At 71.2% G+C, this 55,619-nt stretch carries 50 protein-coding genes and 1 pseudogene (2 of these 51 cut by a window edge); 23 read left to right on the top strand and 28 right to left on the bottom strand.

Going from position 1 to position 55,619, the window contains the following annotated elements; genetic code table 11:
* A protein-coding gene (locus J3S20_RS31150) for a translocation/assembly module TamB domain-containing protein (RefSeq protein ID WP_216838496.1) crosses the window boundary here: on the top strand, positions 1 to 3,305 show its 3' portion. The gene continues 502 nt to the left of window position 1, outside the view; only the last 3,305 of its 3,807 coding nucleotides appear in the window; its start codon lies off the left edge, out of view; its stop codon occupies positions 3,303 to 3,305.
* Positions 3,306 to 3,311: 6 nt separating this feature from the next.
* Here J3S20_RS31150 and J3S20_RS21070 read toward each other — a convergent pair whose 3' ends face one another.
* The 3 genes from J3S20_RS21070 to J3S20_RS21080 are packed head-to-tail and all read right to left on the bottom strand — an operon-like array spanning position 3,312 to position 7,683.
* Positions 3,312 to 4,994, bottom strand: coding sequence for a class I SAM-dependent methyltransferase (locus J3S20_RS21070; RefSeq protein WP_216838497.1), 1,683 nt, complete (start codon positions 4,992 to 4,994; stop codon positions 3,312 to 3,314).
* Positions 4,991 to 6,712, bottom strand: a complete 1,722-nt coding sequence (locus J3S20_RS21075; protein ID WP_216838498.1) for a M28 family peptidase — start codon at positions 6,710 to 6,712, stop codon at positions 4,991 to 4,993. The genes J3S20_RS21070 and J3S20_RS21075 overlap by 4 nt, the downstream gene beginning before the upstream one ends.
* A 5-nt stretch (positions 6,713 to 6,717) precedes the next feature.
* Entirely contained in the window at positions 6,718 to 7,683 is a 966-nt protein-coding gene (locus tag J3S20_RS21080; protein WP_216838499.1) for a Bug family tripartite tricarboxylate transporter substrate binding protein, read from the bottom strand.
* 155 nt (positions 7,684 to 7,838) lie between these two features.
* Between J3S20_RS21080 and J3S20_RS21085 the strand changes: the two genes are divergently transcribed.
* The 6 genes and pseudogenes from J3S20_RS21085 to J3S20_RS21110 all read left to right on the top strand — a co-directional run bounded on the left by J3S20_RS21085 (position 7,839) and on the right by J3S20_RS21110 (position 13,006).
* Positions 7,839 to 9,650, top strand: coding sequence for an ABC-F family ATP-binding cassette domain-containing protein (locus tag J3S20_RS21085; RefSeq protein ID WP_216838500.1), 1,812 nt, complete (start codon positions 7,839 to 7,841; stop codon positions 9,648 to 9,650).
* Positions 9,647 to 10,861, top strand: coding sequence for a M24 family metallopeptidase (locus J3S20_RS21090; RefSeq protein WP_216838501.1), 1,215 nt, complete (start codon positions 9,647 to 9,649; stop codon positions 10,859 to 10,861). Before J3S20_RS21085 ends, J3S20_RS21090 begins: the two co-directional genes overlap by 4 nt.
* Positions 10,862 to 10,865: 4 nt before the next feature.
* The gene (locus tag J3S20_RS21095) at positions 10,866 to 11,522 is read left to right on the top strand and encodes a glutathione S-transferase family protein (protein ID WP_216838502.1); all 657 of its coding nucleotides are present in this window, start codon (positions 10,866 to 10,868) and stop codon (positions 11,520 to 11,522) included.
* Between the two features lie 129 nt (positions 11,523 to 11,651).
* On the top strand, positions 11,652 to 12,179 hold the full coding sequence (locus J3S20_RS21100; protein ID WP_216838503.1) for a BCCT family transporter: 528 nt from the start codon (positions 11,652 to 11,654) through the stop codon (positions 12,177 to 12,179).
* Positions 12,077 to 12,812 (top strand): annotated as a pseudogene (locus tag J3S20_RS21105) (BCCT family transporter). Before J3S20_RS21100 ends, J3S20_RS21105 begins: the two are co-directional and overlap by 103 nt.
* Positions 12,812 to 13,006, top strand: coding sequence for a hypothetical protein (locus tag J3S20_RS21110; protein ID WP_216838505.1), 195 nt, complete (start codon positions 12,812 to 12,814; stop codon positions 13,004 to 13,006). The pseudogene J3S20_RS21105 and the gene J3S20_RS21110 overlap by 1 nt, the downstream one beginning before the upstream one ends.
* Here the strand turns inward: J3S20_RS21110 and J3S20_RS21115 are convergent, their stop codons facing one another.
* The 11 genes from J3S20_RS21115 to J3S20_RS21165 form a co-directional block, all read right to left on the bottom strand.
* Complete coding sequence (locus J3S20_RS21115) at positions 13,007 to 13,993, bottom strand: Bug family tripartite tricarboxylate transporter substrate binding protein (protein ID WP_216838506.1); 987 nt, start codon at positions 13,991 to 13,993, stop codon at positions 13,007 to 13,009. It lies immediately after the preceding gene.
* A 31-nt stretch (positions 13,994 to 14,024) separates the two neighbouring features.
* Complete coding sequence (locus J3S20_RS21120; protein WP_216838507.1) at positions 14,025 to 15,212, bottom strand: hypothetical protein; 1,188 nt, start codon at positions 15,210 to 15,212, stop codon at positions 14,025 to 14,027.
* A 147-nt stretch (positions 15,213 to 15,359) separates the two neighbouring features.
* Positions 15,360 to 17,477, bottom strand: coding sequence for an HWE histidine kinase domain-containing protein (locus J3S20_RS31155; protein ID WP_216838508.1), 2,118 nt, complete (start codon positions 17,475 to 17,477; stop codon positions 15,360 to 15,362).
* Positions 17,478 to 17,728: 251 nt separating this feature from the next.
* Entirely contained in the window at positions 17,729 to 18,223 is a 495-nt protein-coding gene (locus tag J3S20_RS21130) for a GAF domain-containing protein (protein ID WP_216838509.1), read from the bottom strand.
* Positions 18,220 to 19,122, bottom strand: a complete 903-nt coding sequence (locus tag J3S20_RS21135) for a branched-chain amino acid ABC transporter permease (RefSeq protein ID WP_216838510.1) — start codon at positions 19,120 to 19,122, stop codon at positions 18,220 to 18,222. The genes J3S20_RS21130 and J3S20_RS21135 overlap by 4 nt, the downstream gene beginning before the upstream one ends.
* On the bottom strand, positions 19,122 to 19,994 hold the full coding sequence (locus J3S20_RS21140) for a branched-chain amino acid ABC transporter permease (protein WP_216838511.1): 873 nt from the start codon (positions 19,992 to 19,994) through the stop codon (positions 19,122 to 19,124). The genes J3S20_RS21135 and J3S20_RS21140 overlap by 1 nt, the downstream gene beginning before the upstream one ends.
* 127 nt (positions 19,995 to 20,121) lie before the next feature.
* A complete protein-coding gene (locus J3S20_RS21145; RefSeq protein WP_246603067.1) occupies positions 20,122 to 21,327 on the bottom strand; it encodes an ABC transporter substrate-binding protein in 1,206 nt (401 codons plus the stop codon).
* Positions 21,328 to 21,358: 31 nt separating this feature from the next.
* A complete protein-coding gene (locus J3S20_RS21150; protein WP_216838512.1) occupies positions 21,359 to 22,072 on the bottom strand; it encodes an ABC transporter ATP-binding protein in 714 nt (237 codons plus the stop codon).
* Positions 22,069 to 22,857 carry an ABC transporter ATP-binding protein gene (locus tag J3S20_RS21155; protein ID WP_216838513.1) on the bottom strand — a complete coding sequence of 263 codons (789 nt, stop codon included), beginning with the start codon at positions 22,855 to 22,857 and terminating at the stop codon, positions 22,069 to 22,071. The genes J3S20_RS21150 and J3S20_RS21155 overlap by 4 nt, the downstream gene beginning before the upstream one ends.
* Positions 22,858 to 22,900: 43 nt before the next feature.
* Positions 22,901 to 23,101: a hypothetical protein gene (locus J3S20_RS21160; RefSeq protein ID WP_216838514.1), complete on the bottom strand. Its 201-nt coding sequence runs from the start codon at positions 23,099 to 23,101 to the stop codon at positions 22,901 to 22,903.
* Positions 23,102 to 23,239: 138 nt separating this feature from the next.
* Positions 23,240 to 23,854 (bottom strand): nuclear transport factor 2 family protein, encoded by a 615-nt coding sequence (locus J3S20_RS21165; RefSeq protein ID WP_216838515.1) that lies wholly within the window; start codon positions 23,852 to 23,854, stop codon positions 23,240 to 23,242.
* Between the two features lie 101 nt (positions 23,855 to 23,955).
* Between J3S20_RS21165 and J3S20_RS21170 the strand changes: the two genes are divergently transcribed.
* Positions 23,956 to 24,930 carry a tripartite tricarboxylate transporter substrate binding protein gene (locus tag J3S20_RS21170; RefSeq protein WP_216838516.1) on the top strand — a complete coding sequence of 325 codons (975 nt, stop codon included), beginning with the start codon at positions 23,956 to 23,958 and terminating at the stop codon, positions 24,928 to 24,930.
* 9 nt (positions 24,931 to 24,939) lie between these two features.
* Positions 24,940 to 25,536 (top strand): nitroreductase family protein, encoded by a 597-nt coding sequence (locus J3S20_RS30405; protein WP_216838517.1) that lies wholly within the window; start codon positions 24,940 to 24,942, stop codon positions 25,534 to 25,536.
* A 110-nt stretch (positions 25,537 to 25,646) separates the two neighbouring features.
* Here the strand turns inward: J3S20_RS30405 and J3S20_RS21180 are convergent, their stop codons facing one another.
* Together J3S20_RS21180 and J3S20_RS21185 are read right to left on the bottom strand one after the other, a co-directional pair.
* Positions 25,647 to 26,957, bottom strand: coding sequence for an aspartate aminotransferase family protein (locus J3S20_RS21180; protein WP_246603070.1), 1,311 nt, complete (start codon positions 26,955 to 26,957; stop codon positions 25,647 to 25,649).
* Between the two features lie 36 nt (positions 26,958 to 26,993).
* Positions 26,994 to 27,332: a DHCW motif cupin fold protein gene (locus J3S20_RS21185; RefSeq protein ID WP_456305704.1), complete on the bottom strand. Its 339-nt coding sequence runs from the start codon at positions 27,330 to 27,332 to the stop codon at positions 26,994 to 26,996.
* Positions 27,333 to 27,440: 108 nt separating this feature from the next.
* On the opposite strand from J3S20_RS21185, the gene J3S20_RS21190 reads away from it, so the two are divergent.
* On the top strand, positions 27,441 to 28,337 hold the full coding sequence (locus J3S20_RS21190) for a LysR family transcriptional regulator (RefSeq protein ID WP_216838518.1): 897 nt from the start codon (positions 27,441 to 27,443) through the stop codon (positions 28,335 to 28,337).
* 224 nt (positions 28,338 to 28,561) lie between these two features.
* A complete protein-coding gene (locus J3S20_RS21195; RefSeq protein WP_216838519.1) occupies positions 28,562 to 28,825 on the top strand; it encodes a DksA/TraR family C4-type zinc finger protein in 264 nt (87 codons plus the stop codon).
* Here J3S20_RS21195 and glpD read toward each other — a convergent pair.
* The 5 genes from glpD to J3S20_RS21220 form a co-directional block, all read right to left on the bottom strand.
* Complete coding sequence (gene glpD, locus J3S20_RS21200; protein WP_216838520.1) at positions 28,818 to 30,290, bottom strand: glycerol-3-phosphate dehydrogenase; 1,473 nt, start codon at positions 30,288 to 30,290, stop codon at positions 28,818 to 28,820. The genes J3S20_RS21195 and glpD overlap by 8 nt on opposite strands.
* 50 nt (positions 30,291 to 30,340) lie before the next feature.
* Positions 30,341 to 31,201: an HpcH/HpaI aldolase/citrate lyase family protein gene (locus tag J3S20_RS21205; protein ID WP_216838521.1), complete on the bottom strand. Its 861-nt coding sequence runs from the start codon at positions 31,199 to 31,201 to the stop codon at positions 30,341 to 30,343.
* A gap of 16 nt (positions 31,202 to 31,217) precedes the next feature.
* Positions 31,218 to 32,183 (bottom strand): Bug family tripartite tricarboxylate transporter substrate binding protein, encoded by a 966-nt coding sequence (locus J3S20_RS21210; protein WP_216838522.1) that lies wholly within the window; start codon positions 32,181 to 32,183, stop codon positions 31,218 to 31,220.
* Entirely contained in the window at positions 32,180 to 33,376 is a 1,197-nt protein-coding gene (locus J3S20_RS21215) for a CaiB/BaiF CoA transferase family protein (protein WP_216838523.1), read from the bottom strand. Before J3S20_RS21215 ends, J3S20_RS21210 begins: the two co-directional genes overlap by 4 nt.
* A 145-nt stretch (positions 33,377 to 33,521) precedes the next feature.
* Positions 33,522 to 34,406 (bottom strand): FAS1-like dehydratase domain-containing protein, encoded by an 885-nt coding sequence (locus J3S20_RS21220; RefSeq protein WP_216838524.1) that lies wholly within the window; start codon positions 34,404 to 34,406, stop codon positions 33,522 to 33,524.
* 96 nt (positions 34,407 to 34,502) lie between these two features.
* On the opposite strand from J3S20_RS21220, the gene J3S20_RS21225 reads away from it, so the two are divergent.
* The 11 genes from J3S20_RS21225 to J3S20_RS21275 all read left to right on the top strand — a co-directional run bounded on the left by J3S20_RS21225 (position 34,503) and on the right by J3S20_RS21275 (position 46,046).
* On the top strand, positions 34,503 to 35,447 hold the full coding sequence (locus tag J3S20_RS21225; RefSeq protein WP_216838525.1) for a LysR family transcriptional regulator: 945 nt from the start codon (positions 34,503 to 34,505) through the stop codon (positions 35,445 to 35,447).
* 31 nt (positions 35,448 to 35,478) lie between these two features.
* Positions 35,479 to 36,420, top strand: coding sequence for a dihydrodipicolinate synthase family protein (locus tag J3S20_RS21230; protein ID WP_216838526.1), 942 nt, complete (start codon positions 35,479 to 35,481; stop codon positions 36,418 to 36,420).
* 117 nt (positions 36,421 to 36,537) lie between these two features.
* Entirely contained in the window at positions 36,538 to 37,845 is a 1,308-nt protein-coding gene (gene hisD, locus J3S20_RS21235) for a histidinol dehydrogenase (RefSeq protein ID WP_216838527.1), read from the top strand.
* Between the two features lies 1 nt (position 37,846).
* Complete coding sequence (locus J3S20_RS21240; protein WP_246603071.1) at positions 37,847 to 38,611, top strand: SDR family NAD(P)-dependent oxidoreductase; 765 nt, start codon at positions 37,847 to 37,849, stop codon at positions 38,609 to 38,611.
* A complete protein-coding gene (locus tag J3S20_RS21245; RefSeq protein ID WP_216838529.1) occupies positions 38,608 to 39,672 on the top strand; it encodes a LacI family DNA-binding transcriptional regulator in 1,065 nt (354 codons plus the stop codon). The genes J3S20_RS21240 and J3S20_RS21245 overlap by 4 nt, the downstream gene beginning before the upstream one ends.
* 116 nt (positions 39,673 to 39,788) lie before the next feature.
* Positions 39,789 to 41,105, top strand: coding sequence for an ABC transporter substrate-binding protein (locus J3S20_RS21250; protein WP_216838530.1), 1,317 nt, complete (start codon positions 39,789 to 39,791; stop codon positions 41,103 to 41,105).
* Between the two features lie 6 nt (positions 41,106 to 41,111).
* The gene (locus tag J3S20_RS21255; protein WP_216838531.1) at positions 41,112 to 41,993 is read left to right on the top strand and encodes a carbohydrate ABC transporter permease; all 882 of its coding nucleotides are present in this window, start codon (positions 41,112 to 41,114) and stop codon (positions 41,991 to 41,993) included.
* On the top strand, positions 41,990 to 42,835 hold the full coding sequence (locus J3S20_RS21260) for a carbohydrate ABC transporter permease (RefSeq protein WP_216838532.1): 846 nt from the start codon (positions 41,990 to 41,992) through the stop codon (positions 42,833 to 42,835). Before J3S20_RS21255 ends, J3S20_RS21260 begins: the two co-directional genes overlap by 4 nt.
* A gap of 6 nt (positions 42,836 to 42,841) precedes the next feature.
* Positions 42,842 to 43,903, top strand: a complete 1,062-nt coding sequence (locus J3S20_RS21265) for an ABC transporter ATP-binding protein (RefSeq protein WP_216838533.1) — start codon at positions 42,842 to 42,844, stop codon at positions 43,901 to 43,903.
* 5 nt (positions 43,904 to 43,908) lie between these two features.
* Complete coding sequence (locus J3S20_RS21270) at positions 43,909 to 44,907, top strand: cupin domain-containing protein (RefSeq protein ID WP_216838534.1); 999 nt, start codon at positions 43,909 to 43,911, stop codon at positions 44,905 to 44,907.
* Between the two features lie 11 nt (positions 44,908 to 44,918).
* Entirely contained in the window at positions 44,919 to 46,046 is a 1,128-nt protein-coding gene (locus J3S20_RS21275; protein WP_216838535.1) for a cobalamin-independent methionine synthase II family protein, read from the top strand.
* Here the strand turns inward: J3S20_RS21275 and J3S20_RS21280 are convergent.
* Genes J3S20_RS21280 through J3S20_RS21295 form a run of 4 tightly spaced genes read right to left on the bottom strand, consistent with a single transcriptional unit; the run spans position 46,043 to position 49,818 of the window.
* Positions 46,043 to 46,834, bottom strand: coding sequence for an ABC transporter ATP-binding protein (locus tag J3S20_RS21280; RefSeq protein WP_216838536.1), 792 nt, complete (start codon positions 46,832 to 46,834; stop codon positions 46,043 to 46,045). The genes J3S20_RS21275 and J3S20_RS21280 overlap by 4 nt on opposite strands.
* Positions 46,831 to 47,892, bottom strand: coding sequence for a FecCD family ABC transporter permease (locus J3S20_RS21285; RefSeq protein WP_343215271.1), 1,062 nt, complete (start codon positions 47,890 to 47,892; stop codon positions 46,831 to 46,833). The genes J3S20_RS21280 and J3S20_RS21285 overlap by 4 nt, the downstream gene beginning before the upstream one ends.
* A complete protein-coding gene (locus J3S20_RS21290; RefSeq protein WP_216838538.1) occupies positions 47,889 to 48,992 on the bottom strand; it encodes an ABC transporter substrate-binding protein in 1,104 nt (367 codons plus the stop codon). Before J3S20_RS21290 ends, J3S20_RS21285 begins: the two co-directional genes overlap by 4 nt.
* A 16-nt stretch (positions 48,993 to 49,008) precedes the next feature.
* Positions 49,009 to 49,818, bottom strand: a complete 810-nt coding sequence (locus tag J3S20_RS21295; protein ID WP_216838539.1) for an alpha/beta hydrolase — start codon at positions 49,816 to 49,818, stop codon at positions 49,009 to 49,011.
* 188 nt (positions 49,819 to 50,006) lie between these two features.
* On the opposite strand from J3S20_RS21295, the gene J3S20_RS21300 reads away from it, so the two are divergent.
* Positions 50,007 to 51,119 (top strand): YncE family protein, encoded by a 1,113-nt coding sequence (locus tag J3S20_RS21300; protein WP_216838540.1) that lies wholly within the window; start codon positions 50,007 to 50,009, stop codon positions 51,117 to 51,119.
* A 45-nt stretch (positions 51,120 to 51,164) separates the two neighbouring features.
* Here J3S20_RS21300 and J3S20_RS21305 read toward each other — a convergent pair whose 3' ends face one another.
* The 3 genes in view from J3S20_RS21305 to J3S20_RS21315 are tightly spaced (each overlapping or abutting the next) and all read right to left on the bottom strand, a layout consistent with a single transcriptional unit that may run on beyond the window.
* Positions 51,165 to 51,737: a cytochrome b gene (locus J3S20_RS21305; protein ID WP_216838541.1), complete on the bottom strand. Its 573-nt coding sequence runs from the start codon at positions 51,735 to 51,737 to the stop codon at positions 51,165 to 51,167.
* Positions 51,734 to 55,612 carry a non-ribosomal peptide synthetase gene (locus tag J3S20_RS21310; RefSeq protein ID WP_216838542.1) on the bottom strand — a complete coding sequence of 1,293 codons (3,879 nt, stop codon included), beginning with the start codon at positions 55,610 to 55,612 and terminating at the stop codon, positions 51,734 to 51,736. The genes J3S20_RS21305 and J3S20_RS21310 overlap by 4 nt, the downstream gene beginning before the upstream one ends.
* Positions 55,605 to 55,619, bottom strand: partial view of a phosphopantetheine-binding protein gene (locus J3S20_RS21315; protein WP_216838543.1) — the 3' portion only. Its footprint extends 231 nt past the window's final position; only the last 15 of its 246 coding nucleotides appear in the window; its start codon lies beyond the right edge, outside the window — the gene reads right to left on this strand; its stop codon occupies positions 55,605 to 55,607. The genes J3S20_RS21310 and J3S20_RS21315 overlap by 8 nt, the downstream gene beginning before the upstream one ends.

Genomic DNA, 55,619 nt, shown 5'->3' on the forward strand with positions numbered 1-55,619 from the left:
CCACGCTCGACATCTCGGCGCCGGAGGGGGCGACCACCCTGGCCGTCCAGGCCGCGCTGCGCCCCGCCACCGGCCGGCTTTCCGCCACCATCCGCCTGCGCGACGTGGCCGGCGGCCTGGTGCCGGGGCTGATCGGCCAGCCGGGGCGGCCGCTGGCGCTGGACCTGACGCTGGACGGCCCGGCCGAGGCCGCGGCGCTGACCCTGGTGGCGCAGGCGGGGCCGAACCTTTCGCTGGATGTCGCCGGCACCATCCGCGCGCCGGACATGGACCATCTGGGCGCGGAGCTGCGCGGCACCGCCAATGCCTCCGCCCTGCTGGAAGGCCCGCTCGCCGCCCTGGCCGGCCCGCTCGACCTGGTGCTGGATGCCGCGCGCGGGCCGGATGGCGCGATCGCGCTGCGACAGCTGCGGCTGGCCGGCGCGGCCGGGCGCATCGCCGCGGAGGGCACCATCGCCGGGGATTTCGCCAGCGCGCAATTGCAGGTCGATGCCGACCTCGCGGGGTCCGAGACCTTCGCGGCGCTGCTGCCGCCGGGGCTGGTCGCCTGGCAGGGGCTGGAGCTGCGCGGGACTGTTTCCGGCCCACTGGCCAGCCCGACCGTGGATGCAAGGCTGGCGGCGCGCGGCTTCGCCTCCAGCCAGCCGCCGGTCGCGGCGCTGCTGGGCAGCACGCCGCAGCTGGCGATCCGGGCGACGCTGCCCGACCGCATCGCGCGCCTCACCCTGGAAGGCGCCGGCCTGCGGGCGGAGGCGAGCGGGCTGGTCGGCCAGGCGCTGGACCTGCGCTTCGCCGCCGAACTGGCCTCGGTCGAGGGCGCGGCCCCGGGCGTGTCCGGCGCGCTGCGGCTGTCCGGCACCGCCATCGGGCCGATGGCCGATCCCACCCTGACCATCGAGGCCGCCTCCGACCGCCTGGAAGTCGCCGGCCAAGTGCTGGAGGCGCTGGCGCTGAATGCGCGCATCGCGACGCCAGCCACCGCGCCCGCGGTGAATGCCCAGGCCAGCGGCCGCTTCCAGGGCCTGCCCCTGGCGCTCGATATCCGCGGCGGGCCCGAAGGGGCTGACAAGCTGCGACTGCAGGCCGCGACCGCCCGGCTCGGCCCGGCGGAGCTGGCGGCGGAAGGCGTGCTGGACCTCGCCACCACCATCTTCGAAGGCACCGCCCGGCTGGCGGTGGAGGACCTGGCGCCACTCTCCCCGCTGGTCGGCCAGCCCCTGGCGGGCAGCCTGCGCCTGAATGCCACGCTGGCGGCGCGGGAAGGCCAGCAATACGCCGACCTGCGGCTGGAGGCGCCGCGCCTGGTCGCCGCCGGCACCGAGATGCGCCGCCTGGCCGCCACGGTGGACGGCACGCTGCAGGCGCTGGGCTTCACCCTCTCGACCCAGGTGGCGACGGCGGAGCTGGAGGTGCGCGGCCGCATGACGGCGCAGCCCGGCGGCGCCCGGCAGATCGACCTCGCCACCTTCCAGGCACGCGCGCCGGAGGAGACGGTGCGGCTGGCGGCGCCGGCGCGGGTGGTGCTGCGGCCGGATGGCGGCATCGACGTGGCGGCGCTGTCGCTGACCAGCGGCCGCGGCGGCACGCTGAACCTGACCGGAAGCTGGTCCGATGCGCGGGCCGATCTGCGCGCTACGCTCGCCATCCCGGACCTGGCGACGCTGGCCCCCCTGCTGCCGGGCATCGCCCCCACCGGGCGCGTGACGGCGGATGCGCGCATCACCGGGCCGGGCACCGCGCCGGAGATCGCGGGCAATCTGCGCGTCAGCAATCTGCGCTCCAGCGCCGCCTGGGCGCGCGGCCTGCCGGCGGTGGAAATCCAGGCCGAAGGCCGGCGCGCCAGCGATGGCGCCATATCGGGCCGCGCCACCGCCAATGCCGGCGCCGCCACCCGCCTGACCGCCACCGCCAACCTGCCGCGCGGGCCGGAGGGGCCGCTGGAGGGCACGCTGGACGGCCAGGCCGATCTCGGCGCGCTGACCGCGCCGCTGCTGGCGGCGGGCGCGGACCGGGTGACCGGGCGGCTGACGCTCGCACTGCGCGCCAGCGGCACCGTGGCGGAGCCGGTGCTGGGCGGCCAGGCGCGCCTGGTCGGCGGGTCCTATCGCAATGCGGAGCTGGGCGTGGCGCTGACCCAGCTTTCCGGCACCATCTCCGCCGAGGGGCCGCGGCTGCGCGTCGACCTCACCGGTGCCACGGCGGGCCAGGGGCGCATCGCGCTGGCCGGCACGCTGGACCCGCTGAGCGCCGGGATGCCGGTGGACCTCACCCTGCGCGCCACCCAGGCGCAACCCGTCTCCTCCGACCTCATCACCGCAACGCTGGATGCGGAGCTGTCGCTGACCGGGCAGCTGGCCAACGGCGCCCGGCTGAGCGGCCCGCTGCGCCTGCGTCGCGCCGATATCCGCGTGCCGGACCGGCTGCCGAGCTCGGTGCGCAGCCTGGGCCCGGTGACGGAGGTGGGGCAGATTCCCGGCCGCAGCACGCCGCCGCCGCGGCCGACGGCGAATGGGCCGCGCAATGCGCCGAGCGCGAATGGCGGCGGCTCCGCGCTGCCGATCGCGCTGGATCTGACGCTGGAAGCGCCGCGCGGCGTCTTCGTGCGCGGGCGCGGACTGGATGCGGAGCTGGGCGGGCAGCTCGCCATCGGCGGCACGATCAGCAATCCGGAGATCTCCGGCGCCCTGTCCCTGGTGCGGGGCGAGTTCCAGATCCTGGCCCGGCGCCTGACCTTCAGCCGCGGCCGCCTGGATTTCACCGGCGGGCTGATCCCGGACCTGGATTTCGAGGCGAGCAGCCAGACCGGCGGCGTGACCGTGCGCGCCACCGTCACCGGCCCGCCGAGCCAGCCGGTGATCACCTTCTCCTCCACGCCGGAATTGCCGCAGGACGAGGTGCTGGCCCGGCTGCTGTTCGACCGGCCGGTCAGCGCGCTGTCGCCCTTCGAGATCGCGCAGATCGCCCAGGCCATCGCCGGCGCCACCGGCCTGGTGGGCGGCGGCGCCTCCGGCGTGCTGGACCGGGTGCGGCAGACGCTGGGGCTGGATCGCCTCGCGGTCGGCGGCGGCGGCGAGACGGCGGCGCGCAGCACGGAGGCGGATGAGCGCGCCGGCCCGACGCTGGAGGCCGGGCGCTATGTCGCGGACGGCGTCTTCGTCGGCGTGCGCCAGGGCACCGAGAGCGGGTCCTCCCGCGTCGGCGTGCGGGTGGACCTGACGCCGCGCATCAAGCTGGAGGCCGAGACCGGCGATCGCGAGGCGGGGGAGCGGGTGGGCCTCAGCATGGAATGGCAGTGGGGGCGCTGAGCCGGGTCAGGCCAGCGCCGGCACACGGCGCAGAAGTGCTGCGTCCAGTTCCGCCCGCCGCTCCCACAGGCTGCGATACCAGTCGAGCCGCGGCGCCACCTGGCGGGCGAGAAGCCGTTCCTCTCGCACCCAGGCGCGGGCGGCCTCCGCGATCGCCAGCGCCCGGGTTGGTTCGGCCAGCAGCGCGCGCAGTTCGTGGCCCAGGCTTTCGGGATCCGGCAGGATCAGCCCGGTCTCGCCATGACGCAGGCTGGCGGCATAGACGGTGGGGCTGGCCAGGCTGCAGAGCCGCAGACCGCCGGCCTCCACCGCCTTCAGGTCGGATTTCATCCGGTTGAAGCGGGTGTCCGCCAGCGGCAGGAAGGCGAGTTCGCAGCCGGCCATCAGGCGGCGGTAGGTGGCGTAGTCGGCGGTGGGCGTGTAGCGCTTATGCGGCGTGTCGAGCGCGGCGAAGCTCTTTTGGTCATGCACCACCTCCACCGCCAGCCGTCCCGCGGCCTCCGCCAGCACCTGGTTCAGCACGGGCAGGAAGGGGGCGATATCGGCCTCGCGGTTCAGCGCGCCGAAGAACAGGGTGAGTCGGGATGGGTCGCGGAAGTTCTGCGGCTCCGGCAATTCGGCCAGGGCATTGGGGAAGACGGCGATCTCGTCATTGAAGGGCGAGAGCAGGTCGCGCAGCGCGGGGGTGGAGGTCTGCACCGCATGCACGCCGCGGAAGGCCAGGTTGTTGTTGCCGGCGATCACCGGCCAATGCGCCGGGTCGTCATCGAATTCCTGCACCAGCAGGGCGCCAGTGGCGCGCAGGCCGCGCAGGTAGTCGAGGCTTTCCGGGCGGTCCAGCAGGCGGCGCTGCAGGATCAGCACGCGCGGCACTTCAGGTTCCAGCTTCGGCAGCTGGGCCTCCGGCCCCGCCGCCGTGCTGACGCCGGGGCGGCTGGCCAGCGCCCGGAAAGGTTCGAGGATGCGCACATCGTTCACCCCGCCCACCGGGCGCAGCGTGCGCGCCACCAGCACCATGAGCCGGGGCGGGCGGCGGGTGGCGCGCCAGACATATTGCAGCGGGGCGGAACGGCGCAGCCAATCCTCCTTCGCCACACCGATCGCCTTCAGCGCCGGGGCCATGGCCTCGGCGAAGGCTTCCGCCCGCTCCGGCTCGAAGATCCGCGGCAGAACATCCAGCGGCTGCAGCCCGGCCTCACGCAGCGCCTCCAGCATGGTCTGGCGGCTGAACCAGCGCAGATGGGTGCGATCGAACAGGCCCTGATCCGTGTAGCGCCAGCGGCCAGCCAGCAGCTGCGCCGCGAAACCCCAGAATTCGACATTGGGCACGCAGACCAGCAGCACGCCGTCTTCCGCCAGCAGCGCCGCGTCGCGCTGCAGCACGGCCCAGGGGTCGCGCAGATGCTCCAGCACATCGCCATAGATCAGGGCGTCCAGGCTGCCGGGCGGGATGGGCGGCGCCGTGGACTCGATGTCGATGCGGTGCACCAGGTCGTAATGCCGCGCGGCCTGCTCGGCCAGCGCAGGGTCCGCCTCCACCGCCTCCAGCCGCGTGGCGGGATTGCGGCGGCGGAAGGTGGCGCCGAGCGCCCCGGCGCCGCAGCCCACATCGAGCACGCGCCGCGCATCCAGGGGGATGCGCGCCAGCAGGTCCGGATTGGCCTGCGCGCCGTAGGCCGCTTGCGTCATGCGCCGGGCACGGCCTCCATCGCCGCATCCAGCGCGGCCAGCACATGGTTCAGGCCGCGCCGCAGCTGGGTGGTGGCGAAGCCCAGCGCCTGGGGCGGGTAGCGATCCAGCTCCGCCGCCACCGCCAGATGGGTGAAGGGCGGCGCCGGCAGGCCGAAATCGCGGCGCCAGCGGGTGCCGCGCGTATAGTCCAGCGGCACGAGGTGGCGCAGCACGGCCAGCCGCGTGGCGGTGGCCACCGCCGGCGGTGGCGAGCCTGCCTCGAAATCCGCGAGCCGCGCGGCCAGCGCCGCCAGCCCGGCCGCGGCGGGCGCCAGGTCGAAGCGATCCCCGGCTGCCCTGGCGTAGCGCGCCAGATGGCCCTGCAGGTCCTCCACCAGCGCGCCGGGGTCCAGCGGCAAGGCGGGCAGCGTGGCCATGCGGAAGACCGCCAGGGCATAGAGCCGGATATCGGTCAGCAGCACGTCGGGGTCCGCCACCTCGATCTGGTCGCGATCGGTGTGCCAGGCGGTATTGCCGCCATTGCCCATGACGAAATACCAGCCGCGCCGCTCCACCTCCGCCTTCGGGATGCGGGAGGAGGCGGAGAAGCAGCCCGAAATGCCGAGGTTGTTGAAGGAGAAGTCGCTGGATTGCGTCGGCCGCTTGCCGCCGGCGACCTTGCCGGTGGCGTCGCGCACCGCATCGGTGACGAAGGCGCGGTTCTCCGCCATCCAGGGGATGGTGGGGTAGTCGGTCGCGTCGCGGCAGCCGGGGCTGTCGCAGTTCAGATGCGCCACGCAATGCTTTGCCAATTCCAGCGCGTGCTGGTCGGCATACCAGGTGCTGCCGGCGAATTTGCCGGTGGAATGGCCGGGCCACCAGCAGATACGGACGCCGCGCTGCAGCTTCGCCCGGTGCTCGTGCAGCGTGCGCGCCACTTCCAGCAGGCAGGCATCGCCGGTGGCATTGTCGCCGACGCCGACATCCCAGGAATCGTAGTGGCCGTGCAGCAGGACGAAGCCGGGCTCCCTGCCCTCGATCCGCACTTCGGGTAGCACCTGGTCGAACCAGCCCTCCTCCACCACCGTGGTCAGCGTGGCGGAGGCACCGCGGGCGGCGGCTTCGATCAGCTTCGCGCCATCGGGGGCGGAGACCGAGCAGCCGGGGATCGGCGTGCGGCCCGGCAGATCGTCCAGGTCCGGCGTGCCCCAGATGGCGCTGCCGCTGCCCCAATGCATGTCGGGGCCGGGATTGATGGCGATGACCCCGGCGGCGCCGAGGGCGGCGAATTGCAGGATGCGCTCGGCCAGGATCATGCCGCGGAACAGCACCAGCTTGCCGGTCACGTCCGGCACGCCGGGGGCGGGGTCGTAGCCTTCGCCGAAGAGCGGCGCGGAGTTCGGCGTCCAGCCCATCGGCGGGCCGACCGGGTTCTCGACGAAGACCAGCGGCGCGGTCAGCCCCTCCGGCGCGGTCGGGGCAAGCTGCGCCGGGCGGGCGCGGAACTGCACGCCCTCCAGCGCCACATGCGCCGTCTTCGGCACGGCGAGATACAGAAGCGGGCGATGCACCGTCACCGGCAGGCCGAGCGCCTTCAGGCGCCGGACGATCTCCTCCCCCGCCGCCGCGGCTTCCTCGGGGTCCTGGCGGCGCATGGTGGAAAAGCGCTGCACCAGGGACCAGGCATCCTCGATGCGGGCGGAGGCCATCAGGGCGGCCTCGTCGGGCGTGGTCATGGCGGTCAATCCAGCGTCACGCCGGTGGCGCGCACCACGGCGCCCCAGCGGTCCATCTCGGACAGCACATAGGCCTGGGTTTCGTCGGGCGGCGTGCCGCCGGGCTCGACACCGATGCTGGCATAGCGGCTGCGCACCGCCTCGCTGGCCAGGGCGCGCTGCAGCTGGGCGTAGAAGGCGCGCACCACCTCATCCGGCACCGCCGCGGGGCCGGCCAGGCCGAACCAGTTGGTGGTGACCACCGTGGGAAAACCCTGCTCGGCCAGCGTCGGGATCTCGGGGAAGGCGGCGCTGCGGGTGGCGGTGGAGACGGCCAGCGCGCGCACCGCGCCGCTGCGGATATGCACCGCGGCCGAGGGCAGGCTGTCCCACATGCCCTCGATGCGCCCGCCGATCACATCCGCCGTCGCCGCCTGGGCGCCACGATAGGGCACATGGGCGATATCGACGCCGGCTGCGGCCTTCAGCAGCTCCCCGGTCAGGTGGTGCAAAGTGCCATTGCCGCCGGAGCCGAAGTTCATCGCGCCGGGGCGGGCCTTGGCGGCCGCGATATAGCCGGCGAGATCGGCGAAGGGCTGGTCCTTGCTCACGATCAGCACCAGCGGCAGCGTGCCGATGATGGTGATGTTCCGGAAGTCGCGGCGCGTGTCGTAGGGCAGGTCGCGGCGCAGCGAGGGGAAGATCGCCTGCGGGCCGACATTGGTGGTCATCCAGGTATAGCCATCCGGCGCCGACTTGGCGACGAAGTCGGAGGCGACGACCCCGCCGGCGCCGGCGCGATTCTCCACCGGGAAGGGCTGGCCGGTCTGGTCCTGCAGCGCCTGGGCCAAAGTGCGCGTCAGGATGTCCGAGGCCCCGCCGGGCGGGGCGGAGGAGATCATGCGGACGGGCCGGTTGGGCCAGGCGGCCTGGGCCAGGGCCGGCATGGCGGGCGCCAGGGCGAGGGCGGAAAGCAGGCTGCGGCGGCGCATCGGCGGGGATCCTTGTGCGGAAGGTTGCGATGATGGGACACGCGATGCGCGCCGCCAGCAAGGTGATGCCCCCGCGGCGGAGCCGCGATGCCAAACGACGGCCGCCAGCGGGCCGATGCTTGACGCGCGGCGCCTTGCCACGCAATCCCCCCGGCATGGCCCTTCCCCCCCTGCTGCATCTGCGCGACATCCGGCTCCGCCTCGGCTCCACCCAGCTGCTGGATGGGGCGGAGATCGCCGTCTCGCCGGGGGATCGGCTGGCGCTGGTGGGGCGCAATGGATCGGGCAAGTCCACGCTGCTGAAGATCGCGGCGGGGATCATCGATGCCGATGCGGGCAGCGTCTTCGTCCAACCGGGTGCCACCATCCGCTACCTGCCGCAGGAGCCGGACCTGGCGGGCTTTGCCACCACCGGCGCCTATGTCGCCGCCGGCCTCGGCCCGGGCGATGACCCGCATCGCGCGCGCGTGCTGCTGGAGGGGCTGGGCCTGAGTGGGGAGGAACACCCCGACAACCTCTCGGGCGGCGAGGCACGGCGCGCGGCGCTGGCCCGCGTGCTGGCGCCGGAGCCCGACATCCTGCTGCTGGATGAGCCAACCAATCACCTGGACCTGCCGGCGATCGAATGGCTGGAACAGGAACTCGGCCCGCTGCGCAGCGCGCTGGTGCTGATCAGCCACGACCGGCGCTTCCTGGAGCGGCTGTCGAAATCCATGGTCTGGCTTGACCGCGGCACCACCCGCCGCCTCGACCAGGGTTTTTCCCACTTCGAGGCCTGGCGGGACCAGGTGCTGGAGGAGGAGGAAACCCAGGCGCACAAGCTCGCCCGCAAGATCGTGCGGGAGGAGCATTGGCTGCGCTACGGCGTGACCGCGCGGCGCAAGCGCAATGTGAAGCGCCTGGCCGGGCTGCAGGAGTTGCGCAAGCGGCACCGCGAACGGGTGACGGCGCCGGGCACCGTGCGCATGGCGGCCAGCGAGGGCGATGCCTCCGGCAGCCTGGTGGCGGCGCTGGAAGGCGTGACCAAGGCCTATGGCGAGGCGGCGCCCGTGGTGCGGGACTTCTCCACGCGGATCATGCGCGGCGACCGGGTGGGCATCGTCGGCCCCAATGGCGCGGGCAAGACCACGCTGCTGAACCTGCTGATCGGCAAGCTGGCCCCCGATGCGGGCCAGGTGCGGCTGGGCGCCAGCTTGCAGATGGTGACGCTGGACCAGAACCGCGACAGCCTGGACCCGGGGACCACGCTGCAGGATGCGCTGACCGGCGGGTCCGGCGACCAGGTGCGGATCGGCGGCGAGGTGAAGCACGTCATCGGCTATATGAAGGACTTTCTGTTCCTGCCGGAGCAGGCGCGGACGCCGGTCTCAGCGCTTTCGGGCGGGGAGCGGGGCCGGCTGATGCTGGCGCGCGCCATGGCCACGCCGTCGAACCTGCTGGTGCTGGACGAGCCGACCAACGACCTCGATCTGGAAACGCTGGACCTGCTGCAGGAACTGCTGGCGGATTACGGCGGCACCGTCATCGTCGTCAGCCATGACCGCGATTTTCTGGATCGCGTGGCCACCAATGTGATCGCCAGCGAGGGCCAGGGCCGCTGGCAGGATTATGCGGGCGGCTATTCCGACATGGTGGCGCAGCGCGGGCGCGGCGTGCAGGCGAAGGCACGCGCGGCGGCGGCTGCCGTCGCGGCCGAGCGCGGGGTCGAGGCGCCGCGCGCGGTGGCACGAGCGAAAATGTCGTTCAAGGACAAGCACGCGCTGGAAACGCTGCCGGCGCGCATCGCGCAGCTGGAACGCGAGATCGGCGTCTTGCAGAAGGCGCTGGCCGATCCGGGGCTTTATACCAACGACCCGCCCGGCTTCGCGGCGCGGTCGAACCTGCTGGCGAAGAAGCAGGCGGAACGCGAGGCGGCCGAAGAGGACTGGCTGCGCCTCGAAATGCTGCGGGAGGAGCTTGAGGGATGACCATCGGCGTCGGCGGATCGGATTTCGCCACGGAACTGGCCGCCATCCGCAACCAGCGGGACGTGGTGCCGCCCATCGGGGCGGAGGAGCATGCGCGGCGCGTGGCCCGCGCCCAGGCGCGCATGGCGGAGCTCGGCATTTCGGCGCTGTGGCTGGATGGCACGACGAACCTCGCCTGGATGACCGGCCTGAAGCACGGCCAGTCCGAGCGCCCCGTCGGCGCCGTGCTGCCCGTGCGCGGCCCCCTCACCTATCTCTGCCCGGAATTCGAGGTGGAGAAGCTGAAGACCATGCTGCTGCTGCCGGGCGAGGTCCGCGGCTGGGAGGAGGATGAGGACCCCTACGCCCTCTTCTCCGACATTTTGCGCAGCACCGATGTGCCGGGCGGCACCGTGGCCCTTGATGAGATGGCGCGCGTCTTCGTGGCGGAGGGGCTGCGCGCGGCGCTGCCGAACCACCACTTTGTTGCCAGCGGCGCCGTCACCGGCTTCCTGCGTCAGCGCAAGACGGAGCAGGAGGTGGCGCTGCTGCGCCAGGCCATGGGCATGACGCTGGAGATCCAGGCCGCCGCGGCGCGCTGCATGCGGGAAGGCGTCACCACCACCGAAGTCTCCGCCTTCATCGACGCCGCGCATCGCAAGGCGGGCTTCGACACGGGCAGCATGTTCTCCCTCGTGCTCTTCGGCGAGGCCAGCGCCTATCCGCATGGCGTGCCCTATCCGCAGACGCTGCGGGACGGCGACGTGGTGCTGATCGACACCGGCGCGCCGCTGCATGGCTATGTCTCCGACATCACCCGCAGCTACGTCTTCGGCACGCCGACGCAGCGCCAGCGCGACATCTGGAACCTGGACCACGCGGCGCAGGCCGCTGGCATCGCGGTGGCGAAGCCCGGCATCACCGGCGGCGCGATCGACGATGCGGTGCGTGGCGTGGTCGTTGCCGCCGGCTTCGGCCCCGGCCACAAGACGCCGGGCCTGCCGCATCGCGCGGGGCACGGCATCGGCATGGACGTGCATGAGGGCCCGTATTTCGTGAAGGGCGGCAAGGAAGTGCTGGCCGCCGGCGTCACCGGCAGCATCGAGCCCACCATCGCCATCTACGGCGAATTCGGCATCCGGCTGGAAGACCATATCGTCATCACCGAGACCGGCGCGGCATGGCTGACGCCGCCGGCGAAGTCCGTCGACGATCCCTTTGCACAGGATTGAACCCATGCTGACCATCTATGGCTGCCTGCGCTCCCGCGCCTCCCGCAATGTCTGGCTGGCGCATGAGGCGGGGCTGGAATTCCGGCATGTGCCGGTGGTGCAGCATTATCGCGTGGCAAAGCCCGATGCGGCGGATGCGCCGATGCACACGCGCTCGCCCGAATTCCTGGCGGTGAACCCGAACGGGCATATCCCCTCGCTCACCGATGGCGAGCTGGTGCTGCACGAAAGCCTGGCCATCAACCTCTACCTGGCGCGCACCTATGGCGGCGCGCTCGGCCCCGCCGATGCGGCGGAGGACGGGCTGATGGGCATGTGGGCGCTCTGGGCCGCGACCGAGGTCGAGCCGCACAGCATCGAGATCCTCTACAACCGCGTCGGCAAGCCGCCGGCGGAACGCGATGCGGCCAAGGCCGATGCGGCGGTGGCCGCGCTGCGCAACCCCGTCGCGGTGCTGGATGCGGCGCTGGCCGGCACCGGCTTCCTGGTCGGCGGCCGCTTTACCGTGGCCGATATCAATGTGGCGGAGGTGATGCGCTACGCCCTGCCGGCGCCCGAGCTCTTCGCGCAGGCGCCGCATGTCCAGGCCTGGATCAAGGCCTGCCACGCCCGCCCCGCCTATCAGCGGATGATGGCGGCGCGGGAGAAGGAACCGGCCTGAGCACAGCCTGGTGGCGGGGCGTGGCAACCTCTGCGGTTGCCACGCGTCGGCCCAGTCATGCGGGAAGCGGTCCCGTGGCCACCAGGGATACAGAGATGCACCGCACCGTCACCGGGATACGGGCGCGGCATGGCTGAGTCCGCCCCGCCCGCGCCCGCACCCTCCGGCCTCGTCCTGCCGGTCTTCCTCTCCTCGGCCGGCGTGCTGCTCGCGCTGGTGCTCTTCGCCGGCCTGTTCCTGCAGCCGGCGGCCGCTGCCTTCACCGCGGCGCAGGCCTGGGTCATCGAGAGCTTCGGCGGGTTCTACATGCTGGCCGTCGCCATCTTCGTGATCGCCTGCGTGGTGCTCGCCTTCGGCCGCCATGGCGCGGTTCGCCTGGGCCGGGACGAGGAGACGCCGGAATTCGGCAACGGGTCCTGGTTCGCCACGCTGTTCAGCGTCGGCATGGGCATCGGCCTGATGTTCTTCGGCGTGGCCGAGCCGGTGATGCACTATGCCGCACCTCGCCCGACACCAATGGCGACCCGCAGCGCTTCGGCGCGGCGCGGGAGGCGATGGTCTCCAACTTCTTCCACTGGGGCCTGCATGCCTGGGCGGTCTATGCGATGGTCGGGCTGGTGCTGGCCCATTTCGGTTTCCGGCGCGGCCTGCCGCTGACCTTGCGCTCCGCGTTGTATCCCCTGCTCGGTGAGCGCTTCCGCGGCTGGGCCGGGCATGCGGTGGATCTTCGCGGTGATCGGCACCATGCTCGGTGTGGCCACCTCGCTCGGCTATGGCGCGGCGGAGGCCAATGCGGGCCTCGCGCACCTCACCGGCCTGCCGGCCGGGCCCTGGGTGCAGGTGGCGCTGATCGCGGGCATCATCGGCATCGCGCTGGGTTCGGTCGTGATGGGGTTGGATGCGGGCATCCGGCGGCTGTCCATCCTGAACCTCGGCCTGGCGCTGGGGCTGATGGTCTTCGTGCTGCTGACGGGGCCGACGCTGTTCCTGCTGCAGGCCTATGTGCAGAACACTGGCGCCTACCTGGCCGATATCGTCGGCCGCGCCTTCCGGCTGCATGCCTACGAACCCTCCGCCGGGTCCTGGCCGGGTTGCTGCTGGCGGCGATCTGCGTCGGGCTGGCGCTGGGGCTTTCCGCGCCGCAGGGTTTTGGGCTGCTGGCGCTGGCCGCCTGCTTTGGCGGGCTGGCCCTGCCCTGCTATTCCATCGCCGCCGCGCATGCCCATGACCATGCGGATCCGGCGGATTACGTGGGCTCCGTCATCGGCCCGCCCGGGGCCGCGCTGCTGATGCGGTCCTTCCCAGGCGGCGGGCTGTTCCTGTTCATCGCGCTGACCCAGGCGCTGCTGCTGGGCTTCGTGCTGTGGCGCCTGCGCCAGCGCGCCGCCCCTGAGTTGCGCGAGACCTTCGACATGGCCGCGACCTCTCCCGCCATGGTCGGCGCCGTCATCGCGCCGGGGGCGGAGGGCGAGGACCGCGGCTGATCAGCCGAGCTGCGCGCCGGAGGCTCGCACCGCATCGCCCCACCGCCGGCGCTCGCCGGCGATGAAGGCGGCAAAGTCGTCCGGGGTCATGGCCGGGGCGGGTTCCGCCCCGCGGGCCCGCAGCGCGGCTACCACGGCCTCCTCGCGCAGCCCGGCGGTGAAGGCGGCGTTCAGCCGCTCGATCACCGGCATGGGCGTGCCGGCCGGCGCGAAGATGCCGTCCCAGGCGCTGACCTCGAAGCCTGGCAGGACGGAGGACGCGGTGGGCAGGTTGGGATGCGTCGCCAGCGGCGTGGCGGAGGTGACGGCGAGCGTCCGCACCGCGTCATTCTGCATGGCGGCGAAGGCGGCCGGGATCAGCTCGATCGCCATGTCGATGCGCCCGGCGGCCAGATCCGTCATCGCCGCGGCATTGCCGCGATAGGGCACATGCTGGATGTCCACGCCGGCGGCGATGCGGAACATCTCCGCTGCGATATGCCCGGTTGTGCCATTGCCGGCGGAGCCATAGCTGGCCTGGCCCGGACGGGCGCGCAGCCAAGCGATGAGTTGGGGCAGCGTCTCCACCCGCAGGTCGCGCTTGACCAGCACCACCAGCACGATGCGCGACAGCGGCGCGACCGGGATGAAGTCCTCATGCGGGCGGAAGCTCAGGCGCGGGTACAGCGCCTCATTGATCGCATGGGTGCCGTTGGTGCCGTAGAACAGGGTGTAGCCGTCCGGCGCCGCGCGGGCGGCGAGCTCCGCGCCCACATTGCCGCCGGCGCCGGGGCGGTTGTCCACCACGATGGTCTGACCGAGCCGCGCCTGGGCCGGGCCGATGGCCAGTCGCGCCAGCGTATCCCCGCCGCCGCCGGCCAGGAAGGGCACGATCAGCCGGACCGGCCGGTCCGGATAGGTTTGGGCCCGGGCGGCACCCGCCGCCAGCACCGCCCCTGTCGCCAGCACGCCGCGCCGCGTCACGCGGGGGCCTGTTCCATCGTGCATCGATTCCTCCCCTTCTTGATTGGGCCTGGCTTCAGACTGGCCAGGCTTCCAGCAGGTCCACCGGGTCGCCATAGGTCTCGGCCAGGGCGCGGACCTTGGGATCGCGCAGGGACAGCAGATAGCCGTCCTCCACCAGCGGCTTGTTCCCCGCCGTGACCGTGGCGTCGTAGAGTACCAGGTCCATGTGGATATGCGGCTCCTCCCAATTCGGCATGACCCGGCGGAGGTAGTCGGACGGTTTCGGCGCATTGATGCCGACATGCAGGCTGCCGGGCGAATTGGGGCCGGCCGGGTAGATGTCGAAGCGCGGGGCCTTCGGGTTGTGGCCGCAGCCCAACTCCTCCAGCGTGCCGCCGATCAGGTAGTCGCGCAGCACCTCGGCGGCAAAGCCCTCGCCGTGGACGGCGTGCACCAGGTCGTCCTGGAACTCGACGCCGACCGGGCTTTCGAAGGGCTTGTCGAAGCCGACCGCCCAGTTCGCCCAGACGGTGCCGTTGATGCCGACCTTGTCCTCTGGCTTCAGGCCGACCATCGAGTATTCGAACAGGTTCGGGCCATGCGTCGGCAGGTAGTGCACGTAGCAGCCCGGCTCATCCGCCACGTTGTGGCCGCGCCAGCGGTTGTGCTTCCGCAGGTGCTGCAGCATGGCGTCGGTGTAGGGGATGCGCAGGTCCGTGCCGCGCGGGTCGGACAGGCGCAGGGTGAAATCGCCCTGTTCGGGGAACAGGCGGCCAGTGGCGCGGATGATCTCGCCCAGCAGGTCCAGCGGGAACTGCGCCTGCGGCGTGTGCAGCAGGTCCAGGTCGCGGAAGAAGGTGATCTTCACCCAGCGCTGGCCCTGGTTGCGACGCAGCCCGATGCAATAGGGATCGAGCACCGAGGCGAACCAGGTGGAGACGACGAAGGTGGCGCGGGAGAGCATGGCCTTCGCCTCCTCCGGCACCGTCACGTAGCGGGTGCTTTCACCCATGTAGCTGGCGAAGGTGGCGCCGCGGCCGCGCGCCAGGCCCTGCACGGCCTGGATCACGCGCGGGTCCAGCAGCGGGTCGGTCAGCATCACCACATGGTCGCCGGGGCGGATCGCCATGACGCGGCAGAAATTGTCGACGCCGCGCAGATAGGCGCCGAGGTCCGCCGGCGGATGCTTCACGGGATGCGGCAGTCCGCGGCGCGTGGGCGCGGCCAGGATGTCTTCGATGCGCGTCGGGAAGCGCGACATGGGTGGTTCCTCCGCCGGGCCTTCAAGACCCTTACATCCCTAAGTATTGGGGCGGTGCGGCGGCGCCGTCCAGCCCCCCTCCGGCTGGGGCCGGGGACATGGCGCGGCGGGCGCAACCGGCCGCCACCTAGCCGGTGCCGCGCCCTGTCACGGATCTCCCATCATCGTGGCGAGCGCATCGGCCAGGGCCTGCCGGGCATAGGGCTTGCGCAGCACCATGGTGGAATCGGAGTCGCGACCTTCCAGCGCCGAGGCGCTTCCGTATCCCGTGACGAAGATGTAGGGCACGTCGCGCGTCTGCAGCAGATCCGCGACCGGAAAGGACCGCTCGCGCCCGCCAAGGTTCACGTCGAGAACCGCGGCGCGCAGATCCCGTTCGGTGGCGGCGAGCCGCAGGGCCTCGCCGAGGTCCCGTGCCGGCCCGACCACCTCGTAGCCCAGCTCCCGCAGCGTCGCCTCCACTTCGAGCGACAGCAACGTCTCGTCCTCCACCACCAGCACGCGCGGCGGCGACAGGCGAGCCGGCCCGGCCCCGGCTGGTTCCTGCCTTCGCAGCGCCACCGGCGTATCCTTCGCCGCAAGCCCGTGGGCGCCTTCCAGCGCCGGGGCGCCGCCGGGACGGAGCGATGCCAAGCCGGCGGGCAGGGTCAGGGCGAAGCGCAGGCCGGATTCCCGCCAGTCGAAGGCGGTCTCGCCGCGCAGCTGCCGCTCGGCGAGCTGCGCGATGAGCCGGGTGCCGAAGCGACGCTTTGCAGGCGGTCCGGCCACCTTCGGCCCGCCCTCCTCCGCCCATGCCAGGCGCAGCCTGCCATCCTCCGCAGCCAGCTCCCAGCTCAGGCCGACCCGGCCCTCGGGCGTGGAAAGCGCCCCGTGCTTCGCGGCGTTGGTGGCCAGTTCGTGCAGCACCATCGCCATCGGCTGGACCGTCTCCGCCGTCAGATAGGCGGGGTCGCCGGCAAGGCGGACGCGGCCGGCATAGGGTGCCAGCTCATCCTCCGCCACCATGCGCAGCGCGGCGCCGCCCCAGGCCTCCTTCGCCAGCAGGGAATGCGCCCGTGCCATGGCCGCGACACGACCCTCGACGGATTCGGCGTATTGCTCGGGCGGCACGTCGCTCGGCGTGAGCCGGACCACGGAGAGCGCGACGGCCAGCGCGTTCTTGGCGCGGTGGTCAACCTCGCGGACCAGCAGCATCTGCCGCTCATCCGCGCTCCGCTTGGCGATGGCACGCGCCCGCAGCGCCGCATTGGCGGCGGCGATGCCGAGGCGCAGCTCCTCGAACTCGGCGACGTGCGAGGGCTCGGCCATCGGCTGTGCCAGCGCCTCCCCGGCATCGCTTGCGAAGGCCCGGGCATCGCCGACCAGCCCCGTCACGGGGCGGAGCAGGCGACGGGACAGCCAGATGGCGAATGCGGCGCCGAGACCGACGATCAGACCCCCGCCCAGTGCCATCATCTGCAGCGGCCCACGCCAGGCGGCGGTGTAGGCGTCCCGGGACTCGGCGGTCCCGATGACCCAGCCCGGAGCGGAGCCGATCCGCGCGAAACCGACGACCACCTCCTGCCCCTCCAACGCCACGCCGTGGAGAAAGCCGGAAGACCGGCCGGCGATGCCGTCAAGGAACCACGCCGGCGCCGGCAGGCCCACATAGCGCTCCGGCTCGCGCGATCGCGCCACCACCTTCCCGCTACCATCGACGATGACGTCGAAGGCCTTGCCCGGGGATGTCTGCGTCTCCAACAGGCTGTCGAGCCTCGTCAGCGGCAGCCGGGCCGCGAGCACGAAGCGGATCGCACCGTCACGCTCCACCGGGACCGCCACGCCGACCACCGGCCTGCGCGCGACGGCGCCGATCACGAGGTTGGTCACCAGCGGCCGGCCGGTTTCGGTCACCGCGCGGAAATCGGCTGCCGAGACGCCCGCCGGCCGCGTCCCCTCGGGCAGCGCGGTGTTGATGATCTGCCGCAGGCTTACGGGGTCCAGCAGGATGATCGAGGTGCCGAGCCCGCCACCTGCGCGCCGCACCTCCCGCTCGAACATGGCAAGCTCAACATCGGGACCATCGAGCGCCGCGGAGGCGGCCAGCGCCGTGAGCGATGCCAGGTAGGTTCCGATCTCCCGGTCCGTCGCAAGGGCGAGCGCGCGCGCAGTATCCAGCAGCCGCGCCTCGAACGCCGCGCGATAGGCGCCCACGGCGCTCCACGCCGCCATGGCGCCGAGGCCGAGCGCTGGAATGAGCAGCGTCAGTCCGAGACCGAGAAGCACGGTCTGCAGGCGAAACTGCCGATGAGGCGACCGCTGCATCAGATACGACGCGTCCCCGGTGGAAGGGCATGGGCGCCGTTAGCAGGCATCCGCGCCGCGGGAAGCATTACCTCTGCAGTCGGAGTGGACGACAGGTCAATACCGCGGGGCGGTCGTTTCGCCTGCGCCCCGCCATCAAGCGCCGGAAGCTGCCCGCGCCCGCCTGCCCGCCCATACGCGGGCGCCCCGGAATGGCCGGGGCGGAGGTAGTCCTATCCCTCCGAGATCACCTTCAGCACGCCGGGCACGGCCAGGGCGGCGAATTGCTGGGCGGTGGCGATGTCGCCTTCATTGTACCAGCCGGCCTCGTGCAGCAGGTTGATGGTGGCGATGCTCTGGCCATCCCAGCGCACCGGCACGTTCAGCACGCTTTCGCAGCCCAGGCTGCGGATCAGCTCGTGGTCGTAGAAGACATCCGAGATATCGGCGTAGTTGTATCCGATATAGGGCACGCCCTCGCCCAGCACCTTCTGGAACCAATGCGTCGGGTTGATCGGCTTGCGGCCGCCCACCGGGTATTCCTTCGGCATGTTGGAGTAGTAGCGCTGGCTCTCATTGGCGCCCGGATGGATCACCAGGATGGTGAACAGCTTGTGGCCTATGGCCTGGCCCATGGCGGCGTCGAGCGCCGCGAAAAGCGCACCCGGCTGGCCGGGCTGCCGCATGGCGTGGACGACGGGGGAAAAATCGGGAACGGGGCGGGTCATGGGGTCGCCTTGGTACGGGTTTTCTCGGGGATCAGGCCCTGCGGCCGGAAGCGCAGCAGCAGGATGAGGCTCAGCGCGATCGCGCCCTCGCGCAGCGCCGCCTTCTGCACCGGGCTGACACCGGGGATGATGGCGGAGAGGAAGCGCGTGGATTCCAGCAGCGCGATGACGAAGAGCGCGCCGATGATCGCGCCGCGCATGGCGCCGACGCCGCCGGCGGTCAGCGCCAGAACGATGTAGATGGTCAGCAGCGGGGCGAAGCCGTCCGGCGCGATATAGGCGTTGTAATGGGCATAGAGCGCCCCTGCCCCGCCCAGCACGGCGGCGCCGATGGTGAAGGCGCGCACCTTGAACCACAGCACCGGCTTGCCGGCGACGGCGGCGACATCCTCATCCTCCCGGATCGCGCGCAGCACGCGGCCGAAGGGGGAATGCGACAGGCGCGCCAGCAGCACGAAGACCACGGCCACCGCGGTCCAGACGATTCCGAGATAGATCAGGTTGAATTCGGGCGGCGAGACATCGCCGCGCCACGGCCCGGGGATGCCCGAGATACCGTCCGTGCCATTGGTCAGCCAGATCTCGTTCGAGGCGGTCAGGCGGATGACCTCCGCAAAGCCCAGCGTGACGATGGCCAGGTAGTCGCCGCGCAGCCGCGCCACGATCAGCGCCATGATGGCGCCGGCGGCGGCCGCCACCACCGCGCCGGCCGCCCAGCCCAGCGGCATCGGCCAGAACAGCTTCGTGGTCAGCAGCGCGGAGGCATAGGCGCCGAGGGCGAAGAAGCCGACCAGGCCGAGATTGACCATGCCGGTCAGGCCCCAGATCACGTTCAGCCCCAGCGCCATCAGCGCGTAGAAGCCGGCGAAGACCAGCATGGCGATCAGATAGGCGTCCATCAGTTGCGCCCCCCCAGGATCCCCTGCGGCCGGAACATCAGCACCAGCAGGATGGCGAGGAAGGCGGTGACAGTGCGGTAGGCGGGCGAGAGCACCAGCCCCGCCATCTCCTCGCCGACGCCGACCACCATCGCCCCCAGCGCCGCGCCGGGAATCGAGCCGAGCCCGCCGACGACAGCCGCGGCAAAGACGGAGAGCACGACGCGAAAGCCGGTCAGCGGATCGATGGAGGTATCGATGCCCACCAGCATGCCGCCGCAGCCCGCCAGCCCGCCGCCGATGAAGACCGCGACACGGGCAATGCGGTTGGGATCGACGCCCTTGATATCGGCCAGCACGGGATTGTCGGCCACCGCCCGCATGGCGCGCCCGAGCCGCGAGAAGCCCAGTAGAAGAAAAAGCCCGCCCGCGGCGACGATCGCATAGCCGGTGTTCTGCAATTGCTGCGGGTTGATGCGGATGCCGTCGAAGCGCCAGTCGCGCAGGATCGGCAGGTCGTAGCCGCGCAGGTCATTGCCGAAGCTGAACCGCAGGATGTTCTCGATCAGCAGCGTCATGGCGACGGAGGCGATGGCCACCGTCAGCGGCCCCGCCGGGCGCAGCGGGCGGAAGGCGGCCTCCTCCGCCAGCAGGGCGACCAGCCCCGCCACCAGGAAGGCCAGCGGCAGGGCGAGCCCCACCGGCCAGCCATAGACCGCATTCGCCACCCAGCCGGCAAAGGCGCCGGTGGTGGCGAAGCCGGCGATGGCGAAGTTCGGATAGCGCAGCACGGCAAAGATGCAGTTGAAGCCGATGGCGGGCAGCATCAGCACGCTGCCCGCCATCACGCCATTCAGCAGGACCTGCGCCAGGTCCCTCCAATCTTGAATCATAGCGGTGCTCTCAAGCGCCGGGCGGCCGCTCCGCGGCCTTGGCTGCGCGGCACGGGCCGCGGCGGCCGTTCGGCCGCTCGGCCGGCGGAGATCGCCGGCCGCAGGTCGTGCCCGTTCGGCATAGGGCTCAAACGAGTTCGAGCACCCGATAGGCGCCGCCCTCGGCCACCTCGTAGCGGAACTTCGTGCCGCGGATGTCGCCGCGCTCGTCGAATTCGCAGGGGCCGGAGGCACCCTCGAAATTCACCGCGCGGCCGGCCGCGATCAGCCGCAGCCCGTCCGTGACATTGTCCACCTTCTCCCCATCGCCCTGGCAGATCTTGCGGACGTTGTCGCGGATGACGGTGCCCGTGGCGTCGCCGCCCTGCGCGGCGGCGAGGATCGCCATGGTGGCGTGGTCGTGCACCTGGGCAGAATAGGGGTCGACCTCGGTGCTGCCGAAGGCGGCCTTCAGGCGGGTGAAGGCGGGGCTGTTCAGGTCCGGGCTGGGCTGGAAGGTGGTCAGGCCGTTCGTCACCTCGTTCGGCAGCGTGCCGAAGACGCTGGCCGGCGCGGCATAGGCGAAGGTGAAGCGGCGGCCGTCGAAGCCGGCGCGGTAAAGTTCGCGCAGCAGGATGGTGACGTCCGGCAGATAGCCGTTCAGCATCACCGTGTCGGAGCGCGAGCGCATGATGGTGTCCACTTCCGAGCGGAAGGCGGTCTTGTCGCGCTCATAGACCACATAGCCGGAGACGGCGCCGCCGCCGGCGCGCATCACCTCCGTCATCACATCCTGGCTGGACTGCGCGAAGGGCGATTGCGCGGCCATGTGGAAGACGCGCCTGGCGCCCTTGCCGAGCAGCCACTTCGTCGCGGTCTCGATCTGCAGGCGCGAATTGGGCTGGGTGCGGAAGATGTGGCCCTGGTGCGGCAGCAGGGTGATGCTGTCGGCGCCGGAGACGGTGAACAGCGGCACCCGGTTCTCCCAGCACAGCGGCGCCACGGCCGTGGTGACGGAGGACGCCCAGGTGCCCATCAGCGCCTGCACGCGGTCCACGTCGATCAGCTTGCGCGCGCCGCGCACGCCGGCATCGGGGTTGGTCTGGTCATCCTCGAAGGCGAGGCGAATCTGCCGGCCCTTGATGCCGCCGGCGCTGTTCGCGGCCTCCACCACGCCCTGCATGGCGCGCAGCATGGCCGGGCCATAGGGGCCGCCGGCACCGGTCAGCGGCGGCAGCGCGCCGAAGACCACCGGCGCGGTCTGCGCGAAGGCGCGGCCGCCGATGGCGAAGGTGGAGACGGCCGCGGCCGCCCCCAGCAGGGCGCCGCGGCGCCCGATTGTCGTCTGCATCATCCGTCAGCTTCCCTTCTGTTCTTGGTGAAACTCAGCCGCCCAGGAACAGGCGGCGCACTTCCGGGTCGGAGGCCAGTTCGGCCGCGGGGCCGGTGCGGGCGACGCGGCCATCGACCAGCACGATGCCATCTTCCGCGATCGCCAGCGCCTCCAGCGCATTCTGCTCCACCATCAGGATGGCGGTGCCCTCGGCATGGATGGCGGCGATGTCGTCGAAGAGGCTTTCGGCGGCCTTGGGGCTGAGACCCGCGGAGGGTTCGTCCAGCAGCAGCAGTTTCGGCGCCACCATCAGCGCCATGCCCATGGCAAGGATCTGCCGCTGCCCGCCCGAGAGCGTTCGCGCCGCGCGGCGGCGTTTTTCGGCCAGCATGGGGAAGCGGGCGAAGAGCCCCTCCACCCGCTGCGTGACGGTGGCGCGGGGTTCCAGGTAGCCGCCCATCTCCAGGTTCTCGCGCACCGAGAGGCTGGGGAAAATGTTGGCCTCCTGCGGCACGAAGGCGACGCCGCGCATGGCGACACCGCGCGGCGGCAGGCCGGTCAGCAGTTCGCCCGACAGGCGCACCTGGCCCGACTTGGCCCGCAGCATCCCGGCGATGGCCTTCAACAAGGTAGACTTGCCGGCGCCGTTCGGGCCGACGATCGCCGCCATCCGCCGCTCCGGCAGGGCGACGGTGATGCCCTTCAGGATCTCATCGGCCGCGCCATAGCCGCCGACCAGGGCTTCCACTTCCAGCAGGGCGGTCATGCGTGCACCCGCCTGCCCATATAGGCTTCCTGCACCCGCGCATCGGCCGCGACCTGTTCGAAGGAGCCCTGCACCAGGAAGCGGCCCTCCGCCATGACGATGACGGGGTCGCAGAGGGAGGCGACGAAATCCATGTGGTGCTCGACGATCAGCACCGTCATGCCCTCGTCCCGCAGGCTGCCGATATGGCTGGCGATCTCGGCCGAGAGGCTGGGATTCACCCCCGCCACCGGCTCATCCAGCAGCAGCAGGCGGGGCTCCGCCATCAGGGCGCGGCCGATCTCCATCAGCTTCTTCTGGCCGCCGGAGAGGGCCGCCGCCTGGTTGTCCAGCACGCGGGTGAGATTCAGCCGCGCCGCCACCGCCCTGGCGCGCTCGCGCAGCGCCTCCTCCCGCGCCCGCATGGCGGCGGGGCGCAGGATGGCGGCGGCCACACCCTCCCCCGGCTGGGCTTGGCCATAGAGAAGAAGGTTCTCCAGCACCGTCAGGCGCGGAATGCCGCGCGCGATCTGGAAGCTGCGCACAAGGCCCGCGCCGGTGATGCGGTCCGGCCGCAGCCCGGTGATGTCCTGGCCGTCAAAGATCACCCGCCCCGCATCCGGCCGGATGACGCCCGAGATGCATTGAAAGGCGGTGGACTTGCCGGCGCCGTTCGGGCCGATCAGCGCGGTGACCGTGCCGGGCCGCACCTGCAGCGCGAGTCCATTCAGCGCGACCACCCCGCCGAAGCTGCGGCGGAGGTCGCTGATCTCCAGAAGGGCTGGTTGGGGGGAGGACTCCGTCATCACGGGAACGCTACACGCGCGCCCGCCCTCCCGGAAGCCGTGGTCAGGCCGTCAGGCGGGTCCGTTTCGCCTTCGAATAGTCCGGGCGCGGCGGCAGCGGGGCCGGCCGTGCCGGGCGGTTCTGCTGGCCATGGGCCTCCGCCTCCTCCCGCATCCTTGCCAGCAGCGCCAGCTCCGCCGGCGCCGCCTCTCGCAACAGGCCCGAGGCGAGCATGCGCTCGCGCCGGAAAGCCTGGTCGTCCATGCAAACCTCCTCAACCCTGGACGGGACGTCCTCGCCCATCCTCGGGCACTCCCTAGCTGGTCATGGCGGCAGCCATCCGGCAGGGCCATGACAGGCAGGTGACACCAGTTCCGCTTAAGGAGTGTTGAAAGCGCCCGCCTATTCCTCCCAGCCATGCGCCTCCCCGGCCAGCCAGCGGCGCCCGGCGGCATAGAGCGCCTGGACCTTCTCCCCCTTCAGCCCGGGCATGTCGGTCTTTACCTCATAGCCAATGCCGGTCTGGAGATAGGCCAGGTGGCGATAGCCTTCCGGGAAGCGGGCGAGCAGCGCCGGGTCCAGTTCCAGCTTCGCCGCGGGATCCACCGGGTCCATGCGGTCCTTCTCATAGATCGGCTGCCGCAGCACGATGCCCCATCGGCCGTCGCGCTGCTCGATGAAATCATGAAAACGGCCGGTGCAGACCACGTCCACCAGCACGCCATGCACCTCCGCCCGCTGGCTGATCGTCATCTTCGTCTGCGCGATGGCGCGGTTGCCGGCCAGGTCCACGGAGCAGCCGCCCAGGAAATGCAGGATGGAGACGCCGCGCGCCCAGCCGGCCTTCGACGCCGCGATGAAATCCGCCGCCGAGGCCTGGCACCAGGTGGCCATCATCCGCCCGTCTTCATGCCAGCAGGTGGCGAAGCGGTCCCAATCCCCGGCATCGCGCCACACAGCCCAGTTCTGCACCAGCTCCGCCACTTCCAGGCGGCGGAGGAGATCGGGGTTGGACATGGCGGGTTCCTCGCTTCGATGGCTTGACGGGCGGCGGCGGGGCCGCGATGGAAGATGCAACAAACGATTGCAGCGATTGCAACAACCCAGGGGGAATGTCCATGACCAGCAAGATCGGCCGCCGCGGCGCCCTCGCCCTGCCCGCCCTGCTGCTGCCGCTGGCGGCGCGTGCGCAAGCCGCCTGGCCGGACCGGCCGGTGCGCTTCATCCAGGGATTCGGGGCCGGCGGCACCACCGATATCGTGGCGCGGCTGCTGGCGCCGTCAATGTCCGCCGCCTGGGGCCAGCCGGTGGTGGTGGAGAATCGCCCCGGCGCCGGCGGGACGCTCGCCGCCAATACCCTGGCACGGGCCAATGACGGCCATACGCTGATGCTGCTGAACAACGGTTTTGCGGTCTCCGCCGCGCTCTATCGCACCCTGCCCTACGACCCGCGCGCGGATATCGAGCCGGTGGCCATGGTGGCCTCCACCGGCCTGGTGATCCTGGCCGGGCCGAACGGGCCCAAGGACATGGCGGAGCTCGTGGCGCAGGCCAAGGCGCGGCCGGATGCCATCAACTTCGCCACCGTCGGCGTCGGCAGCACCCAGCATTTCGTGGCGGAGGCGGTGCAGGGCGCCGGCGGTTTCCGGATGACCCATGTGCCCTATCGCGGCACGCCCGCCGCCATCGTGGCGCTGCGCAACGGGGAGGTGCAGGTGGTGGCGGAGACGGCCTCCGCCGTGCTCGGCCAGATCCGTGGCGGGGAGGTACGGGCGCTGGCCATCACCAGCGGCCAGCGCTCCCCCCTGCTGCCGGAGGTGCCGACGGTGGCGGAATCGCTCGGCCAGCCCGGCTTCGACATCGTCACCTGGTACGCCATCGGCGTGCCCGCCGGGACGCCACCCGCGGTTGTGCAGCGCATCACCGCCATGGCACAGGCGATGCATGGCAATGCGGAGCTGCAGGCGCGGCTCGGTGCGCTGGGGCTGACGCCGCGCGCGCCCGGCACACCGGCCGAAACCCGCGCCGCCGTGCATGCCGAGATGGCGCGCTGGGCCGAGGTGGTCGAGCGCACCAATATGGAACGACAGTAGGAGTCCCGCGTGACCGACCGCACCGCCCCCGTTGCCCACCCGATCAACGCCCTGATGCAGGCGCGCTGGAGCCCACGCGCCTTCACCGGCCAGGCCGTGACGGCCGCGCAGGAAGCGAGCCTGCTGGAGGCCGCGCGCTGGGCCGCCTCCTGCTTCAATGAGCAGCCCTGGGTCTTCGTCACCGCCCGCAAGGACGAGGAAGGTTTCGCCGGCCTGCTGTCGCTGCTGAGCGCCAACAACCAGGCCTGGGCGGGTGCGGCCGGCCTGCTGATGATCGGCTTCGCCCGGACCACCTTCGCGGCGAACGGCAACCCGAATGCGATGGCGCAATACGACCTGGGTCAGGCGGTGGCGCAGATGGCGCTGCAGGCGGTGGAGCTCGGCCTGGCCAGCCACCAGATGCGCGGCTTCGACGTGGAGCGGGCGCGGACGGAGCTCGGCGTGCCGGAAGGGCATGAGCCGATGGTGGCGATCGCCTTCGGCACGCAGGGCGCGCCGTCCCTGCTGCCGGAGAAGCTGGCGGAGCGGGAAGTGGCGCCGCGGGTGCGGAAGCCGGTGACGGAGTTTGCCCATCTTGGGCGGTATGGGGTGCCGGTGAAGGTGTGAGGGGTGGGGCGAGAGAGCCCCCACCCAACCCTCCCCCGCAAGCGCGGGGGAGGGCTTTCTCCCTCCCCCGTTGACGGGGTAGGGTCGGGGTGGGGGCTTGGCGCCGCCCCCTACCCCACCGCCTCCCGCACCAGCGCCCCGCGGATCTCGCAGAAATCCGCGAAGGCACTCACGAATCCCTCGCACTCCGCCTCGCCCACCGCCAGCGACAGCGCCACCATCCCGCGTCGCGCGATGTAGTAGCCGCGGTCGAGCAGATCGAGGAACAGCAGCTCCTTCAGCGCCTGGTTGCCCTCCGCCGCTTCCTCCGCATTGCGCGGCGCGGTCGGCATGAAGTGGAAGGCCATCATGCTGCCGCGGCCCGTCACTTGGATGGGCAGGTCGCCCGCCGCGCGCTGCAGCGCCTGTCGCAGCGCATCGCCGCGGGCGTTGTGGCGCAGCGCGACCTCGGGCGTGTAGATCTCGCCCAGCGCGGCGATGCCGGCGGACATGGTCAGCGTGTTGTTGTTGAAGGTGCCGGCATGCGGCACGGCATCCGGGCGGCGCGGGTCGAAGATCGCCATCAGATCCTCCCGCCCGCCGAAGGCGCCAAAGGACATGCCGCCGCCGACGTATTTTCCCAGCGTGGTCAGGTCCGGCGTCACGCCGGTAAGTTCCTGCAACCCGCCCGGGGCAAGGCGACTGGTCATCACCTCGTCGAAGATCAGCACGGCGCCCGTCTCATCCGCCAGGGCGCGCAAGCCGCGCAGGACATCGTCGGTCGCGGCGATGCAGCCGCCGCCGCCCAGCATCGGCTCCAGGATGATGGCGGCCAGGTCCCCGGCATTCTCGCGCGCCAGCGCCGCGGCTTCCGCCAGATCGTTGTAGCCGGCCAGCACCACGCGGTGCGGCACGTTGATCGGGTTGGCGCCGGGGCCGAAGGTCATCAGCCCGCCGTGGTAGCCGCCGCGAAAGCCCAGGATGGTCTTGCGGCCCGTCGCGATGGTGGCGCAGGCCAGCGCCAGCAGATTCGCCTCCGTCCCCGAATTGGTGAAGCGCAGCGTCTGCAGCGAGGGGAACCGGTCCCGCACCATCCGGGCGAAGCGCGCCTCGAAGGGGTTATGCGCGGTCAGGTTCACGCCGGTGTCGAGCGCCCGCAGCACGGCGGCGCGGATCGCCGGATGCGAATGGCCGAAGAGGCCTGCGGTGTATTCGCCGATCATGCTGACGTAGGCATGGCCGTCCAGGTCCCGCACCCGGCAGCCCTCCCCGCTTTCGGCCGTGAAGGGAAAGGGCCCGTGGAACAGCACGCTGCGGGTATTGCCGCCGGGCATCACCTGCGCGGCCTCCGCATGCCGTGCGGCGCTGAGGGGGCGCGCGGTGGCATAACCCTCACGCGCCTCGACCAGCGCATCTTCCAGCAGGGCATTGCGGACGGACATGTCGATCTCCTCGGCAGCGGCCGAGGCTAGCGCCGATCAATCGACGATGAACAGCCTGGCTCCGGTGGCGGTGCGGCTGCGATGCGGCTCGGCATTTTCCGCCACCTGGTAGGAACATCCCTCCCGCATGGTGAAGACGCGGCCGTCCGCCAGCTCCGTCACCAGCTCCCCCTGCATCACCAGCAGCACATGGCCGCGGGAGCACCAGTGGTCCGCTAGGTAGCCGGGCGAATACTCCACCATGCGCACGCGGATATTGCCGACCTCCAGCGTGCGCCACAGCGCGTGCCCGGTCTCGCCGGCATGGCGCGTCTCCGGCCAGCCGGACCAATCGGCCACCTGGAAGGGCACATTCTCGATGATCATGCTGCGCATCGCCTCGTTGAACACCGGCTGAATACCAGGCGCTTGACGCCCCAGCCACAAGCGGAAACTGTAGCGCGCAAACAGACCTGGCAAGCATCAGGAGCGGAGAGACAATTCATGCTGCCACCAGGCCTGCGCTGCTTCCTGGCCGTCGCCCAGGCGGGGTCGATGCGGGAAGCCGCGCAGCGGCTGCGCCTGGCCCAATCCGCCATCAGCCGCCGCATCCAGCAGCTGGAGGAAGACCTCGGCGTGCAGCTGCTGGAACGCGGCGCCCGCGGCGTGGCCCTGACGCCCGCCGGGGAGATCCTGCTGCATCATGGGCGGGAGGCGACGCATCTGACGGAGCGGCTGCGCGCGGACCTCGATGCGCTGCGCGGCGTGCGCCGCGGCCATGTGGTGCTGCGCCTGGCCGAAAGCTTCGCCGCCAATGGCCTGGCCACCGCACTCTCCGCCTTCCGCAGCGCCTATCCCGCCGTGACTCTGGATATCGCCGTGGTGGGGTCGGAGGCGATCCTGGCCTCGCTGCATGACCGCACCTGCCATCTCGGCATCGCCTTCAACCCGCCGGCGGATCCGGAGGTGGAGGTGCTGGCCTCCGCCGCCGAGCCCCTGGCGGTGATGATGGCGCCCGGCCACCGGCTGGCGGATGCGCCCAGCCTGACGCTGGCGGACCTGGCCGGCATGCCGCTGGTCGCCCCCTCCTATCTCGGCAGTTCCCGCGACCTGTTCGACACCGCCTGCCGCGCCGCGCGGTCGCCGATCCGGCCGATGCTGGAGACCAATTCGCCACATGTCGCGGCCGCCTTCATCGCCGATGGCAAGGGGGTGGCGGTGATGGTGCCGCGCGTGCTGGCGCTGCACCTGGCGCAGGGCAAGGTGCGCGCGGTGCCGCTGGCGGATCCGCTGCTGACCGGCGGGCGCATTGCCCTGCTGGCGCGCCGCGGGCGGCGCCTGCCGGCGGCGGCGGAGGCGCTGTCCGCCAGCCTGGCGCGGGTGCTTGAACAGGCGCGCTGAGAGCCTGACCCAGAAGATCGGCAGGTCGGTCCGGTGCGTCTTTTCCGCCCTGGCGGCGTCCGACAACTTGCCGATGCAACCAGCATCGGCGGCCTTGCCGTCCTGGCCAGGACGAAAAATTCCATAACCGGCCCTCAGCCGCCGACCCTCTGGGTCAGGCTCTGAGGCCGGGGCGGAGGTCATCGCCCCTTCCCCAGCCGCCCTGCCCTGCCCATCTGTTGTGCATGGCAAGCGGATGGGCGCCGGATGGCGCGGTTCAGGATCAGATCGACGACACGGTGCGGGACGGCATCCTGCGCGCCCGCGCGCGGATGACGGCCGGGCCGGGCGAGATCCATTGCGTCGAATGTGGCGAGGAGATCGCGGCGGCCCGGCGTGCCGCCCTGCCGGGCGTGCGCACCTGCATCGCCTGCCAGTCCGCCCGCGACAAGCGCCCCGCCGCCTTCGGCATCAACCGCCGCGGCAGCAAGGACAGCCAGCTCAAATAGCGCTGGCAAAGGCCTCGCGCTGCGCCGCGGTCATATGCAGGCCGAGGCGGGAGCGGCGCCAGAGGATGTCCTCGGCCGTGCGGGCCCATTCCTCGCGCCGAAGCCAGTCCACCTCGCGCTGGGTCAGGCCGGCGCCGTGGTCCTGGCCGAGATCGGCGATCGACCCGGCATCGCCCATCAGCGCCGGCACCTCGCTGCCATAGGCGCGCACCAGCCGGGCGCGCAGCGGCGCGGGCAGCCAGGGGTAGCGGGCGGCGATCTCCGCCTCATAGCCCGGCAGGTCGCGGCCGCCGAAATCGCCGCCGGGCAGTGCGGCCGTGCCGGTCCAGGCCGGCGCCTCCTGCCCCAACGCGCGGCCGATCTTCTCCACCGCCTCCTCCGCCAGGCGGCGGTAGGTGGTGATCTTGCCGCCATAGATGCTCAGCAGCGGCGCGCCGGACTCGTCCAGCTTCAGCACATAGTCGCGGGTGATGGCGGAGGGGTCGTCCGAGCCATCATCATACAGCGGCCGCACCCCGGAATAGGACCAGACGATCTCGGCCGGGGTGACCTGCCGCTTGAACTGGCGGCTGACGGCGCCGCAGAGGTATGCGGCCTCCTCCGGCGTGCAATGGGCGGTGGCGGCATCGCCCTCATGCGGCACGTCGGTGGTGCCGACCAGGGAGAACTTCCCCTGGTAGGGGATGACGAAGACCACGCGGCGGTCGTCGTTCTGCAGGATATAGGCCTGGTCGCCCTCATAGAGCGCCGGCAGCACGATATGGCTGCCGCGGATCAGCCGGACGCTGCCCGCCCGCTTCGCATGGGTGCCGTCCTGGGCGGCCATCACCCAGGGGCCGGCGGCATTCACCAGGGCGCGGGCGCGCAGCGTCTCCTCCGCCCCATCCTCGGCCCGCAGCCGCACCGTCCAACCCGCCGCATCCCGCGCGGCATCGACGAAGCTGGTCCGGGTACGGATGCTGGCGCCGCGGCGGGCGGCATCCTTGGCGTTCAGCACCACCAGGCGCGAATCCTCGACCCAGCAATCCGAATAGGCGAAGCCATTGGCAATGCTGGGCGAAAGCGGCGTGCCATAGGGGTGCTTCCGGAAATCCAGCCCCTCCGCCCCCGGCAGGCTGACCCGCCGGGCCAGATGGTCATACAGGAACAGCCCGGCCCGGATCAGCCAGCGCGGCCGCATCTCCGCCCGATGCGGCAGCACGAAGCGCATCGGCCAGACGATGTGGGGGGCGATGCGCAGCAGCACCTCGCGCTCGGCCAGTGCCTCCCGCACCAGGCGGAATTCGTAGTGCTCCAGGTAGCGCAGCCCGCCATGCACCAGCTTGGAGGAGTTGGAGGAGGTGCCGCCCGCCAGGTCCCCGCGCTCCACCAGGCAGGTCGAGAGCCCCCGCCCCACCGCATCCCGTGCGATGCCCGCGCCATTGATTCCCCCGCCGATCACCAGCAGGTCGAAGGAGTTGGTCATGGCGCTGTCATGTAAGGCGGCCGGCCGGCTGGCAAGCCCCAGCCGCGCCGTTACCGCGCGGCGGCGAGGATCCGCCGGGCGCGGCGCAGGATGGGCTCGTCCACCATGCGCCCATCCACCTCGAACGACCCGCGGCCCTCAGCCTCCGACGCCTCGGCCGCCGCGATCTGCCGGCGGGCGAGATCCAGCTCCTTCTCACTCGGGGAAAAACCCTCGTTGAGGATGGGGATCACCGCGGGGTGGATGCAGCTGCCGCCCGTAAAGCCGGCGCGGCGCGACTTCGCCACCACGTCGCGCAGCTTCTCCAGGTCGCGGAAATCGGCGATGGAGCCGAGCGTGCCCATCGCTGCCACGCCGGCCTGGGCCGCGGCCACCGCCATGCGGCGCTTGATCGAGACCATCACCTCATCGTCCGAGGTGCAGCCGATCTCGGCCGCCAGGTCCTCGGCGCCGACCAGCAGGCCGGCGACGCGGGGCGAGGCCGCGCCGATCTCGGCCATGCGTTCGATGGCCGAGGCGCTTTCGATCAGCGGCAGCAGCCGGCAGCGCGGCGTGGTGCCTTCCAGCTCATCGACCACCTCGGCGATCAGCCGGACATGCCCCGCATCCATCGCCTTGGTCAGCAGAATGCCGTCGGCGCCGCAGGCGATCGCCGCCTCAATGTCGCGCACCGCCATGCGCAGCGGGCGGTTGATGCGGACCAGCACGGCGGCGGGGCCGGTGCGGCAGGTGGCGACGGCCTCCGCCAGCCCCTCCCGCGCCGCCTGCTTCTGCGCCACGGGCACGCTGTCCTCGAGGTCGAGGATGATCGCATCGGCGCCGGAGCCCGGGGCCTTGGCGACGAAGCGCGGCACATTGGCCGGGACATAGAGCATGGAGCGCCAGGTGGCGGCGCGCGGGGTGAAGGTCATGGTCGGTCCACTCGTCTCAGTTCGCGGTCACGCCGGCGGCGCGGATCAGCTCGCTCCAGCGCGAGACCTCGCTGCGGATCAGCTGGCCGAAGGCTTCCGGCGTCATCGGCAGCGGCTCCGCGCCATCCTGCCGCAGCCGGGCGGAGACATCGGCCGTGTTCAGGCTGGCATTGATCTCGGTGTTCAGCCGGGCGATCACCGCCGGCGGCGTGCCGGTCGGCGCGGCGATGCCGTACCAGGGCACCGCATCGAAGCCCGGCGCCACCGTCTCCGCCGCCGTCGGCAGCTCCGGCAGGCTCGGGACCCGCTGGGCGGAGGAGACTCCGAGCGCCCGTAGCAGGCCCTGGCGCGCCAGCGGCATGACGGTGGGGGCGCCGCCCCAGGTCAGGTCCACATGTCCCGCCACCAGGTCGTTCAGCGCCGGGCCGAGGCCGCGATAGGGCACATGCTCCATGTCCAGCTTCGTCGCATGCAGGAAGGCCAGCATCACCGTATGGCCCGCGCTGCCATTGCCGGCGGTGCAGTATCGCAGGCGTCCGGGATTGGCCTTGGCAAAGGCCACCAGGCTCGGCAGGTCCTGGTAGGGACGCTGGGGATTCACCACCAGGACATTCGGCGTGGTGGCGATCATCGCCACCGGGGCGAAATCCCGCACCGGGCTGTAGGTGAGGTTCGGATACATGGCGACATTCACCGCCAGCGTGCCGATATGGCCCAGCAGCAGCGTATAGCCATCGGGCGCGGAGCGGGCCACGGCCTCGGAGCCGATGGTGCCACCGGCGCCGCCGCGATTCTCCACCACCACGGCCTGGCCGAGGCGGGGCGAGAGCTGGTCGGCCATGGCGCGGCCCAGCGTGTCATTCGCCGCCCCCGGCGGGAAGGGCACGACCAGGCGGATCGGACGGCTGGGCCAGGCGCCCTGGGCCAAAGCGGGGCTGGCGAGCGTGGCCGCGGTGGCGGCCAGCAGGTGTCGGCGCTTCATGCCGCGTCCCCCATCAGCCGCGCGCGGTCCTCGGCGCCATAGCCGATTTCGGCGAGAATCTCGGCAGTCTGCGCGCCCTGGCGTGGCGCGCGGCGCGATTCCGGCAGGCCGGAGCCCGCGAAGCGATTGGCGTGTCGCAATCCCAGCATGTGTTCCTCCCCTTCTTCTTGTGTGAGCACGCCGGAGCCGCGCAGCTGCGGATCCTCCAGCAGGGTTTCGAGCCGATGATAGGGCATGGCCGGCACGTCGTGGCGGCGCAGCAGTTCCACCCATTCCGCCGTGGTCTTCGCGCGCAAGGATTCGGCGCGCAGCGCAAAATACTCGGCGACATTGGCCAGCCGCGCGGAGACGTTGCGGAAGCGCGGATCCTCCATCAGCTCCGGCCGGCCGATCGCCGTGAAGAAGCCGCGCGCCTGCGGGTCCGTATTGGCGGAGACGCAGATATAGCCGTCCTTCGTCGGCATCGGCCGCGCATCGGGCGTCATGATGCGCGGATCGCCGAAACTGCCCTGCGGGTCGAAGGTGCGCTGGCCGAGATGTTCGGAGAGCACGAAGGCCGCCGCATTCTCGAACATCGGCACCTCGATCGCCTGGCCCTCGCCCGTGCTGGCGCGGGCCACCAGTGCGGCGCAGATCGCCTGGGCGGCGATGATGCCGACGATATGGTCCGTGAGGACAAAGGGCGCAAAACGTGGCTCGCCCAGCACCGTCTCCAGGCAGGCGGCGACGCCGGACAGGCCCTGGATGATGGTGTCGTAGGCCGGTGCGCCGTCATAGGGGCCGCCCGTCGCGAAGCCCGCGATGGTGCAATGGACCATGCGGGGATTCAGCGCCAGCAGCGCCTCTGCCGTCAGGCCGAGGGCCTTCAGGGCGCGCGGCCGCATATTGCTGACGAAGACATCGCTCGTCTCCGCCAGGCGCTGGATCACCTCCCGCCCCTCCTCGGATTTCAGGTCCAGAACGATGGACCGCTTGTTGCGGTTGAAGTGCATGAACTTGGGCGACATGCCCGGCGCATCGGCCGGCGCCTTGCCGCCCAGCTTGCGCATCAGGTCGCCCTCCGGCGGCTCCACCTTGATGACATCGGCGCCCTGCTCGGCCAGCAGCAGAGTCGACATCGGGCCGACGATGACGCCGGTGCAGTCCAGCACGCGGATGCCGGCGAGCGGCCCGCGCTTCGAGGTGTCGCTCATAGCCGGCGCACGAAGGTTTCACCTTCGTGCCCCTCAGACGCCGGGCGCCGCGCATCCGCGCGGCTTGGCTTCGCGGCACTTGCCGCGGCGCGCATTCGCGCGCTCGGCCCTTCGGGCCGCAGGTCGTAGCGTCGAGCTTTCGGTTTCACACCATCTCGCCCGGCTCGGCGGCGGCTTCGGCCTGGGCCACGATCTTGCCCTGCTCGTTCAGCGCCCAGAGGCGCAGCGAGCCGTCCTCCTCCCGCTTGCAGCGCAGCTCGCCCACGCGGTTGACGAAGAAGGGATTCACGTTGCGCACCGAGAAGCAGCCGAGCCTGCCGCCGGGCAGGTTGCGCCGCGCCATCTCATGCAGGAACAGCGCATGCAGCCCGCCATTCACGACCAGGCCGGGATAGCCTTCCTCCTGCGTCGTATAGGGCTGGTCGTAATGGATGCGGTGGCCGTTATAGGTCAGCGCGGAATAGCGGAAGAGATGTGTCGTCTCCGGCGCATAGACCTGGGTTTCGTCCGGCGCGGGCAGTTCCACGGGCGCCTCGGCCTTGGGCGGCGCGCCGGCGCCGGGCTTGGCTTCCTCGCGATAGACGATGTCCTGCACCTCGGTCAGCACCGGCTTGCCGTCCATCTCCACCACATGGTCGACCCGGACAAAGATCATCTCCCCCGTGCGGCCGGTCTTCGGCGTGATGGCGCCTATGGTGGAGGTGCGGCGGATCTCCGCGCCGATGGTGATTGGCACCAGGTAGCGCAGCCGGCGGCCGGCGAACATGCGGCGCGGCAGCGGGACCGGCGGCAGGAAATCGCCCTTCTTCGGATGGCCGTCCGGGCCGAGCTGCGACTGCCGCGCGATGGGCGCGAAGAAGACGGAATGCCAGCCCTCCGGCAGCGCATCGCCGCGGCGGTAGGCCAGCGGGTCCTGGTCCAGCAGCGCGGCCATGCGGCGGATGATGGGCAGCGCCACCTCATCCTCCAGCACTTCCTGGCGGCCGATCCAGCCGGCCATGCCGCCGGCATCCATCTGCGTATCGGGCATATTGCTTCCTCCGTGGCCCCGACTCTCGCGCCGCGCGCACGCCGCGTCCAATGCAATATAGTGACCGCGTGATGCGCCCGGTGCATCATCCCGGCCATGTATCTGGACCTGCCGGGCCTCGAGGCCTTCATCGCGGTGGCCGAGCTCGGCTCCTTCCGCCGCGCCGCCAGCCGCCTCGGCCTCAGCCAGCCGGCCCTCACCCGCCGCGTGCAGCGGCTGGAGGGCGCGACGGGGGCGGAGCTGCTGGACCGCCGCGCCCAGCCCATCCGCCTGACCGCCGCCGGCACCGCCCTGCTGCCGGAGGCGCAGGAGGCGATCGCCCGGCTGCGGGAGGCGATGCGCCGCGCGGTGGATCCCGACCGCGGCCAGCGCATCGAGATCGGCTGCCTGCCGACGCTGGCGGTGCGCCACCTGGGCCCGGTGCTGGCCGCCCATGGCCGCGAATGGCCGATGTCGGAAGTGGTGGTGCATGAAAGCTCCGCCACCGAGATCCGCGCCATGCTGGACGCCAACCGGGTGGATTTCGCCCTCGCCGCCATCGGCGCCGAGCGCTGGACCGTGGAGCGCCAGCCGCTGTTCGACGAACCCTTCTTCCTGGTGCTGCCGCTGGATCACCGGCTGGCGGGCGGCAAGTCCGTCGCCTGGGCGGAGCTGCGCGACGAGCGGATGGTCGCGACCCATGCCATCAGCGAGAACCGCCGCCTGGTGGATGCGGCGCTGGACCAGGCGCGCATCCATACCAGCTGGCGGATCGAGGTGCGGCACCTGGCCACCGCGGTTGCCATGGTGGCGGCCGGCGCCGGCGTGGTCGCCCTGCCCGCCTCCGCCATCCCGGACCCGCTGCCGCCGGGCGTGGTGACGCTGCGGCTGGTGCGCCCGGCGCTGACCCGCCGCATCGGCCTGCTGAGCCCGCGCGAGCGCCAGCTTTCGCCTGCCGCGCGCAGCCTGATGGCGGCGATCACCGCCGCCCTGCGCCAGGTGCGGGAGGCCGCGCCGCCCCGCGCGCCGAGGGGTTTACGCAAGCCGGCGGCGCCCCGATAAGGGCCGCCGCACTGCCGGGGAAGACCTTTCCATGCCACTCGATGTGACCGCCAAGGGCGTCTATGTGATCGCGCCCACGCCCTTCCACCCGGATGGCCGCATCGACGAGGCCAGCCTCGACCGGATGACCGATTTCTATCTCGGCGCCGGCTGCGACGGCATGACCATCCTCGGCGTGATGGGCGAGGCGCCGAAGCTGGACGGCGCGGAATCGCTGGAGCTCAGCCGCCGCATCATCCGCCGCGCCGGCAAGGCGGGCATCATCGTCGGCGTCACCGCCCCGGGTTTTGCGGCCATGCGCGCCCTGGCGCAGGGCGTGATGGAAGCCGGCGCCGCCGGCGTGATGATCGCGCCTCCAAATCACCTGCGGAACGACGATGCGGTGGTGACCTACTACCACCAGGCGGTGGAGGCGATCGGCGCGGACGTTCCCTTCGTGCTGCAGGACTATCCGCAGCTCTTCCAGGTGCAGATGACGCCAGCGGTGATCCGCCGCATCGTCATGGACCTGCCCTCCTGCGTCATGCTGAAGCATGAGGACTGGCCGGGCCTCGAGAAGATCTCCGCGCTGCGCCGCTTCCAGGCAGAGGGCAGCATGCGCCCGCTGAGCATCCTCTGCGGCAATGGCGGCATCTTCCTGGATTTCGAGATGGCGCGCGGCGCCGATGGTGCCATGACCGGCTATGCCTTCCCCGACATGCTGGTGGACCTGGTCCGCCTGTCCCAGGCCGGTGAGAAGGAGCGCGCGCATGACCTGTTCGACGCGCATCTGCCGCTGATCCGCTACGAGCTGCAGCCGGGCCCGGGCCTGGCCGTGCGGAAGTATGTGCTGATGCGGCGCGGCATCATCGCCTCCGACGCGCAGCGGCGGCCGGGCACCGCGCTGACCGCGACCGCGCGGGCGGAGGTGGAATACCTGCTGCAGCGCCTGGCGCGGCACGATGCGCGGGCGAAGCTGCCGGCGCTGGCCTGACCGGCGCGGCCCCGGGGCCATCCCCTGGGGCCATTCCCTGGGGCCCGCTGCGGCCGCCCGCCTTGCATACGCATGCAGAATGCGGGCACTCTCGGCCCATCGGAAGGGGAAGACGACATGGCGACCTGGCTCAAGCGCTCCATCGGCGCCGATGACAAGGCGGCCGCGCAGACCGAGGTGCGCGCCACCGTGGAGCGCCTGCTGGCGGATATCGCAGCGCGCGGCGATGCCGCGGTGCGGGAGATGTCGGCCCGCTTCGACGGGCTGGAACGCCAGGATTCCCGCCTGACCGATGCCGAAATCCGCGCCTGCCTGGCGGAGCTGCCGGCGCGTGCCCTGGACGATATCCGCTTCGCCCAGGAACAGGTCCGCAACTTCGCCCAGCACCAGCGCGCCGCGCTGCAGGATATCGAGGTGGAGACCCTGCCGGGCGTGGTGCTCGGCCACAAGAACATCCCGGTAAACTCCGTGGGCTGCTACGTGCCGGGCGGCAAGTATCCGCTGCTGGCCTCCGCCCATATGTCCGTGGTGACGGCGAAGGTGGCCGGCGTGAAGCGCATCGTCACCTGCGCGCCGCCCTATCAGGGCCGCCCCGCGCCCGCCATCGTCGCGGCGCAGCACCTGGCCGGCGCGGATGAGATCCATTGCCTGGGCGGCGTGCAGGCGGTGGGCGCCATGGCGCTGGGCACGGAGACGATCGGCGCGGTGGACATGCTGGTGGGCCCCGGCAATGCCTATGTCGCGGAGGCCAAGCGCCAGCTCTTCGGCCGCGTCGGCATCGACCTGTTCGCCGGACCGACCGAGACGCTGATCATCGCGGATGAGACGGTGGATGCCGAGATCTGCGCCACCGACCTGCTCGGCCAGGCCGAGCACGGCCCGACCAGCCCGGCCATCCTGCTGACCAATTCGGAAAAGCTCGCCCGCGCCACCATGGCGGAGGTGGAGCGCCTGCTGACCATCCTGCCGACCGCCGCCGTGGCCGCGAAGGCCTGGGCCGACTACGGCGAGGTGATCCTCTGCGCCGACCATGCCGAGATGCTGCGCGAGGCCGATCGCATTGCATCCGAGCATGTGCAGGTGATGACCTCGGATGACGACTTCTTCCTGAACAACATGACCAACTACGGCGCGCTGTTCCTCGGCCCGCGCACCAATGTCAGCTATGGCGACAAGGTCATCGGCACCAACCACACCTTGCCGACGCTGGGCTCGGCCCGCTACACGGGCGGGCTGTGGGTCGGCAAGTTCCTGAAGACCGTGACCTACCAACGGGTCCTGACGGATGAGGCCAGCGCGATGGTGGGCGCCTATTGCTCCCGCCTCTGCATGTTGGAGGGCTTTGTCGGCCATGCGGAGCAGGCGAATATCCGCCTGCGTCGCTATGGCGGCCGCAACGTGCCCTATGGCCAGGCGGCCGAGTAGCATGACCCTGCCCCGCACGCCTTCCTTCCGCCTGGATGGCCGCCGCGCGCTGGTGACGGGCGCGGGGCGCGGCATCGGTCTGGCCGCCGCCGCGGCGCTGGCCGAGGCCGGCGCGCATGTGGTGCTGGCGGCGCGGTCGCGCGAGGAGATCGAGGCCGCCGCCGCGGAAATCCGCGCGGAGGGCGGCAGCGCGGAGGCGCTGGTTCTGGACGTCGCGGATATCGAGCACGCCGCGGCGCAGATCGCGGCACAGCCGCCCTTCCACGCGCTGGTGAACAACGCCGGCACCAACCGCCCCGCCGCCTTCCAGGATGTGACGCCGGCGGATTTCGACGCGGTGATGGCGCTGAACCTGCGCGCCGCCTTCTTCGTGGCGCAGGCCGTGGCGCGCGGCATGATCGCGGCGCAGATCCCGGGCGCCATCCTGCATGTCTCTTCGCAGATGGGGCATGTCGGCGGCGCGCGGCGCAGCGTCTATTGCGCCTCCAAATGGGCGATCGAGGGTGTGGCGCGCGCCATGGCGATCGACCTCGCGCCGCATGGCATCCGCGTGAACACGCTGTGCCCCACCTTCATCGAGACGCCGATGACGCGACCCTTCCTGCAGGATGAGGGTTTTCGCGCGCAGGTGATGCAGAAGATCAAGCTCGGTCGGCTCGGCCAGGTGGAGGATCTGATGGGCGCCATCCTGTTCCTGTGCTCGGACGCGGCCTCGCTGATGACGGGATCCTCGCTGCTGGTGGATGGCGGCTGGACGGCGGGATGAGCCGGAAGCGGCAGGCCACGGCGACCGACGTCGCGCGCCTCGCCGGCGTCTCGCAATCCGCCGTCAGCCGTGCCTTCACGCCGGGCGCCTCCATCGCGGAGGAGACGCGGGAGCGGGTGGCGGAGGCGGCGCGGCAGCTCGGCTATCGGCCGAATGCCATTGCGCGGTCCCTGACCACGCGGCGCAGCCGCATCATCGGCGTCGCCGCCAGCTATCTGCAGAACCACTTCTACCCCGATGTGCTCGAGGCGCTGTCGCGCGGGCTGCAGGCGCGCGGCTACCAGATGCTGCTCTTCATGCCGGATGCCGGCCGGCACGCCGATCCGCAGTTGCAGGAGGTGCTGGCCTGGCGCGTGGATGCGCTGATCCTCGCCTCCACCACCCTGTCCTCCGAACTCGCGGACCAGTGCCAGGCGGCGGGGATTCCCGTTCTTCTGTTCAACCGCACCAGCCGCGGGCCCAGCGTCTCCTCCGTCACCGGGGAGAATGAGCGCGGCGGGCGGCTGATCGCGGAGTTTCTCGTGGCCGGCGGCCATCGCCGCCTGGGCTTCTTGGCCGGGCTCGAGAATTCCTCCACCAGCCGCGACCGCGAGAAGGGTTTTGCCGGTTGGCTGGCCGAGAATGGCCATCCGCCGCCGCTGCGCGAGGTGGGCCTGTACCAGTTCGAGGCGGCCTCCGCCGCCGCGCGCCGGCTGCTGGCGCGGCCGGACCGGCCGGATGCGATCTTCTGCGGCAACGACCACATGGCAACCGCGGTGGCGGAGGTGGCGCGGCATGAATTCGGGCTGCGGATTCCGCGCGACCTGTCGCTGGTCGGCTTCGACGATACCGGTCCCGCGCGCTGGCCCAGTTTTTCGCTCACCTCCTTCTCGCAGCCGGTTCAGCCCATGGTGGATGCGACCGTCGCCCTGGTCTGCGAGATGATCGAGAACCCCGCCGCGCCGACGCGGCATGAGGTCGTGCGCGGCGAACTGCTGGTGCGCGGTTCCGCGCGCATGCCGCCGGAGGGCTGCGTCAGCCTGGGCGAGCAGCTGGTCTGGCGACCGGTGCGGGACGGTTGAGGCTTGCCAGCGGGGAAGACACGCGGCTAGGGTTGCATGCGTATGCAAGAAGCCCGGTCCAAGCCGGGTCAGAATCGGCGCGGCGGTCAGCCGGCGCCAAGGGAGAGGGACCGACCATGGCGATCCGCCGTCGTGAACTTTTGGCCGCCGCTGCCGGAGGCGCCGCCCTGGCCGCCGCTGCGCCCGCGCGCGCTTCCGTCACCGCGACCCCCGGCCTGCGCCCGGGCAAGCCCTTCGCGGGGCAGGAGCTGAAGGTGCTCTGCGTCGTCTCCTCCCAGTTCCGCGCGCATGAGGCGCGGCTGGCGGCCTTCACCGAGCAGACAGGCATCACTGCAAAATACACCTTCGTGCCCTTCGCCAGCATGCGGGAGGCGCTGACGGCCGAGATGGTCGGCGGCGGCGGCGACTACGACCTGGCCATCGCCATGGACCAGTGGGTCGCCTCGCTGAACAACCTGTTCGACCCGATCGACGACATCGTCCGCGCCAAGAACATCCCGCTGGATCGCTGGCCGGAGGCGCATCTGCGCCAGGGCCGCGTGAACAACCGCCTGCTCGGCCTGCCCAGCCGCGGCCATGTGCAGCTGCTGTTCTACCGGCGCGACCTGTTCGAGAAGCACAACCTGACCCCGCCCGCGACCTGGTCCGCTCTGGTCGAGACGGCCAAGGCGGTGCAGGAGAAGGAAAGCGGCATCGCCGGCGTCTCCGTGCCCTATGGCCGCGGCAACGGCCAGAACCTGATGGTCTGGTACAACTTCCTCTGGGGCCGCGGCGCCAGCCTGTTCGATGAGCGCGGCCAGCCCGCCTTCAACAGCGCCGCCGGCCTGCAATCGGTGCAGGACTATGTGGACCTGCTGCGCCGCCACCGCGTGGTGCCCGCCGGCGCCCTGTCCTTCACGGAACAGGATGCGGTGAACAGCATGGGCCAGGGCAATGCGGCGATGCTGCCGGTCTGGTGGTGGGTGCGCTCCACCCTGGTGAACCCGCAATCCAGCAGGCTGACCGAGAGCCAGATCGGCTTCGCACCCATGCCGTCCTATGAGGGCAAGCCGCGCACCACCTTCACCAATACCTGGGTCTGGGGCATCACCCGCCGGTCCCGCCGCAAGGAGGCAGCCGCCGAGCTGCTGACCTGGATCGCCAACCCGGCGCTGGAGCGCGAGGTGCTGCTCGACCCGCGCGAGAACGACGTGGTGGCCGTGATGACGCCGAACCTGCTGGACGAGGCGGTGAACGCCCGCTTCGGCGGCATGCACCGCTATGCCGCGGAGGGTCTGGCCCGCACCCAGAGCATCACCTACGGCCCCGAATGGCCGCAGATCAGCGAGGCGCTGGAGACGGCGATGAGCGAGGCGGCGACCGGCACCACCACCGTCGAGGCCGCCTTCAACAACGCGGCCTCCCAGGTGCGCCGCATCATCCGGCGCGGCTGACTGCGCATGCAGGACCGCCGGCTGAAATATGTGCTGATCCTGCCGGCGGCCCTGCTCGTGCTGGGGACGACGATCTGGCCGCTTGCCGTCTCCCTCGTCACCAGCTTTCGCGACTGGCGGCTGACGCGGTCGCTGACGCCCGGGCCCTTCATCGGGTCCGAGCATTACGTCACCGCGCTGACCGACGATCCCGACTTCCTGAATGCGCTGCAGGTTACGGCGAGCTTCGTTGCCATCGACGTGACGCTGACCGTGGTCTGCGCGCTGGGCCTCGCCTTGCTGCTGCGCCGCGCCGGCGTGCTGCACAGCCTGACGCGCGCGGTGCTGATCCTTCCCTTCGCCGTCTCTCCGGCCCTCGTCGGCATCTCCTTCCGCTTCATGTTCAATGCGGAGATGGGCGTCTTCACCTGGCTGGCCGGCACGCTGGTGCCCTGGCTGAAGGGCTATGTCTGGCTTGGCGATCCCGTCGCCTCGCTGCTGGTGCTGGTCTTCTCCGATGCCTGGCGCTGGGTGCCCTATATGACCCTGGTGGTGCTCGGCGGCCTCTCCGCCTTGCCCAGGGAGCCGGAGGAGGCGGCGCGGATCGACGGCGCCAGCGAATGGCAGGTGCTGCGCGATGTGACGTTGCCGGCACTGCTGCCGGTGCTGGCCGTCGTCGCCATTCTCAAGACCGTCTTCGCGCTGAAGATGTTCGACCAGGTGGTGACGCTGACCGGTGGCGGGCCGGGGCAATCCACCACCACCCTCGCCTATCTCGTCTATTCCATCGCCTTCCGCTGGTACGACATGGGCTATGCCTCGGCAGTGGCCTGGATCCTCACGGCCATGTTGGTCTTCCTCGCCGTCTGGTACATGAAGCTGATCCTGCGCAAGCCGGGTGGCGCATGAGCGGCACCCGCGCCGCGGCGGCGCGCCGACGCAAGCTGGTGGTGAAGGCGGTGGAGAGCGCCATCCTGCTGCTGGCGCTGTTCCTCATCCTATTCCCGATCGTCTGGATGGCGCTGACGGCCTTCAAGCGGCCGGTGGACCTCTTCGACCTCACCGTGACCTTCACGCCGACGCTGGACAATTTCCGCACCATCTTTGCGGCGCCCTGGAACATCGGCGCCGCCGTGTGGAACAGCACGGTGGTGGCGGGGCTGACGGTGCTGATCTCCATCCCCTGCTCGACGCTTGCGGCCTATGCCTTCAGCCGCTTCGAGATGCGCTTCAAGGGTGCGCTGTTCTTCACCATCCTGGCGACGCAGTTCATCCCCGCCGTGGTGGTGGTGCTGCCCTTCTACCTGCTGTTCCGCGACCTCGGCCTGCTGGACACGCATTTGGCGCTGGTCATCGTGAATCTCGCGATCGTCACGCCCTTCGCGGTCTGGATGCTGAAGGGCTTTCTCGATGCCGTGCCGACGGAGTCCGAGGAAGCGGCGCTGGTGGATGGTGCGACGCGGCTGCGCGTGATCCTCGACATCGTGGTGCCGATGGTCTGGCCGGGCGTGCTGGTCACCGCCGTGTTCTGCTTCATCCTGACCTGGAACGAGTTCCTGTTCGCGCTGATCCTGACGCGCGACGATGCCGTGACCCTCCCCGTCGGCATCACCCGCTTCCGGACGGAGCGCGGCGATCTGTGGGAGCTGATCGCAGCGGCGGGAATCCTGATCTCCATTCCGATGTTCCTTTTGTCCTCCGTCATCCAGCGCCACTTCGTGCGCGGCATGACCGGCGGCGCGGTGAAATGAGGCATCATGGCTGAAGTCAGCCTGCGAAACGTCACCAAGGCCTGGGGCAGTTTCACCGCCGTGCGCGACCAGTCGCTGGAGATTCGCGACGGCGAATTCATGGTGCTGCTCGGCCCCTCCGGCTGCGGCAAGACCACGACGATGCGCATGATCGCGGGGCTGGAGGAGCCGACGGCGGGCGATATCCTGATCGGCGGCCAGCGGGTGAACGACCTGCCGCCGCGCGACCGCGACATCGCCATGGTCTTCCAGTCCTACGGCCTCTATCCGCATATGACGGTGGAGGACAATATCGGCTACCCGCTGAAGCTGCGCGGCATCAAGGGCGCGGAGCGTGCGGCCCAGGTGCGCGCCGCGGCGGCGAAGGTGGAGCTGGAGGCGCTGCTGCACCGCCGACCGAAGGAGCTTTCGGGCGGCCAGCGGCAGCGCGTGGCGCTGGCCCGCGCCATCGTGCGACGCCCCACCGTCTTCCTGATGGACGAGCCGCTGTCCAACCTGGACGCCAAGCTGCGCGTCTCCACGCGCGCCGAGATCAAGCACCTGCAGCACGAGCTCGGCGTCACCACCGTCTATGTCACGCATGACCAGATCGAGGCGATGACGCTGGCACATCGCGTCGCCGTCATGCAGGGCGGCGAGATCCGGCAGCTTGATACGCCGGAGGTGATCTATGACCGGCCGGCGGACCTGTTCGTCGCCGGCTTTATTGGGTCCCCGCCGATGAATCTGGTGCAGGGCCAGCACGCCGATGGACGCTTCACGGCAGCGGGCGGCTTCCACGCCGTGACCGGCGTCGCGCGCCATAGCGGCCCGGCCGTGCTGGGCGTGCGACCGGAGGATGTGACCGTGGCCCCCGCCGGTCAGGGCGACCTCGATGCCAGCATCTATGCGGTGGAACTCACCGGCGATGCGGTGCTGGTCACCGTGCAGGCCGGCGACTCCCGCATCATCGCCAAGGCGGACCGTGCCTGGCGCGCCGAGATCGGCAGCAGCGTGGCGCTGCGCCTCGATGCGTCCCGCCTGCATCTCTTCGACGCCGCTTCCACCAAGCGCCTGCAACCGGAATGACCGCCATGCTGAGCACCCGCCTGATCCGCTATGCGGACCTCATCCCCTGCCGCAATGCCTTCGTCGACAGCCGCACGCCCGGCTCCGACGCCAAGGAGAATTTTACGCTGATCGGGCCTGGCGTCAGCGAGAACCCGAATCAGCACGTCCATATCCCCGAAGCGCATGGCTTCAACATCGGCGGGGCGCGGCAGCCGCCGGGCTGCCTGAACAGCCAACACAGCCACGAGACTGCGGAGGTCTTCATCGTCCACAAGGGCCGCTGGCGCATGATCTTCGGCGTGAACGCCGATGAAGGCGACGTGGTGATAGAGGAAGGCGACACCATCTCCATCCCCACCCAGATGTATCGCGGCTTCGAGAATATTGGCACGGAGACCGGCTTCCTGTTTGCCGTGCTGGGCCGCGACAATCCGGGCAAGGTCACCTGGGCGCCGCGCGTCTTCGAACTCGCGCAGCGCTACGGCCTGGTGCTGCTGGAAGGCGGCCGGCTGGTCGATACCACGGTCGGCGAACGCGTGCCGGAAGGCGCCGTGCGGCAACAGCCGCCGGGGCCGGAGCAGATCGCGGCGCTGGCCACGCCACCCGCCGAGCGCCTGCAGGGCTGCGTGGTGAAGGCGGGCGACCTGCGTGCCAATCCGCATTCGCCGCTGGCGCGGGAGGGCGTGGAGGAGCTGCCGATCATCGGCCCCGCTAGCACCGGCGACGGTTTCGAACCGGGGCCGATCATCGGATGGTGGCCGCATGGCTTCAACCTGCGCGCCCTGCGCCTGGAATCCGGCGCCAGCGTGCCGAGCCATGTGCGGGAGGAGGAGGAGGTGATCTTCGTCCATCGCGGCGTCCTGCAGGTCACGACGCCGCAGGGCGAGATCATCATGGGCCCGGGGGATACCTTCACCACGCCGAAGGGCCTGCCGCGCAGCTTCCGCGCCAGCTCCTCCAACGGCGTCGCCGCCTATGTCGTGCGCGGCGGTGATGCCCCCGCCGCACCGCGCTTCCTCTGAGGCCGCGCCGCATGACCCGCATCCGCACCACCCATGTCGGCTCCCTGCCCCGCAGCCAGATCGTGGCCGACTTCCTGTTTGCCCGCGAACGCGAGGAAGCGATCGACCCAGCCGCCTATGACGCCGCGATGGATCACGCGACGCATGAGGTGCTGCGGCGGCAGAAGGAGATCGGCATCGACATCCCCTCGGATGGCGAGACCTCCAAGATTTCCTATGCGACCTATATCAAGGACCGGCTGACCGGCTTCGCCGGCGACAGCCCGCGCCGCATGCCGGCGGACCTCGGCGACTTCCCCGCCTATGCGGAGAAGATCGCGCGCGGTGGCGGCACGCCCACCTATCGCCGGCCGCGCTGCACCGGCCCGATCGGCGTGAAGTCGATGGATCCGCTGGCGCATGACCTGCGGCTGATGCGCCGGGCGCTGGATGCTGCGGGGTATGAGAGGGGCTTCATGAACAGCGCCTCCCCCGGCGTCATCGCGCTGTTCCAACCCTCTGACATCCACCCCGATATCGACAGCTACATGGCGGACCTGGCGGAGGGCATGCGGCATGAATACGAGGGCATCGTCGCCGCTGGCCTGACGCTGCAGATCGATGCGCCCGACCTCGGCCTCGGCCGCCACATGCTGTATCCGCAGCTGACGGAGGAGGCCTTCCTCGCGCGCGCCGAGCGGCATGTGGAGATGATCAATCACGCGCTGCGCAACATCGCGCCTGCGCAGGTCCGACTGCATATCTGCTGGGGCAATTACGAGGGCCCGCATACGCGGGACATCGCGCTCGGCCGCGTGCTGCCGGTGCTGCGCAAGCTGCGCATCGGCGCGCTGCTCTTCGAGGCTTCGAATCCCCGCCATGCGCATGAATGGACCGTGTGGCGGGACCAGGGCGTGCCGCCGGACTGGGTGCTGATCCCGGGCTGCCTCGACAGCACCACCAACTTCGTCGAGCATCCGGAACTGGTGGCGCAGCGCATCGAAACCTTCGTCCGCATCGTCGGGCCGGAGCGCGTCATCGCCGGCACCGATTGCGGCTTCGGCACTTTTGCGGGCTATGGCGCCGTGCATGGCGACATCGCATGGGCGAAGCTGGCCGCGCTGGCCGAGGGGGCGCGCCTCGCCTCCGCGCGACTCTAGCGCCCGCTGCTGCTGATCCCGTCGATCAGCAGCAGGCGCTCGCCGCTTGAGGCGGGCTCGATGCGCGCCTCCACGCCATAGACTTGGCGCAGCATGACCGGCGTCAGCACCGCCTCGGCGCCGCCATCCGAATGCGCCTGGCCCTGGTGCATCACCAGCAGATGATCCGCCCAGCGCGCCGCCAGCGCCAGGTCGTGCAGGACCACCACCACGCTCCGCCCCTCCCGCGCCAGGTCGCGCAGCAGGGCCATCACCTCGAACTGCCGGCGCAGATCCAGCGCGCTGGTCGGCTCGTCCAGCAGCAGCAGGGGCGGGTCGCGGATGATGGCCTGGGCCAGCGCCACCATCTGCCGCTGGCCACCGGAGAGCGATTGCAGCGGCGCCATGCCCAATTCCACCAGGCCAAGCCGGTCCAGTATCTGCCCGACGCGCTGCAGCAGCGCCGCCTCGTCATACAGCACCGCGCCATCCGGCAGGGCGCGCCAGGCGCCGAGCAGTGCCTCGATCACCGTCAGCCCGGTATCCTGCGGCAGCGCCTGCGGCATGAAGGCCAGCAGGCGCGTACGCTCCCGCGGCGCCAGGCCGATCAGCTCCCGCCCGTCGAAACGGATGGAGCCGCGCGCCGGCACCAGCCCGGCGATGGCGCGCAGCAGCGTGGATTTGCCCGCGGCATTGGGCCCAACCAGCGCGGTCAGCCCGCCCGCCGGAATCGGGCCGCAGGTGAAGTCGCGCAGCACCGGGCGGGCGCGATAGCCGGCGGAGACGCAGGAGAGCAGCAGCTCGCTCATCCGCGCCGCTTCCCGCCGAGGATCAGCAGGATGAAAACCGGCAGCCCCACCAGCGCGGTGACGATGCCGAGCGGCAGCACGGCGCCGCGCACCAGCATCTCGCTCGCCATCGCGGCCAGCGACATGATGGCGGCGCCACACAGCAGGCTGCCCGGCAGCAGGAAGCGATGATCCTCGCCCAGCAGCAGGCGCGCCACATGCGGCGCGACCAGGCCGATGAAGCCGATGGTGCCCACCATGGCGACGGCGGCGGCCGCCAGCAGGCTGATGCGCGCCAGCGCCCAGAAGCGCAGCCCGCCGACATCGACGCCAAGGCCGCGCGCGCGCTCCTCGCCCAGCCGCAGCACCGTCATCCGCCAGGCGGCGCGCCAGGAGAAGGGGATGACCACCGCCAGCACCACGGCCACGATGGCAATGCCGTCCCATTGCGTGCGCCCGAGGCTGCCCAGCGTCCAGAAGACCAGCTGCTGCAAGGCATCCTGGCTGGCGACGAACTGGATCAGCGCGACCACGGCATTGAAGGTGAAGACCAGCGCGATGCCGAGCAGCACCAGCGCCTCCACCCCCGCGCCGCGCCAGCGGATCACCAGCTGCAGCAACCCCACCGCGCCGAAGGCGAAGAGGAAGGCATTGGCCGAGACCGCCCAGCGCGGCGACAGGCCGGGGATCGCAAGACCCAGCACGATGGCCAGCGCCGCGCCGCAGGCGGCGGCGGAGGACACGCCGAGGGTGAAGGGGCTGGCCAGCGGATTGTTCAGGATGGTCTGCATCTCCGCCCCCGCCGCGGCGAGCGCCATGCCGACCAGCACCGCCATGACGGCGGGCGGCAGCCGCGCCTGCCAGACCACGGTGCGCGCCAGCGGCGTGGCGGAATCCGGATCGAACAGCGCGCGCAGCGCCTCGGCGAAGGACATGGCGGAGGGGCCGACCGCGACATCCAGCAGGAAGGCCGCCACCGCGATCACGCCGAGCAGCGCCAGCAGCAGCCGGCGGCGGCGCAGGCTGGACCGGTAGGCGCCGAGGACCGTGGCGGCGCCCTGCGAGACCTGGAGGCTCACGCCAGGTCGACCCAGTAGGTGCCCTGCATCTTGATGGACAGGAAGCGGTCGTTCAGCTCGGCCAGCGAGGCCTCGGGGTCGATACCCTGCATCCGGTCCGGGTGCAGCCATTGGGCGAGCTTCTCGATGGCCAGGTAATGCGCCGGCGTGTCGTTGAAGCCGTGCCACAGCGCATGCGCCCGGCCCTGCCGCACCGCGGTCAGGCCCGACAGGCCCTGGGACTGGATGACGCGGGCCAGGCTTTCGCGCGCCTCGCGCATCGTGGCGCCGCTGCCCATGGTGATGCCGCCACGCGCCCCACCGAAGGGGCCGCCCGTCGCGACATAGCTGTGCGGATCGGTGGCGAGCACGAATTCCAGGCCGAGCTGCCCCATCGGCCCGGGCAGGACGCCGGCCGCGATGCTGCGCCCACCGGCGGCCTCGATCATGCCGGTGAAGATGCCGGCGCCGGAGGAGAAGCAGCAGGCGGTGCCGCCGGCATGCGCATGCAGCAGCACGGAATGCTTCGGCGCCACGCCCCGCATCCGCGCCGCCACCGCCTCCAGCTTGCCGCGGTAATGCGCGTTGAAGGCGGCGGCCTGCTCGGTGCGGCCGATCAGCGCGCCGAGGATGGCGATGCTGGGCTCGGAATCGACCAGCGGATCGGCGAAGAAATCGATGACGGCGGAGGGAATGCCCGCCGCGTCCAGACGTGCCGCCAGACCACCGGCGGCGGCCGTGGTGTAGCGGCTGAGCAGAACGAGGTCCGGCTGCAGCGCGATGATGCTCTCGAAGGAGACGGTGTCGGAGGGGCCGCGGCCGATGATCGGGATCTGGTCCACCGCCGGGTTCAGCGCGCGCAGCTGCGCATATTCCTGCGCGCTCGCCTGGCGCAGGTCGGAGGCCCAGCCGGCGACCAGGCTCAGCGGGTCCGGATGCAGCAGGCTGAGCACCGGCAGGTGGCGCCCCTGGGTCAGCACGATGCGCCGGGCCGGGCGCGGCAGGCGCACCTCGCGGCCGGCCAGGTCCCGCGCGACCACCGGGCCCTGGGTCTGTGCGAGCGCCGGCGACACAAGCGGGGCCGCGAGCGAGGCCAGGAGCAGTCTGCGGCGGGTCAGCATGTTGCGGGATTCCGTATCAGCGTGTCGGCAGGGCGAAGCGCAGCGACGCGCCGAGCGCGGCATGCACGACGGAGCCATGATTCTCGCCCGCAAAAATCTGGAAGCGCTCGGCGGGCAGCGCCTCGGCAAAACGGCGGGCGCGGGTGATGAGGCCATGGGCGCGGCGCTTCGCGGCATGCGCGTCCTCGCCCGGAGTCTCGGCCGGCTCCTCCTCGCCGCCCACGCCGATCATCACGGCGGGGCGTGGGCCGGGCGGCGGCCTGCGTTCGAGCAGCATGCCCTCGCCGAACCAGAGGGAGGGGCTGATGGCGACGATGCGCGCGAAGGATTCGGGGCGCGTCAGCAGCACATGCAGCGCGAAGAGCCCGCCCAGCGAATGGCCGAACAGCGCCTGCCGCGCGGGGTCCACCGGCGCCAGGCCCTCGACCAGCGGCTTCACCTCGCGCTCCAGAACTTCGAGGAAGGCATCGGCGCCGCCGGTCGCGGTCCAGGCGCCGCCATCGGGACGTTCCCCCAACCGCGCGGGGTCCACCGCGGGCGTATAGTCCAGCGTGCGGCGGGCGCGGTCGAAGGGCCCGTCCACGGGATAGCCGATGCCGACGATGATGCCGGGCGCCACGCCGGTGGCAGCCCCGCGCGGCGACTGAATGCGCAGCGCCTCCACCATGCTGGCGAAGACCGCATTGCCGTCGAGATGGTAAAGCACGGGAAAACCCGCTTCCGGCGCCGGGCCGGCCGGCACGGCGACCATGACGCGCTGCCCGCCCGGCAGGTCGAAGCACTGGCTGCGCGGCAGCACGACGGCGGCGGGCGTGGAGTGCATCATCCGACCAGGGAGGCTTTGCGCAGGCCGGCGGCCTGGCACGCGCGAATGAGAGTTATTCACATGCCGGCGCGTCTTAGCCGAGGTCGGGCTGGCCCGTCCAGCCGCCCGCCCCCATTGCGCCCCCACCCCCACAAATGATATTGCGAGTCATTCTCATCAAGCTCCAGCGGCTTCCAGGAAGTGCCCCCATGCGCATCAGATCCACGGCCCCGGCGGCGATGTCGCGCCGATCCCTCCTCACCCTGCTCGGCGCCGGCGCCAGCCTCGCCGCGCTGCGCCCGGCGCCGCTACGCGCCGCGCCCAGCGTCGCCACCACGGTGAAGGTCGCCGAGGGCCTGTATGAGCTCGCGGTCAGCCAGGCCAGCGGGCTGGTGCATGTCGCGGCCGTCGGCGCGCGCGGCGCCAATGCGGCCAAGATCATCGGCCTTGACCCGCGCACGCTGGAGGTTCGCGCCACCATCGAGCTGGGTGAGGATGCCGCCTTCGGTCTCGCTTCCAACGACCGCCGCGGCCTGCTGCTCGCCACCGGCACGCGCTCCGGCGCCTTCAAGATCATCGATGTCCGCAGCGGCAGCGTGCGCGCCAAGCTGACCCAGGGCGAATCCTCGCATCTGCGCCAGGTGGTGGTGGACGAGGCGCGCGACCGCGCCTTCGCCACTTCCTTCGGCGCGCGAGACCGGCCCAGCGCCATCTGGGTGGTGGACACCGCCGGCGACCGCATCCTGAACGTCATCACCGAGGGGCTGGAGGGCGGCATCACCGGCCTCGCCTTCGATGCGGCGAACGATCGCCTGTTTGCCACGGCGCTGACGGCGAACGAGATCGTCGAGGTCAGCCTGTCGCGCAATGCCGGCATCCGCCGCTTCGCCTCGGGTGGCGAGGGTTCGGTCAATACCGCCTTCGACGCGGCCAGCGGCCGGCTGTTCTGCGCCAACCAGCGCAGCGGCACGCTGACCGTGCTGAACGCCAATTCGGGCGAGCTGGTGAAGTCCATCGAGACCGGTGCCGGCGCGCTGGGCGTCACGCTCTCGGCCGATGGCGCCCTCTGCTACGTCGCCAATCGCGGTGCCGGCACGGTGAGCCTGGTGGATACGCGGAACCTCACCGTGGTGGCGAGCCTCGCCACCGGCACGCATCCGAACACGGTCGCGATCGATCGCCGCAGCGGCCTCGCCTATGCCTCGAACAAGGCCCGCGCCCAGCCGCGCGGACCGCGCCCCGCCGCCGGCGAGGCCCCCGCGCCGCGGCCCGCGCCCGTCGAGGATCCGAACGGCGACACGGTGAGCATCATCCGCCTCTGAGCTCATGCGCTGCGGCGTGGCCCGCCGCAGCGCATGCCGGACAGGTCAGGGCCCGAGCGGCGTTCCCCCGTCCCGCCGAGCCCGACCTGCCATCCGCCGCAACAACCCGTCGCGCCAGACGAAATGGTGCAGCAGCGCCATCACGACATGGCCGAGGATCAGCGCCAGCAGCAGCCAGGCCAGCTTGCTGTGCAGCAGGTCCGCCGGCGCGGTCATCCATGCGATGCGCTGTCCCGTGCGCGGCACCAGCGGAAGCCCGAAGAAGGCATAGCCCCGGCCGCTGCCGAAGGCGCGCAGCAGGCCGAGCGCCGGGATGATCGCCATCAGCGCATACAGCGCGGCATGACCCAGCCGTGCCGCGCGCCCCGCGTGATTCGGCGCCTGCGCCGGGCGTTGCCTGCGGTTGCTCCAGGCCCAGGCCAGCCGCAGCAGGATCAGCGCCAGCAGCACCGTGCCGATCGACTGGTGCGTGCCGACCCAGAAGGCCATCAGCGGCGTGCGGCCGAGGATCAGCCGCAGGATCATGCCGGTGAACTGCCACAGCAGGATCGCCGCCATCAGCCAATGCAGCAGCCGGGAGACCAGGCCATAGCGGTCCGGCGTGTCGCGCCACGTCATCCCGAACTTCCCTCGCCCCGCGCCAGCTGTGCCCGCAGCACGGGCAGGATCACGCCCATCGCCGCCTCGCCCAGCATCGCGGAATGCAGCGCCGGGACATGCACCACCTCCAGCCGCGCCGCATAGGGCGCCCACATCCCCGGCGAGATCGCGCGGCCAACATGGTCGCGCGCGGCCCGAAAGTGCAGGATGGTGCCGTCGTAGCGGCGGTGCCGATGCGCGCGCACCAGGCGGTTGTTGCCCTCCACCACGCGCACCACGCCATCCAGCGCCGCTTCCGGCAGCCGGCCGAGCGGCATGCCGCCGCGGCGCAGGAAATCGATCACCGGGCCGCGCTGCATCGGCAGCTCCGGATGCAGCGAGGGATCGTGGCCTGCGATGTTCAGCAGCGCGCCATAGATTGCCGCGTCATCCGGCTCCGGCGAGGCGCGCCAGGCATCGGAGGGATAGGCATCCAGCATGGCCAGCAGGCCGACCTCGCGCCCGAGCTCGCGCAGCCGCACCGCCATGGCCTGGGCAATGAGCCCGCCCACGGACCAGCCGAGCAGGTTTACGGGCCCCGGCCCTGCGGCGGCCAGAACGCGGTCGGCGTACTCGGCCGCCAGCGCCTCCAGGCTCTCCATCGGGGTGACGGCGGGATCGAGCGCCGGCGACTGCACGCCGAAGACGGTCCGCTCCGGCGCCAGCACGCGCGCCAGCCCGCCATAGCACCAGGCGATGCCGCCGGCGGGATGCACGGCGAAGATCGGCGCGCGCGCCGGCTCGCCGCGCCCCAGCACGATCAGCGGCCGCAACCCGTCATCCGGCGGCGGCAGGGCGGTGGAGTCGAGCAGCGCGGCCAGGCGCGCGACGGTTGGGTATTCGAAGAGCGCGCCGAGCCCCGGGTCTCGGCCGAATTCCCGCTGCACGCCCAGCATCAGCTCCACCGCCAGCAGCGAATGGCCGCCGAGGGCGAAGAAGTCGTCCTCCGCGCCGATGCGCGCGACGCCCAGCGCCTGGGCAAACAGCGCGGCGACGCGGCGCTCCGTCTCGGTCGCCAGCGCACGGCTTGCGCTGCCCGCATGATCGGGCCGAGGCAAAGCGGACTGGTCGAGCTTGCCGCTGGCATTCACCGGCAGTGCGTCCAGCGTGACGAAGGCGGAGGGCAGCATGTAATCGGGCAGGCGCGACGCCACATGGCCGCGCAGCGCGGCGGCGTCGTAACCCTCGCCGGGCACGAGATAGGCGACCAGCCGCTTGTCGCCGGGCCGATCCTCCCGCGCGATCACGCGCGCCTGGCGCACGCCGCGAAACCCCGCGATCGACGATTCGATCTCGCCGAGCTCTATGCGCTGGCCGCGCAGCTTCACCTGGCCATCCGCGCGGCCGAAATAGAGGATCGCGCCATCGGCGCGGAAGCGCGCGAGGTCGCCGGTGCGGTACATGCGCTGGCCGGGATGGAAGGGATCCGGGACAAAAGCGTGCGCCGTGCGCTCGGGCAGGCCGAGGTAGCCGCGCGCGAGCTGCACGCCGGCGATGAACAGGTCCCCGGTGACGCCGGGCGGCAGCGGCCGAAGCGCCTGGTCGAGCACATAGAGCCGTGTATTCCACACGGGATGGCCGATCGGCATCGGGTCGCTGCGGTCGCCGCGCGAGGCGTCCCAGTAGCTAACATCGACGGCGGCCTCAGTGGGGCCGTAGAGGTTGTGCAGCTCCGCCGTCATGGTCGCGTGGAAGCGGTCGCGCAGCTGCGGCGTCAGCGCCTCGCCGGAGCAGAAGACGCGGCGCATCGCCAATCCCTGTGCCGCTTCATGGGCGAGGAAGGCCGCCAGCATCGCCGGCACGAAATGCGTGGTGGTGACGCGCTGGTCGCGGATCAGGCGCGCGATGGCGGTCGGGTCGCGATGCGCGCCGGGGGCGGCGATGACCATCGGCGCGCCGGCGATCAGCGGCAGGAAGAATTCCCAGACCGAGACATCGAAGGTGGCCGGCGTCTTCTGCAGGATTCGGTCATCCGGGCCGATGCCGTAATGCGCGCGCATCCATTCCAGGCGGTTGACGATGGCGCGATGCTCGATGACCGCGCCCTTCGGCTCCCCGGTGGAGCCGGAGGTGTAGATCACATAGGCCGCATCCTCCGGCGCCGGGCCCGCGGGTGCGCTCCCCTCCTGCGGCCAGTCCGCTGGCGCCAGGAAGGCGCCGCCATCGGGCAGTGCGGCCTCGGCCAAAGTCAGGCGCGGCCGCGCGGTGGCCAGGATGCGGGCATTGCGGGCGGCGGGGTGCGTGGCATCCAGCGGCAGATAGGCGGCGCCGGCGCGCAGCGTGCCCAGCAGGGCGACGATCAGTTCGAAGGATCGGTCGAGCGCCACGGCGACGATATCGCCGCGCCCGATGCCGCGCGCGGCCAGCGCGCCGGCCAACGCCGCGCTGCGGCGGTCGAGCTCGCCATAGCTCAGGACGCGGCCCTCGAAGACCAGTGCCTCCGCCTCGGGTCGCGCCGTGAGCGTCGCCTCGATGAGGCCGACCAGCGTAGTGTCGGGCACGGGATGCGCGGTGGCGTTCACCGCATGGACGAAGTGCCGCGCTTCCTCCGGCGTCGCGGTGGGCAGCGTGGCGAGGCTACCCGCCTCCAGCGCGGCCGCACAAAAATGCGCGGCGCGGGTCACATGCGCCTGGGTTTCCTCCGCGCTGTGCAGCGTCGGATTCGCCTCCACCTCCAGGTGCAGCGCCTGCGCGGCAGAATCGCCGCGCAGGTCGAAGGTGATGTCGTCCACCGGGCCTGTGCCGAGCAGATGCAGGCTGGCGGTCAGGCCCGGAAATTCGGGCAGCGCGTGATAGGGCTGGATGTTCACGATTGGCCCATGCAGGCGGCGGCCGGCACCGACGCGGCCGAGGTCGCGGCGCAGCTGCTCGCCACGGTAGCGGCCGTGGCGGCGCAGCGCGGCGAGCTGCGCGGCCACATCCTCCATGCCCTCCCGCAAGGGGCGCGCCTCGTCGAAGCGGATGCGCAGCGGCAGCACGTTCATCAGCGTCGCCGGCACGCGCGCCGCCGTGCTGCCGAAGCGGTTCATGAAGGTGATGCCGATGCTCGATTCCGCCTCGCCGGTCAGCCGCCGCACATAGGCGCCGAGCAGCGCCGTCATCACATCCGGCCAGGCCAGGTCATGCGCGGCGGTGAAGCGGCGCAGCGCCGCGGCGGCTTCCGGCGAGATCTCGGCCCGCGCGCGATGCACCGCACGCGCGGTCAGGGCGACGCCCTGGCCGATGCCGGTGACCTCCGGCGCATCGGCCATGGCCGCGCGCCAATGGTCGGCATCCCGCGCCCGGCGCGGCGAGGCGCGGTAGTCCGCATCCTCCGCCAGCACCGCCGCGAAGGGCGCGAGCGCCGGGCCGGGATCGCTGCCCGTGACGCGCGCGGCATAGAGCGCGGCCACCCGCCGCATCAGCAGTTCGGTCCCAAAACCGTCCAGAACCAGGTGATGCGCGCGGTGGTACCAGAGGTGATGCTGCGGCGAGAGGCGGAACAGCATCTCGGCCGCCAGCGGGCCACGCGCGGGGTCCAGCGGTGTGCCCATGTCCCGCGCCATCGCGGCGCGCGCCGCCTCCAGCGGATCGGCCTCGGCGGTGCAATCCACCCATCGCAGGAAGGGGCGCAGCGCGGGGTCGGCGCGCTGCGTGACGCCAGCCGGTCCATCGGTGATTCGGAAGGACAGCGCATCAGCTTCCGCCACCATGCCATCCACCGCGGCGCGAAAGGCCTCGGCATCGAGCGGTCCGCGCAGCTCCAGGTAGTGGCCGGTATTGAACAGCGGATTGCCGGGGTCGAGGCGCTGCGCATACCACAGGCCTTCCTGCGCCTCGGTCAGCGCCGCGCCGGGCATGGCGCCGTCAAGCATCGCGGCG

Source organism: Falsiroseomonas tokyonensis (genome assembly GCF_019024325.1).
Classification (GTDB): Bacteria; Pseudomonadota; Alphaproteobacteria; order Acetobacterales; family Acetobacteraceae; genus Falsiroseomonas; species Falsiroseomonas tokyonensis.

Excerpts from the sequence above, each read along its gene's own strand:
- J3S20_RS21070 (WP_216838497.1), bottom strand. The coding sequence starts at position 4,994 with ATGACGCAAGCGGCCTACGGCGCGCAGGCCAATCCGGACCTGCTGGCG.
- J3S20_RS21075 (WP_216838498.1), bottom strand. The coding sequence starts at position 6,712 with ATGACCACGCCCGACGAGGCCGCCCTGATGGCCTCCGCCCGCATCGAG.
- J3S20_RS21080 (WP_216838499.1), bottom strand. The coding sequence starts at position 7,683 with ATGCGCCGCCGCAGCCTGCTTTCCGCCCTCGCCCTGGCGCCCGCCATG.
- J3S20_RS21085 (WP_216838500.1), top strand. The coding sequence starts at position 7,839 with ATGGCCCTTCCCCCCCTGCTGCATCTGCGCGACATCCGGCTCCGCCTC.
- J3S20_RS21090 (WP_216838501.1), top strand. The coding sequence starts at position 9,647 with ATGACCATCGGCGTCGGCGGATCGGATTTCGCCACGGAACTGGCCGCC.
- J3S20_RS21095 (WP_216838502.1), top strand. The coding sequence starts at position 10,866 with ATGCTGACCATCTATGGCTGCCTGCGCTCCCGCGCCTCCCGCAATGTC.
- J3S20_RS21100 (WP_216838503.1), top strand. The coding sequence starts at position 11,652 with ATGGCTGAGTCCGCCCCGCCCGCGCCCGCACCCTCCGGCCTCGTCCTG.
- J3S20_RS21110 (WP_216838505.1), top strand. The coding sequence starts at position 12,812 with ATGCGGTCCTTCCCAGGCGGCGGGCTGTTCCTGTTCATCGCGCTGACC.
- J3S20_RS21115 (WP_216838506.1), bottom strand. The coding sequence starts at position 13,993 with ATGCACGATGGAACAGGCCCCCGCGTGACGCGGCGCGGCGTGCTGGCG.
- J3S20_RS21120 (WP_216838507.1), bottom strand. The coding sequence starts at position 15,212 with ATGTCGCGCTTCCCGACGCGCATCGAAGACATCCTGGCCGCGCCCACG.
- J3S20_RS21130 (WP_216838509.1), bottom strand. The coding sequence starts at position 18,223 with ATGACCCGCCCCGTTCCCGATTTTTCCCCCGTCGTCCACGCCATGCGG.
- J3S20_RS21135 (WP_216838510.1), bottom strand. The coding sequence starts at position 19,122 with ATGGACGCCTATCTGATCGCCATGCTGGTCTTCGCCGGCTTCTACGCG.
- J3S20_RS21140 (WP_216838511.1), bottom strand. The coding sequence starts at position 19,994 with ATGATTCAAGATTGGAGGGACCTGGCGCAGGTCCTGCTGAATGGCGTG.
- J3S20_RS21145 (WP_246603067.1), bottom strand. The coding sequence starts at position 21,327 with ATGATGCAGACGACAATCGGGCGCCGCGGCGCCCTGCTGGGGGCGGCC.
- J3S20_RS21150 (WP_216838512.1), bottom strand. The coding sequence starts at position 22,072 with ATGACCGCCCTGCTGGAAGTGGAAGCCCTGGTCGGCGGCTATGGCGCG.
- J3S20_RS21155 (WP_216838513.1), bottom strand. The coding sequence starts at position 22,857 with ATGACGGAGTCCTCCCCCCAACCAGCCCTTCTGGAGATCAGCGACCTC.
- J3S20_RS21160 (WP_216838514.1), bottom strand. The coding sequence starts at position 23,101 with ATGGACGACCAGGCTTTCCGGCGCGAGCGCATGCTCGCCTCGGGCCTG.
- J3S20_RS21165 (WP_216838515.1), bottom strand. The coding sequence starts at position 23,854 with ATGTCCAACCCCGATCTCCTCCGCCGCCTGGAAGTGGCGGAGCTGGTG.
- J3S20_RS21170 (WP_216838516.1), top strand. The coding sequence starts at position 23,956 with ATGACCAGCAAGATCGGCCGCCGCGGCGCCCTCGCCCTGCCCGCCCTG.
- J3S20_RS21180 (WP_246603070.1), bottom strand. The coding sequence starts at position 26,957 with ATGTCCGTCCGCAATGCCCTGCTGGAAGATGCGCTGGTCGAGGCGCGT.
- J3S20_RS21185 (WP_456305704.1), bottom strand. The coding sequence starts at position 27,332 with ATGCGCAGCATGATCATCGAGAATGTGCCCTTCCAGGTGGCCGATTGG.
- J3S20_RS21190 (WP_216838518.1), top strand. The coding sequence starts at position 27,441 with ATGCTGCCACCAGGCCTGCGCTGCTTCCTGGCCGTCGCCCAGGCGGGG.
- J3S20_RS21195 (WP_216838519.1), top strand. The coding sequence starts at position 28,562 with ATGGCAAGCGGATGGGCGCCGGATGGCGCGGTTCAGGATCAGATCGAC.
- glpD (WP_216838520.1), bottom strand. The coding sequence starts at position 30,290 with ATGACCAACTCCTTCGACCTGCTGGTGATCGGCGGGGGAATCAATGGC.
- J3S20_RS21205 (WP_216838521.1), bottom strand. The coding sequence starts at position 31,201 with ATGACCTTCACCCCGCGCGCCGCCACCTGGCGCTCCATGCTCTATGTC.
- J3S20_RS21210 (WP_216838522.1), bottom strand. The coding sequence starts at position 32,183 with ATGAAGCGCCGACACCTGCTGGCCGCCACCGCGGCCACGCTCGCCAGC.
- J3S20_RS21215 (WP_216838523.1), bottom strand. The coding sequence starts at position 33,376 with ATGAGCGACACCTCGAAGCGCGGGCCGCTCGCCGGCATCCGCGTGCTG.
- J3S20_RS21220 (WP_216838524.1), bottom strand. The coding sequence starts at position 34,406 with ATGCCCGATACGCAGATGGATGCCGGCGGCATGGCCGGCTGGATCGGC.
- J3S20_RS21225 (WP_216838525.1), top strand. The coding sequence starts at position 34,503 with ATGTATCTGGACCTGCCGGGCCTCGAGGCCTTCATCGCGGTGGCCGAG.
- J3S20_RS21230 (WP_216838526.1), top strand. The coding sequence starts at position 35,479 with ATGCCACTCGATGTGACCGCCAAGGGCGTCTATGTGATCGCGCCCACG.
- hisD (WP_216838527.1), top strand. The coding sequence starts at position 36,538 with ATGGCGACCTGGCTCAAGCGCTCCATCGGCGCCGATGACAAGGCGGCC.
- J3S20_RS21240 (WP_246603071.1), top strand. The coding sequence starts at position 37,847 with ATGACCCTGCCCCGCACGCCTTCCTTCCGCCTGGATGGCCGCCGCGCG.
- J3S20_RS21245 (WP_216838529.1), top strand. The coding sequence starts at position 38,608 with ATGAGCCGGAAGCGGCAGGCCACGGCGACCGACGTCGCGCGCCTCGCC.
- J3S20_RS21250 (WP_216838530.1), top strand. The coding sequence starts at position 39,789 with ATGGCGATCCGCCGTCGTGAACTTTTGGCCGCCGCTGCCGGAGGCGCC.
- J3S20_RS21255 (WP_216838531.1), top strand. The coding sequence starts at position 41,112 with ATGCAGGACCGCCGGCTGAAATATGTGCTGATCCTGCCGGCGGCCCTG.
- J3S20_RS21260 (WP_216838532.1), top strand. The coding sequence starts at position 41,990 with ATGAGCGGCACCCGCGCCGCGGCGGCGCGCCGACGCAAGCTGGTGGTG.
- J3S20_RS21265 (WP_216838533.1), top strand. The coding sequence starts at position 42,842 with ATGGCTGAAGTCAGCCTGCGAAACGTCACCAAGGCCTGGGGCAGTTTC.
- J3S20_RS21270 (WP_216838534.1), top strand. The coding sequence starts at position 43,909 with ATGCTGAGCACCCGCCTGATCCGCTATGCGGACCTCATCCCCTGCCGC.
- J3S20_RS21275 (WP_216838535.1), top strand. The coding sequence starts at position 44,919 with ATGACCCGCATCCGCACCACCCATGTCGGCTCCCTGCCCCGCAGCCAG.
- J3S20_RS21280 (WP_216838536.1), bottom strand. The coding sequence starts at position 46,834 with ATGAGCGAGCTGCTGCTCTCCTGCGTCTCCGCCGGCTATCGCGCCCGC.
- J3S20_RS21290 (WP_216838538.1), bottom strand. The coding sequence starts at position 48,992 with ATGCTGACCCGCCGCAGACTGCTCCTGGCCTCGCTCGCGGCCCCGCTT.
- J3S20_RS21295 (WP_216838539.1), bottom strand. The coding sequence starts at position 49,818 with ATGATGCACTCCACGCCCGCCGCCGTCGTGCTGCCGCGCAGCCAGTGC.
- J3S20_RS21300 (WP_216838540.1), top strand. The coding sequence starts at position 50,007 with ATGCGCATCAGATCCACGGCCCCGGCGGCGATGTCGCGCCGATCCCTC.
- J3S20_RS21305 (WP_216838541.1), bottom strand. The coding sequence starts at position 51,737 with ATGACGTGGCGCGACACGCCGGACCGCTATGGCCTGGTCTCCCGGCTG.
- J3S20_RS21310 (WP_216838542.1), bottom strand. The coding sequence starts at position 55,612 with ATGCTTGACGGCGCCATGCCCGGCGCGGCGCTGACCGAGGCGCAGGAA.